Source organism: Rhodococcus sp. NBC_00297, from assembly GCF_036173065.1.
Lineage (GTDB): Bacteria > Actinomycetota > Actinomycetes > Mycobacteriales > Mycobacteriaceae > Rhodococcoides.
Genome location: NZ_CP108041.1, coordinates 4,529,900 through 4,586,658 on the forward strand (window position 1 = coordinate 4,529,900; position 56,759 = coordinate 4,586,658).

Sequence of the window (56,759 nt, forward strand, 5' to 3'; positions counted from 1 at the left end):
TCCGGCTGGCCGACGACGGCAGCCTCGCGATCGTGCGGAATGCCCGCAGCGCCGACCAGGTCGGCCCGATAGGAGTCTCATGACCACACCCGCCGCTGCTCTCGACCCCGTCGATCGGGACGAGATCCTCCTCGTCGTGCGCCGCGCGCTGGAGGAGGACCTCCGATACGGGCCCGATGTGACGAGCCTCGCCACGGTGCCCGAGGGCGCGCGCACCCGCGCCGCGGTCGTCTCGCGGGCACACGGCGTCGTGGCGGGCCTCGACGCCGCGCTGGCGGTGCTCGACGAGGTGATCGGCGACCACGTCGTGCTCTCCCGGATCGCCGACGGCACCCGGGTCGAGCCGGGTGATGTGGTGCTGTCGGTGGAGGCACCGACCAGGGCCCTGCTCACCGCGGAGCGGACGATGCTCAACATTCTCTGCCACCTGTCCGGCATCGCGACCGCGACCGCGGCGTGGGTCGACGCGGTGTCCGGCACGGGATGCGTCGTACGGGACAGTCGCAAGACCTTGCCCGGGCTACGTGCACTGCAGAAGTACGCCGTGCGTGCCGGCGGCGGGCAGAACCACCGCATGGGCCTCGGCGACGCGGCACTGATCAAGGACAACCACGTGGTCGCCGCGGGCTCGGTGGTGGCGGCTCTGCGCGCCGTCCGAGCCGCGGCGCCGGACATCGCGTGCGAGGTCGAGGTGGACACTCTCGAGCAGCTCGACGACGTGCTGGCCGAGGGCGTCGACCTGGTGCTGCTCGACAACTTCCCGCTGTGGCAGACGCAGATGGCGGTGCAACGTAGGGATCGAGCAGCTCCCGCGACGAAGCTCGAATCGTCCGGCGGACTGTCCCTGGACTCGGCCGCCGAGTACGCGGGCACCGGTGTGGACTTCCTCGCGGTCGGCGCGCTCACCCACTCCGTGACGGTGCTCGACCTGGGGCTCGACTTCGAGTGACGTTTCGCGTGAGCGGGATCCGGGCACAGGACGGCACATGACATCTGTGAGCACTGTGGACCGCGGCGATCGCGTCATCGCCCGCCGCGTGACCGTGAACGCCCCTGCCGACGACCTCTTCGCTCAGGTGGCGGATCCGCACCGGCACGGCGAGCTGGACGGCTCCGGAACGGTGAAGGACACGGTGAAGGGTCCGACGACGCTCTCGCGCGGAGCGAAGTTCTCCGTGGGCATGAAGCAGTTCGGCGTGCCCTACCGCATCACCAGCACCGTCACGGAGTTCACCGACACCGGGGACACCAAGGTGATCGAGTGGCAGCACCCGCTGGGCCACAAGTGGCGCTGGGAGTTCGTCGCGGTGGGCCCCTCGTCCACCGAGGTGACGGAATCGTTCGTCTACGGAACGGCGAAGATCCCGAAGATGCTCGAGGTGACCAAGCAGACGGCACAGAACGCGAACGGCATCACGAAGACGCTGGAGAAGCTGGCAGCCCGCTACTCCTGAGACCATGGTGCAGGCAGGCCGGAGGCCGGTCGGTGGGACCAGGTGGATCGTCCCCCTCGGGGCGCCGGTCGGGGCTCGAGCGATAATCGACGTGCGCCGACCGGCGCGCCCTTGCTCGACCCGAGAGGATCACCCATGACTGCCCGCACCGAGTTGCGACGCGTGGATCTACGCGGCAGCTCTCCGTCCACCGCCGAGCTGCGCGCGGTTCTCCCACGGGGTGGAGTGGACGTGAACTCGGTGCTGCATCTGGTCACCCCGGTGGTCGAGGCGGTGCGTGAGCGCGGCGCCGACGCGGCGCTCGAGTACAGCGAGACGTTCGACCGCGTGCGTCCCGACTCCGTGCGAGTCCCGGCCGCCGAGCTCGAGAAGGCTCTGAACCAGCTCGATCCCGACGTGCGGGCGGCACTCGAGGTGTCCATCGAGCGTTCGCGCATCGTGCACGAGGATCAGCGTCGGTCCGAGACCGTGACGACCGTCGTCCCCGGTGGAACCGTCATCGAGAAGTGGGTCCCGGTCGAGCGAGTCGGACTGTACGTACCGGGCGGCAACGCCGTGTACCCGTCGTCCGTCGTCATGAACGTCGTCCCCGCGCAGGTCGCCGGCGTCGGCAGCCTCGTCGTCGCCTCGCCGCCGCAGGCGGACTTCGGCGGCCTCCCGCACCCCACCATCCTGGCGGCGGCAGCGTTGCTCGGCGTGGACGAGGTCTGGGCGGTCGGCGGTGCCCAGGGCGTCGCACTGCTCACCTACGGCGGCGTGGACACCGACGGTGCGCCGCTCGAGCCCGTCGACATGATCACCGGCCCGGGCAACATCTACGTCACCGCGGCGAAGCGGCTGTGCCGTGGAGCGGTGGGCATCGACTCCGAGGCCGGGCCCACCGAGATCGCCATCCTGGCCGACGACACCGCCGACCCGGTGCACGTCGCCGCCGATCTGATCTCGCAGGCCGAACACGACGTGCTGGCGGCGAGCGTGCTCGTCACCACCTCGGTCGCCCTGGCGGACGCCGTCACGCGCGAGGTCGCCGAGCGCACGCTCACCACCAAGCACTCCGAACGCGTCGCGACGGCGCTGTCCGGTGAGCAGTCGGGCATCGTGCTGGTGGACACGGTGGCCGACGGCATCCGCACGGTCGACGCCTACGCCGCGGAACACCTCGAGATCCAGACCGAGAACGCCTCCGAGGTGGCGGGCCGCATCCGCAGCGCCGGAGCGGTGTTCGTCGGACCGTGGTCGCCGGTGAGCCTCGGCGACTACTGCGCCGGGTCCAACCACGTCCTGCCGACGGCCGGATGCGCCCGTCACTCGTCCGGGTTGTCGGTGCAGACCTTCCTGCGCGGCATCCACATCGTCGACTACTCGCGCGACGCTCTCGACGGCGTCGCGAAGCACGTCGTCGCCCTCGCGAACGCGGAGGATCTGCCGGCGCACGGTGATGCCGTCCGCGTGCGGTTCGAGAGCCGATCGTGACGGCCGCGCCCGGCGCCGGGACCGCACTGTCGGACCTGCCGCTGCGCGACTCGCTCGTCGGGAAGTCTCCGTACGGTGCGCCGCAGCTCGAGGTGCCGGTGCAGCTCAACACCAACGAGAACCCGCACCCACCGTCGGCAGCGCTCGTGGAGGACGTCGCCCGCTCCGTGCGGGAGGCGGCAGCGTCGCTGCACCGCTATCCCGATCGGGACGCCGTCGCACTGCGCACGGATCTCGCCGCGTACGTGGCGGCCCGTACGGGGGTGCCCGTCACCGTCGACAACCTGTGGGCCGCGAACGGATCGAACGAGATCCTGCAGCAACTGCTGCAGGCGTTCGGGGGGCCGGGACGCACGGCGCTGGGATTCGTACCGTCGTACTCGATGCACCCCATCATCTCGGCGGGCACCCAGACCGAGTTCCTCGATCTGCATCGGCGTGACGACTTCTCGCTGGACGTGGACGCGGCCGTGGCCGCGATCGAGTCGATGACGCCGGACGTCGTGTTCGTCACCAGCCCCAACAACCCGACGGGACACAGTCTCTCGCTCGACGACCTCCGGCGTCTCGCCTCCGCGACCACCGGGATCCTCGTCGTCGACGAGGCGTACGGCGAGTTCTCGGCGGCGCCCAGCGCGGTCGACCTCATCGACGAGTTCCCCAGCCGAGTCGTCGTCAGCCGGACCATGAGCAAGGCCTTCGCGTTCGCGGGTGGGCGACTCGGGTACCTGGTGGCCGCTCCGGCCGTCGTGGACGCACTGCTCCTGGTGCGGCTGCCGTACCACCTGTCGGTGCTCACGCAGGCTGCTGCGCGCGCCGCACTGCGCCATGCCGACGACACGCTGGCCTCGGTGGCCGAGCTGGCGGCCGAGCGTGATCGCGTCGTCGCCCGGCTCGCCGTCCTGGGCTACCGAGTGGTGCCCAGCAGCGCCAACTTCGTGCTGTTCGGCCTGTTCGACGATGCGCCCGCGGTGTGGTCGCGGTACCTCGATCAGGGTGTGCTCATCCGCGACGTCGGCATCGCGGGGCATCTCCGCGTCACCATCGGCACCGAGGCCGAGAACGACCGGTTCCTCGAGGTCAGCGCCGACCTGTCCGAGGACGTCGTCCACTCGTCCGCCCCCGCCACCTGAACCCCAGCAGAGGATCCGACCAGTGAGCAGCATCATGACCCCGAACCGCATCGCGCGCATCGAGCGGACCACCAAGGAGTCGTCCATCACGGTGGAGCTGAATCTCGACGGCACCGGCATCGTCGACGTGTCCACCGGTGTGCCGTTCTTCGACCACATGCTCACCGCGCTCGGGACGCACGCGAGTTTCGACCTCACGGTGCACGCGAAGGGCGACATCGAGATCGAGGCGCATCACACGGTCGAGGACACCGCTATCGTCCTCGGACAGGCGCTGGGCCAGGCACTCGGCGACAAGAAGGGAATTCGCCGTTTCGGTGACGCGTTCATTCCGATGGACGAGACGCTGGCACACGCCTCGGTCGACGTGTCCGGTCGGCCGTACTGCGTGCACACCGGGGAACCGGAGCACATGCTGCACGCGATCATCGGCGGCTACCCGGGAACCCCGTACGCCACGGTGATCAACCGCCACGTCTTCGAGTCGATCGCGTCCAATGCGCGTATCGCACTGCACGTCCGGGTGCTGTACGGACGCGACCAGCACCACGTCACCGAGGCCGAGTTCAAGGCCGTCGCTCGCGCCCTCCGCGCGGCCGTCGAGCCCGATCCGCGGGTCACGGGAGTGCCGTCGACGAAGGGAAGCTTGTGAGCAGCGGGAAGGCCGGAGGCCGGCCGGGAAGAGCAGGCAAGTCTGTCGCGCTGCTGGATTACGGTTCGGGGAATCTGCACTCGGCGCAGCGCGCACTCGAACGTGTGGGTGCCGACGTCACGGTGACGTCCGATCACCGAGTCGCGCTGCAGGCCGACGGACTGGTCGTGCCCGGTGTCGGCGCGTTCGGCGCATGCATGGACGGTCTGCTGTCGGTGCGCGGCGACGAGCTCGTCGACAAGCGGCTCGCCGGGGGTCGCCCCGTGCTCGGCATCTGCGTCGGCATGCAGATCATGTTCGACCGCGGCGTCGAGTTCGACGTGCCCGCCACCGGCTGCGGCCAGTGGCCCGGCACCGTGGAGAAGCTGCAGGCCGAGGTGCTCCCGCACATGGGCTGGAACACGGTGCGCCCGGGCGAGGACTCGGTGCTGTTCGCGGGCATGGACCCCGACACGCGCTTCTACTTCGTGCACTCGTACGGCGTGCAGGACTGGGAGATGGCACCGAGCGAGTCGCTCGCCGCTCCGGTTCTCACGTGGGCCGATCACGGCGGCGAGTTCCTCGCGGCGGTGGAGAACGGCCCTCTCTCCGCGACACAGTTCCACCCGGAGAAGTCCGGCGACGCCGGCGCCACGCTGCTCGAGAACTGGCTCCGCACCCTCGGATGAGCGAGCCCCGCGAGTTCTCACTGGGTCGCCACACCGGGCTCGTCCTCGGTGCGGCGACCCTGATGCTCGCTGCGACCACCCTCGTCCTCTGGCTGCTGCAGCCGAGTGGTCCGGTGGGGCTGCTGGTGGTGGCCGTCGGACTCGTCGCCACGGGCGTCTGCGCGTCGCTGGTGGCGAAGGCGTCCGTTCGCCGATCCTTCGGCGAGGAGCCCGACGGGTCCGAGCCGTCCGACTGACGCGCCGCCCTGCCCGGTGTCGCCGCGGATCGTGCCGGTAACCTCGTCGAACGTGAGCCTGGTACTTCTCCCCGCAGTCGATGTCGCCGATGGTCAAGCTGTTCGTCTCGTGCAGGGAGAGGCAGGCAGCGAGACCGCCTACGGCTCTCCGCGCGACGCCGCGCTGGCCTGGCAGAACGACGGCGCCGAGTGGGTGCATCTGGTAGATCTGGACGCCGCCTTCGGCCGCGGTTCGAACCGCGACCTCCTCGCGAGCGTGGTGGGGGAACTCGACGTGAAGGTCGAGCTGTCCGGTGGCATCCGCGACGACGAGAGCCTGCGGGCAGCGCTCGCGACGGGCTGCGCGCGCGTCAACCTCGGCACCGCCGCACTCGAGGATCCGGAGTGGTGCCGCCGCGCCATCGGTGAGTACGGCGATCGTGTCGCCGTGGGACTGGACGTGCGCATCGTCGACGGTGAGCACCGCCTGCGCGGTCGCGGCTGGGTGAGTGACGGCGGCGATCTGTGGGAGGTGCTGGAGCGGCTCGACCGCGACGGGTGCTCGCGATACGTGGTCACCGACGTCACGCGGGACGGCACTCTGACCGGCCCCAATCTCGAACTGCTCGAACAGGTCTGCGCTGTCACCGACGCGCCGGTCATCGCGTCCGGCGGAGTGTCCACCGTCGCGGATCTGGTCGCCATCGCCACGCTGACCGACAAGGGCGTCGAGGGTTCCATCGTCGGCAAGGCCCTCTACGCCGGCCGCTTCACGCTGCCGGAGGCCCTCGCCGCCGTCGCGGACAGCGCATCGTCGGCGACGTGACCGCCGTGGACCTGGACGCTCTCGCGGCCACCGCGCGCACCCTGCTCGACGGCACCCACGAGCGGTTCGTCGCGGGCGCCGGCGCGCCCAGCGCCGTGGCCAAGGGGCCGGACGACTTCGCCACCGCGGTCGACCTCGAGCTCGAACGTCGGCTGGTCGAGGAACTGCAGGAGCAGACCCAGATCCCCGTGCACGGCGAGGAGTTCGGCGGGCCACCCGTCGAGTCCGGCACCGTGTGGGTGCTCGATCCGATCGACGGGACCTTCAACTACTCGTTCGGGCTGCCCACGGCGGGCACCCTGCTGTCGCTGCTCGTCGACGGGCGCCCGGTCATCGGTCTGACGTGGCTTCCGCTGATCGGCCAACGCTTCTGGGCGGTGGAGGGCGGACCCGTGCACCGGGACGGGGAGGCGCTCCCCGCGCTGCCCACCTCCGCACTCGCCTCCTCCATCGTCGGATTCGGTGCGTTCAACATCGACAGCCGCGGCCGGTTGCCCGGCGCTTATCGGGTACAGGTGCTCTCGGACATCAGCCGCGTCTCGTCTCGCATCCGGATGCACGGGTCGACCGGACTGGACCTCGCGTACACCGCGGCGGGAACACTCGGTGCGTCGATCGTGTTCGGCCACCATGCGTGGGACAACGCCGCCGGAGCGATGCTGGTCCGCGCCGCCGGCGGAATCGTCACCGATCTGGCGGGGGAGCCGTGGACGGTGACCTCGACGTCGGTGCTCGCCGCAGCCCCCGGCGTGCACGAGGAACTGCTGCAGGTGCTCGCCGGAGTCGGCGAGCCGTCCACGTACACACCGACATCGCGCGCGCGGGAAGGAGTCCGGAGATGAGTGTCGCCGTACGCGTCATCCCGTGCCTGGACGTCGATGCCGGTCGCGTCGTCAAGGGTGTCAACTTCGCCGATCTGCGCGATGCGGGTGACCCGGTCGAGCTCGCCGCGAAATACGACGCCGAGGGTGCCGACGAGTTGACCTTCCTCGACGTCACCGCGTCGTCCGGTGGTCGCGCCACGATGCTCGACGTGGTGACCCGCACCGCGGAGCAGGTGTTCATTCCGCTCACCGTGGGCGGCGGTGTCCGCACCGTGCAGGACGTGGACACGCTCCTGCGAGCGGGCGCCGACAAGGTGTCCGTCAACACGGCAGCGCTCGCGCGACCGGAGTTGTTGCGCGAGTTGAGCTCTCGATTCGGATCGCAGTGCATCGTGCTGTCGGTCGACGCCCGGACGGTGCCCGAGGGCGAGGCGCCGACGGCGTCCGGTTGGGAGGTGACCACGCACGGCGGCCGCCGCGGTACCGGCGTCGACGCCGTGGAGTGGGCACACCGCGGGGCCGAACTCGGGGTGGGCGAGATCCTGCTCAACTCGATGGACGCGGACGGCACGAAGGCCGGCTTCGACATCGACATGATCACCGCTGTCCGCGCGGCCGTCCGGGTCCCGGTCATCGCCAGTGGCGGCGCCGGCGCCGTCGAGCACTTCGCGCCTGCCGTGGCCGCGGGTGCCGATGCCGTTCTCGCGGCCAGCGTCTTCCACTTCGGCGAGATGACCATCGGCGACGTCAAGGGCGCTCTGCGCGCGGACGGTGTGGAGGTTCGATGAGCGCCCCCGTTCTCGATCCGGCGATCGCCGACCGTCTCAAGCGCACCGACGACGGACTGGTGTGCGCCGTCGCGCAGGAACGCGGCACCGGTGACGTGCTCATGGTCGCGTGGATGGACGACACGGCCCTGGCCATGACGCTCGCGACGCGCAAGGGCACGTACTGGTCGCGGTCACGGCAGGAGTACTGGGTCAAGGGCGAGTCGTCCGGACACGCACAGTACGTCCACGAGGTCCGCCTCGACTGCGACGGTGACACGATCCTGCTGACGGTCGATCAGACCGGCGGCGCGTGCCACACCGGTGATCACTCGTGCTTCGACGCCGACGTGTTGCTGAGCGAGCCCCCGACCGCGTGAGTACCGGCGGTCAGCCACCGCCGTCGCGGGCGATGCCGGCGTCGAGGTTGGTGACCATGACCTCGGCGAGCGCTCGCATCGTCTCGACCTGCTCGTCGTCCAGCCCGTCGAACACGAGTGACCGCACCGTGGAGACGTGGCCGGGAGCCGTGGCGACCACCTTCGCGTACCCCTCGTCCGTGAGAACGGCGTGGGAGCCGCGGCCGCCGCTGATGCTCTCCCGCCGGGCCCATCCGGCGCGCTCGAGCTTGGTCATCACGTGCGACAGCCGGGACAGCGACGCGTTGGCGAAGTCCGCGAGGTCACGTAGGCGCAGCCGACGATCCGGAGCCTCGGACAGCGTCGCCATCACGAAGTAGTCGAAGTGCGTCAGTCCGGAGTCACGCTGCAACTGGGTGTCCAGCGCGGCGGGCAACCGGGTCACGAAGGCGACCAGCACGCGCCAGGCGTCCTGCTGTGCCGGTGTGAGCCAGCGCATCTCGTCCGGCTGCGTCTCGGACGGCGTTGTCGCGGTCATCGGGTGCGCGTTCCTCTCCTCGTGCCGGATCACGACCGACCAGTTCGGTTTCCGACTCGTCGAGTGTCCCACCGCCCGTGCGACCACCGCGTTCGGCACCTCCCGAACCCGGCGGGACGGCACCCGGGAAGATGACACCCATGGATTCGCAGAAGGACCCGGCACCCGGAACCACCACCCGGGAGCAGTTCCGCCAACTGGCCGCCGTCCATCGCGTGGTCCCCGTCGTCCGCAAGGTTCTCGCGGACTCCGAGACTCCGCTGTCGGCGTACCGCAAGCTCGCCGGGGACCGGCCCGGCACGTTCCTGCTCGAATCCGCCGAGAACGGGCGGTCGTGGTCCCGGTGGTCGTTCATCGGTGCGGGCAGCCCCAGTGCGCTCACGGTCGTGGACGGCGAGGCCGCGTGGATGGGGGAGACGCCGGCGGGTGCCCCGTCGGGTGGCCATCCGCTGGACGCACTCGGAGCCACCATCGAGCTGCTCCGCTCCGAACGGTTGCCGGACCTGCCCCCGCTCACCGGCGGGATGGTGGGGTATCTCGGCTACGACGCGGTGCGCCACATCGAGCGACTGCCCGAACTCACCGATGACGATCTGCAGATCCCCGAGATGGTGATGCTCCTCGCGACCGATCTGGCCGCGGTGGACCACCACGAGGGTGCGATCACCCTCATCGCCAACGCGGTGAACTGGAACGGCACCGACGAGCGGGTCGACGAGGCGTACGACGACGCGGTGGCACGGCTCGACCGCATGACCCTCGCACTGTCGTCCGCCGCGGAGTCCACGGTGGCGTCGTTCTCGCGACCCGAGCCGCAGTTCCGGCGCCAGCGGACCTCCGAGGGGTTCGGCGCCGACGTGCACCGCCTGGTCGAGGAGATCGAGGCGGGCGAGGCGTTCCAGGTGGTGCTGTCCCAGCGTTTCGAGATGGAGACCACCGCGACGCCGCTCGACGTCTATCGCATGCTCCGACGCTCCAATCCCAGCCCGTACATGTACCTGATGCACGTCCCCGGCGCGGACGGCGAGACCGCGTTCTCGATCGTCGGGTCGAGCCCCGAGTCCCTCGTGACGGTCGCCGACGGTGTCGCGACGACGCACCCGATCGCCGGGACCCGGTGGCGCGGCGCCACCGAGGAGGACGACCTCTTGCTCGAGAAGGACCTCCTCGTGGACGAGAAGGAGAACTCCGAGCACCTCATGCTGGTGGACCTCGGACGCAACGATCTCGGGCGGGTCTGCGAGCCGGGCACGGTCAAGGTCACCGAGTACCGCCACGTCGAGCGCTACAGCCACGTCATGCACCTGGTGTCGACGGTGACGGGTCGGCTCGACGAGGGCAGGCACGCACTCGACGCCGTCCGCGCCTGCTTCCCGGCGGGCACGCTGTCGGGCGCTCCCAAGGTGCGGGCGATGGAGCTCATCGAGGAACTCGAACCGACCCGCCGCGGCGTCTACGGCGGCATCGTCGGATACCTCGACTTCGACGGGGACGCCGACACGGCGATCTGTATCCGCTCCGCCCTCATCAAGAACGGCACCGCGTACGTCCAGGCGGGTGCCGGCGTGGTGGCCGACTCGGTCGCCGAGTACGAGGACACCGAGGCGCGCAACAAGGCGATGGCGGTGCTCAGCGCGGTGGCCGCAGCGGAGACGGTGACCACCGTCGGAGGCGCCGAGTGAAACGCGGGGGCGTCGGTCTCGCCGCGCTGCTCCTGGCTCTCGCGGCGCTGGCGCTGTGGGCGTCGTCGCGCATGACCTGGGTCCGGGTCGTCAGCTCGGACGGGCTGGGGGAGCAGCAGACGTCCTCGCTCGTCGGGGGTACGTGGGCCGCGGCGACCACGCCGTTGGCCATCGCGGCCATCGCTGCGGTGGCGGCTCTGTTCGCGATCCGCGGACGGTGGACGGTGCTGCTCGCGATGCTCGTCGCGCTCGTCGGTGTCGGAGCCGCCGTTCCCGCGGTGCAGTTGATCGTCTCGGGCGTGGATCCGGAGCGCGCCGGCGCGCTGGCGGAACTCCCCGGTCGTGCCGAGGTCCTCTCCGCGGAGGCGAGCCGCGCGCCCGCCGCACTCGCGCTCCTGGGCGGTCTGCTCGCGCTGGCCGCCGCCGTCGTGGTCGCGCGCACGTCCCGCTCCAAGGCCGGCCTGTCGGCTCGGTACGACAGTCCCGCGGTGCGCCGTGAGCGCGCCGAACAGGACGTTCGGTCTGCTGCAGTGGACGCCGACGAGGAACCGAGCGAGCGGGCCATCTGGGACGCACTGGACTCCGGCGCCGACCCGACCGTGACCGACGACGCCACCGGTGTCGACGACCGACCCCGCGGCGGTGAGACCCGCTAGTCGGTGGTGTTACTCCGGCCTCTACTCTGAGCGCACCGGATGAGCAGCGCCACACATCCACTGCGATGTCGAGCAGACATTCACCACTCTGGCGGAAGGACGCGGGGGACACCGATGACCGTTCTCGATTCGATCCTCGACGGTGTACGGGCCGACACGCAGGCCCGTGAATCCGTGGTGGACTTCGCCTCCGTCAAGAAGGCCGCCGCCGCCGCGCGGCCGGCTCTCGACGCCGCCGCCGCGCTCATCGAGCCGGGCATCGCCGTCATCGCAGAGGTCAAGCGCGCCAGCCCTTCCAAGGGTGCGCTGGCCGACATTCCGGACCCCGCCGTGCTCGCGGGTGCCTACGAGTCGGGCGGAGCGCGCGTCATCAGCGTGCTCACCGAGGAGCGCCGCTTCCGCGGATCGCTGGACGATCTCGACGCCGTGCGTCGCGCCGTCGAGATCCCCGTGCTGCGCAAGGACTTCATCGTCGGGCCGTACCAGATCCACGAGGCTCGCGCCCACGGCGCCGACATGATTCTGCTGATCGTCGCGGCTCTGGAGCAGGACGCCCTCGCGTCCCTGCTCGACCGCACCGAGTCGCTCGGCATGACCCCGCTGGTCGAGGTGCACACCGAGGAGGAAGCGGACCGCGCGCTCGAGGCCGGCGCCAAGGTCATCGGCGTCAACGCCCGCAACCTCAAGACGCTCGACGTCGACCCGGACACCTTCTCCCGCATCGCGCCCGGCCTGCCGTCGGACATCATCCGGGTCGCCGAGTCCGGCGTCCGCGGCACCGCCGATCTCCTGGCCTACGCCGGAGCGGGTGCCGACGCGGTTCTCGTCGGTGAGGGACTGGTCACCAGCGGCGACCCGCGGTCCGCGGTGCGTGACCTGGTCGCGGCCGGAACGCACCCCTCGTGCCCGAAGCCTGCGCGCTGATTTCAGGCTCCACCCGGCTCGTCGTCCCGGTGTGTCATCGGGCAGACTCGACACCGTGACTACCAGCTATCTTCCGAACTCGAGCGACGGCATCACCGATCGCACCGATCACGACCCCGACCTCGGCGGACACTTCGGTAAGTACGGCGGCCGCTACGTGCCCGAGGCGCTCATGGGCGTCATCGAGGAAGTCACCACCGAGTACGCCAAGGCGCGCGGAGATCGAGACTTCCTCGACGAGCTCGATCGTCTGCAGCGCGACTACACCGGTCGCCCGTCGCCGATCTTCGAGGCGGCGAATCTGTCGAAGCAGGCCGGTGGGGCCCGCATCTTCCTCAAGCGCGAGGACCTCAACCACACCGGTTCGCACAAGATCAACAACGTGCTGGGCCAGGTGCTGCTCGCCAAGCGGATGGGCAAGACCCGCGTCATCGCCGAGACGGGCGCCGGCCAGCACGGCGTAGCCACGGCCACGGCCTGTGCGCTGCTCGGCCTCGAGTGCCTCGTCTACATGGGCGAGGTGGACACCGAGCGTCAGGCCCTCAACGTCGCCCGGATGAAGCTCCTCGGTTCCGACGTCGTCGCGGTGACGTCCGGCTCGCGCACACTCAAGGACGCCATCAACGAGGCGCTGCGCGACTGGGTGACCAACGCGGACGAGACCTACTACTGTTTCGGCACGGTCGCCGGACCGCACCCGTTCCCCATGATGGTCCGCGATTTCCAGCGCATCATCGGCATGGAGGCACGCGCGCAGATGCTGCACGATCACGGCCGGCTTCCCGACGCCATCGCCGCGTGCGTCGGCGGCGGGTCGAACGCCATCGGCATATTCCACGCCTTCATCGACGACGCGGACGTCCGGCTGATCGGGTACGAGGCGGCCGGCGACGGCATCGAGACGGGTCGCCACGCCGCGACCATCGGTGCGGGTTCGCCCGGCGCCCTTCACGGCGCCTTCTCGTACCTTCTGCAGGACGAGGACGGTCAGACCATCGACTCGCACTCCATCTCCGCCGGGCTCGACTACCCGGGCGTCGGACCGGAGCACTCGTACCTCAACGACATCGGGCGAGCCGAGTACCGACCCATCACCGACACGGAGGCCATGGAGGCCTTCACTCTGCTGTGCAAGACCGAGGGCATCATCCCGGCGATCGAGTCCGCGCACGCCATCGCGGGTGCCGTGAAGCTCGGCCGTGAACTCGGTGACGGCGCCATGATCCTGGTCAACCTCTCCGGTCGCGGAGACAAGGACGTCGACACCGCCGCGAAGTGGTTCGGCATCCTGGACGAGAAGGGCAACGTGACGTGAGCACCCCCACCCCCATCCCGGTGCACTCCGGTCCGTCGCGGTTGGGCCCGGTCTTCGACCACACCCGCGGTGAGCACCGCGCCGCCCTCGTCGGCTACCTGCCCGCCGGGTTCCCGACGGTGCCCGAGTCGATCGACGCCGTGCGCGCGCTCGTCGACAGCGGCTGCGACATCATCGAGGTCGGCGTCCCGTACTCCGATCCCGTCATGGACGGCCCCACCATCGCGGCCGCCGCAGGGCGCGCCCTGGCCAACGGCGCCCGCGTCCGCGACGTCTTCACCGTGGTCGAGGCCATCGCCGACGCCGGTGGCAAGGCCGTCGTCATGACGTACTGGAACCCGGTCATGAAGTACGGCGTGACCGAGTTCGCCGCGAATCTCGCGTCGGCGGGCGGCCTCGGCATGATCACGCCGGATCTGATCCCCGACGAGGCCGGCGACTGGCTCGGCGCCTCCGAGGAGCACGGGCTCGATCGCATCTTCCTCGTCGCACCGTCGTCGACGGAGGAGCGTCTCTCGCGCACCGTGCAGTCGAGCAGCGGTTTCGTCTACGCCGCGTCGACCATGGGCGTGACGGGTGCCCGCGACGCGGTGTCCTCGGCCGCGCCCGCACTGGTGTCCCGCATCCGCGTGCACTCCGACATCCCCATCGGCATCGGCCTCGGGGTGCGTTCCGGTGCCCAGGCCGCGGAGATCGCCGCGTACGCCGACGCCGTCATCGTCGGATCCGCGCTCGTCTCCGCCGTCGACCAGGGTGTCGGCGCCGTCTCCGCGCTCACCGCAGAACTCGCCGAGGGCGTGCGGTCGGCGAAGGCCGCGTCGTGATGCTCGCGGCGAACACCGCCGTGCTCGCCTACATCCCCAGTCCGCCGCAGGGCGTCTGGTACGTCGGGCCGCTCGCACTGCGGGCGTACGCCTTCTTCATCATCGTCGGCATCGTCGTCGCGATCGTGTGGGGTGACCGCCGCTGGGTCGCCCGCGGCGGCGACAAGGGGACCGTCCTCGACGTCGCCGTGTGGGCCGTGCCGTTCGGTCTCATCGGCGGCCGGCTCTACCACGTCATCACCGACGCGCCGACGTACTTCGGCGAGGGTGGCAATCCGATCGACGCCCTCAAGATCTGGCAGGGCGGTCTCGGCATCTGGGGCGCCGTCTTCCTGGGTGGTGTCGGCGCGTGGATCGCCTGCAGGCGACGCGGGATATCGCTCCCGGCCTTCGGCGACGCCGTCGCGCCGGGCATCCTCCTCGCGCAGGCCATCGGCCGCATCGGCAACTACTTCAACCAGGAGCTCTACGGACGCGACACCACCCTGCCGTGGGGCCTCGAGATCTACGAACGCGTCGACGCCAACGGTCGGGTCGACTCCCTCGCCGGCGTCTCCACCGGGATCGTCGAGCGGGTCGTGCATCCGACGTTCCTGTACGAACTGTTGTGGAACGTCGTCGTCGTCGTGCTCCTGGTGCTGGTCGACCGTCGCTTCCGCCTCGGACACGGCCGCATCTTCGCCCTGTACGTCGCGGGCTACTGCGCCGGACGCTTCGTCATCGAGCTGATGCGCAGCGACTTCGCGACGCTGATCGGCGGCATCCGCGTCAACTCGTTCACTTCCGGCATCGTCTTCCTGCTCGCGCTGGCGTACGTCGTCCTCGCGCCCAAGGGTCGCGAGGAACCGGCCACGCTGCGCACCCGGACCGACGAGGTCGAGCCTGACGGCGAGGTGACGGACGAGGCGGACGCCGATGCTCCGGCGAAGGACGAGGACCGATCCACCGACGAGGTGACCACCCCGACGACGAGTGAGGACGAGGGACGTGACCGATCCGGACAAGCCTGACCTGACGAAGAAGTCGACCGGCTCGGACCCCGTGGGGTCCGACGACGTCACCGGGAGCACTCCCGGTCCGGGGTGGAACACCAACGCCAGTTTCGGCGAGGGTCCGGGTTCCGGCGCCTACCCGTCCTACCCGTCGCCCGGGACGTACCCCGAACCGTCGGCCGGTGACACGGCTGCCTTCGGCTACCCGGTCGGCGAGTACGGCTCCTGGAATCGTGAGCCCGAGTCGACGGACTGGTCCGCACGGCCGGCCGCGGACACCCCGTACGCCCAGTCCCAGTACGGTCAGCCCCAGTACGCCCAGCCGCAGTACGGGCAGCCCCAGTACGGTCAGCAGCCGCAGTACGGGCAGCCACCGTTCGCGGGCGGCCACGGCGTCGATCCGATGGCGCCGTTCGGTCGAGACATGGGAACGGGTGAACCGTTCGGCGACAAGTCGAAGGTGACGGCAGGTGTTCTCCAGTTGGCCCCGCTGCTCTTCGGTCTGCCGCTCGGCCTCGGCCGGTTCTACATCGGCTCGACGGTGCTCGGCGTCGCGCAGCTCGTGTCGTTCATCGTGAGCGTCCTGCTGACCGTGACGATCATCGGCGCGTTGATCGGTATCCCGCTCTACGCGGCCGTCTGGCTGTGGTGCCTCGTCGACGGCATCGTGATGCTCGTGAGCAAGGTCCGCGACGGGAACGGCCGACTTCTCAAACCCTGAACGACCTCCCGGTTAACTACTGGCCAGTAGCCCAATTGTCAGGACATAGAGCGGCGTCGTCGATAGGAATCGGGTCCGGCGGGGACTAGGCTTGCGCCCGTGACCCGACGGACGAAGATCGTATGCACCCTGGGACCGGCGACTGCCACCGACGAGAGAATCAAGGAACTCGTCGAGAGCGGAATGGATGTGGCTCGGCTGAATTTCAGCCACGGCGACTACCCCGACCACGAGGCGAACTACAAGCGGGTGCGTGCGGCGTCGAACGCCACCGGGAAGGCCGTGGGCATCCTCGCCGACCTGCAGGGTCCGAAGATCCGGCTCGGCCGGTTCAAGGAGGGCAAGACCACCTGGGCCAACGGTGAGCTGATCCGCATCACGGTCGAGGAGTGCGAGGGCACCCACGATCGGGTCTCCACGACCTACAAGGAACTCGCGCAGGACGCCAAGGAAGGCGATCGCCTCCTCGTCGACGACGGCAAGGTCGGTCTGGTCGTCACCGGTGTCGAGGGCAACGACGTCCTCTGCCGCGTGACCGAGGGCGGCCCCGTCAGCAACAACAAGGGCGTGTCCCTCCCCGGCATGGACGTGTCGGTTCCCGCCATGTCGGACAAGGACACCGAGGATCTCGAGTTCGCTCTGGCCCTGGGAGTCGACTTCATCGCACTGTCGTTCGTGCGGTCGCCGGCCGACGTCGAGCTGGTGCACGCGATCATGGACCGGGTGGGCCGCCGGGTCCCCGTCATCGCCAAGATCGAGAAGCCGGAAGCGGTCGACAACCTCGAGGCCATCGTCCTCGCGTTCGACGCGGTGATGGTCGCGCGTGGTGACCTCGGTGTCGAGCTCCCGCTCGAGCAGGTGCCGCTGGTGCAGAAGCGCGCCATCCAGATCGCGCGCGCCAACGCCAAGCCCGTCATCGTCGCCACGCAGATGCTCGAGTCGATGATCGAGAACTCGCGTCCCACCCGCGCGGAGGCGTCCGACGTCGCGAACGCGGTGCTCGACGGCACCGACGCCGTCATGCTGTCCGGCGAGACCTCCGTCGGCAAGTTCGTCATGGAGACGGTGCGCACGATGGCACGCATCGTGGAGACCGTCGAGATGGAGGGCGACGCGGTTCCGGCGCTCACCCACACTCCGCGCACCAAGCGCGGCGTCATCTCCTACGCGGCTCGCGACATCGGAGAGCGGCTCGACGCACGCGCTCTCGTTGCCTTCACGCAGTCCGGTGACACCGTGCGGCGCATGGCGCGTCTGCATTCGCGGCTGCCGCTGCTGGCCTTCACGTCCATCCCCGAGGTGCGCAGTCAGCTCGCTCTGACCTGGGGCACCGAGACGTTCCTGGTGCCGTTCGTCGACACCACCGACGGCATGGTGCGTGAGGTCGACAAGTCGTTGCTCGAGCTCGACCGTTATCACCGCGGCGACCAGGTCGTGATCGTCGCCGGTGCGCCTCCCGGCACTGTAGGCTCCACCAACTTGATCCACGTGCACCGAATCGGAGAAGAGGACCGGTAAGTGACCGAACTGGGGGGAACGGTCGACAGACCGGAATCGGCGCGTCGGGGGGACGCGCCGATCGCCACGGCGGGGCGCTCACGCGACCTCGACGTGTTGCTGGACATCCTCGACCTCACGGAGGTCGACGAGAACACCTACGTCGGCCGGCACCCGGCAGAGGTCGGGAGCAGAACGTTCGGCGGACAGCTGGTCGCCCAGGCGCTGGTCGCGGCCGGCCGCACCGTCAGCGGGGCGAGGCCGATCCACGCCATCAACGCACACTTCATTCGCGGCGGAGATGTCAAGCGAGACATCACTTTCCGCGTGCAACGTCATCGTGACGGCCGCGCCTTCGCCAACCGTCAGGTGACGGCCTACCAGGGTGACGAGGAGCTGTTCGTCATGCTCGCCGCCTACCAGGACTCGCGCGGCGGCCTCGAGCACAGCGTCGAGTGGCCCGAGGTGGAGTACCCGGAATCGCTGCCGCCGCTGGGCAACCACTTCGACGGGTACGAGGACCGTCTGAAGATGTTCGTGGACGCGCTGAAGCCGATCGACATGCGGTACGCCAATGATCCGGCCTGGATCATGAAGGGCACCGGAGAACGGTCGAACCACAACAGGGTATGGATGAAGTCCGACGGTCCGCTGCCCGACGATCCCGCTCTGCACGTCGCCACGATGGGATACGCGTCGGACACGACGGTGCTCGACTCGATCATCACCACACACGGTCTCTCCTGGGGTTTCGACCGCATCGTGGCCGCGACGGTAAACCATTCCATCTGGTTCCACCGTCCGTTCCGCTTCGACGAGTGGATGCTCTACGCCACCGAGTCGCCGGTCGCCGCGGGGTCCCGCGGACTGGCCACCGGCCGATTCTTCTCGCGCGGAGGAGAATTGGTGGCGACTGTGGTGCAGGAAGGGCTCATCCGCCATTTCCCGGCACGATGACGCGGTCGTCGGTCACCACGAAGACGTCGTCGAAGCGGTCGGTCCCGAACTCCGAGAGCAGGCCGGCGATGAATTTCGTTCCGGGCGCGCACTTCCCGCTGAGAATGCGGGAGACCGTGGCCGGGTCGACCCCGATGCGTTCGGCCAGTTGCCCGTCGGTCGTGATGTGAGCGAAGCGCCGTAGTCGTTCCAGCCCGTCGCGGTCCAGCTCGAGATTCGCCATCGATTCCCCCCGGTGATCGATCGTGTCGCGCTCGTTGCGCGCACGAGACGAAAGGTACACATGCACTGGCGGGCGGGCAATCGACACACTGCGCGTGAACTTGCGTCCGTGTCAGTAGTGTTCGCGCCATGGATCAGACGTCCGGGGTGGGGGAGACGTGGTGGGAGTATCTGAACCGCGTCACAGACAGAGCATCACAAGTGGAGATCGCGCGGGCTGCAGGGGTGGACCCCGCGTCGGTCTCGAGATGGAAACTGGGGAAGAACACGCCGAGTGCGGATCGCGTGATCGCGGTCGCACGGCACTTCGGTCGGAATCCGGTGGAGGCGCTCGTCGTCGCGCGCTACCTCGAGCCTCGAGAAGTCGACGCGTCGATCGAGTTGGCCGCCAGCGCCGCCGCGCTGACGGACGACGAGTTGATCACGGCCGTCCGACGTCGACTCGAGCTGGCGCGGGGCATGGTCGCATCGGGGTCACCGGTGAGCCACGACTGACCGGGGTGTTCAGGGCGTGCGCTCGTCGATGACGAAGATCGCGAGCGTCGCCGCCAACACCGCGGCCGGTATCCACGCGGCGCGGACGCCGACGGACCCGGTCGCGGCGGCGCCGGCCAGTGCGCCGAGGACGAACACGGCGATCACGGCGCTGTAGACACCGAACGCCCGTCGGCCGGCGGAGTCGCGGTCGACGATCGCAGCGAAGCCGGCCTCGGTCACGCGCATCAGATTCCCGGTCATCGCGATCGCGATGTAGTTGAGGTCGCCGATGTTCCGGAACAGGGCGATCTGCAGCGCGGCGATGAACGAGATCGGCACGGTGACCAGTGCATTCGGCACCGTGGCGGGTACGAAGCCCACCACGGCGAGGATGGCTGCCTGCGCCGCGATGGACCACCGGATCGGCCGGTGCACTCGGCGTTCGGCGCGTCCCGTCTTGATGACGTTGGCGATCGAGACACCGACCACGAACGCGAGGATCGGCCAGAGGTGTTGGGCCGCGTCCCGCCAGTGCGTCCGCGACACCTCGATCGCCAGGAAGATGACGTTGCCCGTCTGCGCGTTGGCGAAGACGCCGCCTCGGCTGACGTAGGTGTAGGCATCGAGGAACCCGCTCGCGGCGGTGACGAGGAGCGCGAAGCGCAGACTCGAGGCCGTCGCGGTCACCGGTCTTCCCTCGCGACGATGCGCCAGGCGTCGACCTTCGCCGCCGTGCTCAGGGCGGCATGGGCAGGGCTGGTGGACGGCAGACGGAACGTCTCGACGGGCCGGGACAGCGCCACGTGGCGAGCGAACAGCCGCGCCGCCGCGGCGCCGTTGAACACGATGCGGTCCAGGGTGGGGTGGGCCGTGAGCAGCGCGTCGATGTCGTTCGGCACCACCGTGTCGCTCTCGATGGCCGAGTCGAGACTGCCCTCGCGAGTGCACAGTTCGAGAACGTCCCACACCGCGACGCCCGCGGCCGTGAGTGCGCGCACGCGCTCCGCGTAACCGGCATCCCCGGGTAGGTGGAAGAGGTGAGTCATGATGGGCCAGAACGCGTTCCGCGGATGGGCGTAATACTGCTCGGCTGTCAGCGACGCGACCCCCGGCATGGAACCGAGCACCAGCGTGTGCGGCGAGTCGCCGACGAGCGGGGCGAAGCCGTGCACCACCGTCATGCTGCGACACCGGCGACGACGAACAGCACCGACGCACCCAGTCCCGCGATCACGCGGACGTGGTTCCACCGGGTCCACCGAGTGAGGTACTCGGGCCACACGTCCTCCGCGGCAGCGAGCCGATCGTTGAGCGGCACGTTGACGGCGACGGTCACGCCGAGGCAGCCCGCGACGTAGAGCGCCGCCGCCGCTGCGACGAGAACGGCGGGTGTGCCAGGCTCGAGGAACGCGGTGACGGCGGCGAGGACCGATGCCGCCGCGGTACCGAACAGCAGGACCATGAAGACGGGAGCGACGATGACCACGTTCACGCGCGTCATCACCGCGGTGGCGGCGGACGCGGGCTGTACGCCCAGCGCCGGCATCACGGCGATGGAGAAGGCCAGCAGGACGCCGGCCACCGCAGCGGAACCGACACCCGCCGCGACGACGGCGGCGGAGAGCAGAACGGACACGACGGAGCCTTTCGATGATGCGGCGGTTCTGTCGTCCCATCAGATCACGGTGCCCACCGCCGGGGTCGTCCGATGATCGTCACGAGTGCCTTCTTCGCCGACTACGCGCGCCAGTCGGACCAGAAGCTCGACGTGCTCGGCGGCATCTGGGACTGGTGTGTGGTCCCGTCCCTCGCGCAGCCCGTCGAGGCCTACCTGGTGGTCCTGCTGCAGCGTGGCCCCGACGACGTGTCGGGTGAGCGGGTACGGGTGGGGATCACGGACGGCGAGGACGAGCCTCTGCACGTGTTCGAACTGCCCGTCGCCGGTCACCTCGAGGGGGAGCAGCAGGCTGTGGCGTTCCCGATCTCCTTCGCATGCCGACGGGTGGGGCGCCACGTGCTGCGCCTGACGACGGGGGCGGCCGATCCGGGATTCGCGCTCTCGCTGGACGTTCGATCGATGGCCTGAGCGGCTGCGGGGGAGATGTACTGGTGCCCTCGGTGAGACTCGAACTCACACTGCACGGGTTTTGAATCCGTTTCCTCTGCCAATTGGGATACGAGGGCGAACCGCTCGCGGGGCGAGCTGGTGCGGTCACCGAGTGTAGAAGATCGGTGCCGGATGCGGTGCACCGGTACCCTGACGACGGCCCGGGCGCAGCGTCGAGAACGGCGCCGCCGCGGGGGAGCAGTGCATCGAGGGAGGGCGAGTCAGCGTGAACACACCGGCACCGTCGCAGCCACGTCGTGTGGTGGTCGCGGAGGACGAGTCACTCATTCGGCTGGACCTCGTGGAGATGTTGCGCGAGGAGGGGTACGACGTAGTCGGCGAGGCCGCGGACGGTCAGGAAGCGGTGGACCTCGTCCGCGCCCTGGTTCCGGATCTGGTGATCATGGACGTGAAGATGCCGCGTCGAGACGGTATCGACGCGGCCTCCGAGATCGCCGCGGCTCGGTTGGCTCCGGTCGTGATCCTGACGGCCTTCAGCCAGCGCGAACTCGTCGAGAGGGCCCGCGACGCCGGCGCCATGGCGTATCTGGTGAAGCCCTTCACGAAGGCGGACCTGGTGCCCGCCGTGGAACTGGCCGCCAGCCGGTTCACCGAGATCTCCGCGCTGGAGACCGAGATCGCGGATCTCCACGACCGCCTCGACACGCGCAAACTCATCGAGCGCGCCAAGGGTCTGCTGATGACGTCACAGTCGCTCTCCGAGCCGGAGGCCTTCACGTGGATCCAGCGGGCCGCGATGGACCGCCGCACCACCATGAAAGCGGTCGCCTCCGTCGTCATCGAGACGCTCGGAGACGCCCCCGTCGCGTGACACCGAGTGCCGTGATCCGGCCTCGAAGACTGTGCCAGGCTACGGCTGCGTTAAAACTGGCTGCGTAGACGTCACAGTAAGGTCACAGGGCTTGTTCCACGGGTCGCGAACCGTCGGGGAGCGATAGGTTCTCCTTCACGAGCGTCACGGTATCGGGTGCGTGACGCACATATTTCTAGGAGACGACAGATGGCAAGACGAACCATCGTTCGGACGGCTGCGGTGGTGAGCGTCGCTTCGCTCGCCCTGTTCGGCTGTTCCTCGAGCGACGATTCGAGTTCCGGCAGCGAAACCAGCGCTGCCGGCGGCTCTTCCGCAGCTGCGGAGGCCACCGTGGACACCGACTGCACACCCGAGCAGGCAACTGCCGGCGCGACGCCGGTGACCACTCCGCTCAAGCTCGGCACACTGCTTCCCGAGACCGGTAGCCTCGCCTTCCTCGGCCCGCCCGAGGTCGCCGGCGTGCAGCTCGCAGTCAACGACGTCAACGGCGCCGGTGGCGTTCTCGACCAGCCGATGGAGCTCATCCCCGGCGACTCGGGCGACACCACCACGGACACCGCGAACAGCACCGTCGACCGCGAGCTCGCGGCCGGCGTCAGTGTCATCCTGGGTGCAGCGTCGTCCTCGGTGTCCCTCAAGGTCATCGACAAGATCGCCAGCGCCGGCGTCGTGCAGATCTCGCCGGCCAACACCTCCGACCAGTTCGTCTGCTACGCGGACAAGGGCCAGTACTTCCGCACGGCACCGACCGATGTGCTTCAGGCACAGGCGCTCTCGCAGCTCATCGCCGAGGACGGCGGCCAGCGCGTCTCCATCCTCGCGCTCAACGACCCGTACGGTACGGGCCTGGCGAGCAACACTGTCACCAACCTCGAGGACGCCGGCATCGCGTCCGACCAGATCCAGAAGATCATCTACGACCCCAACGCGCAGTCGTTCAACGCCGAGGTGGACCAGGTGAAGAACTTCAACCCGGACGCCGTCGCCATCATCGGCTTCGAGGAGTCGGCGAAGATCATCACCCGCATGCACGAGATCGGCATCGGACCGTCGGACGGCACCGCCGTCTACGGCGTCGACGGCAACATGGGCAACGCCCTCGGCGAGTCGGTCGGACCCGGCCTGCTCGACACCATGCGTGGCACCACGCCGCTCACCGACGTGGGCGCCGGTTTCCAGGACCGTCTCAAGGCCGTCAACCCGGCTCTGGTCGACTTCAACTACGCCGGTGAGTCCTACGACGCCGTCGTGATCTCCGCCCTGGCCGCAGAGCAGGCGAAGTCCACCGCGGGTGTCGACATCGCGGCGAACATCAACTCCGTCACCAAGGACGGAACGAAGTGCACCACGTTCCAGGAGTGCCTGCCGCTGGTGAAGGCCGGAACCGACATCGACTACGACGGTGTCACCGGTGAGCTCGCGTTCACCGACGGCGGCGAGCCGTCCGTCGGCTCGTACGGCAAGCTGGTCTTCGGACCGGACAACAAGCTCACCACCGAGGACTACATCGTCGTCGGCGGCTGATCTGCAGTATCCCGGAACGGGCCCGACTCCACTGGAGTCGGGCCCGTTCTGCTGTCGTGCTCGGGGCTCCCCGTCCGCGAGTACGTCGACAGTGCTGTGAATACGGCTCGTTGCACGGCACTTCGGACGTACTCGCCGAGGGTGGGGGGACGCAGACAGCGAGAAGGGCGCCCCGAGCAAGCTCGGAGCGCCCCTGTCGGTGTGCGCGGGTACTACTTCTTCTCTTTGCTCCCCGCCAACGTGCCGAGGTACAGCTCGATGACCTTGGGGTCGTTCATCAGGTTCGTGCCCGTGTCGGTGTACGCATTCTTGCCCTGATCCAGCACATAGCCGCGGTCACAGATCTGGAGGCACCGGCGAGCATTCTGCTCCACCATGATGATGGAGACGCCCGCCGCGTTGATCTTCTTGCAGCGGATGAAGACCTCGTCCTGGAACATCGGAGACAGTCCGGCCGACGGCTCGTCGAGCAGCAGCACGGACGGTTCCATCATCAGCGCGCGGCCCATGGCGACCATCTGCCGCTCGCCACCGGACAGTGCGCCCGCCTTGATCTTGCGACGCTCCGACAGCAGCGGGAAAAGCTCGCTGACGAAGTCGAACCGTTCCTGGAACTTCTTCGGCCGCAGGTAGATCCCCATCTCGAGGTTCTCCTCGATGGTGAGCGAGGGGAACACGTTCTGGGTCTGCGGAACGTAACCGACGCCCTTCGTCACGAGCACGTGTGCCTCGGCGGAGGTGATGGTGTCGCCGCGCAGCGTGACGGATCCGCTGCGGATCGGGATGAGACCGAAGAGTGCCTTGAGCAACGTCGACTTGCCGGCACCGTTGGGGCCGATGATGCCGACGATCTCGCCGTCGTTCAGATAGAAGTTGCAGTCCTTCAGGATGTTCACGCCGGGGATGTATCCGGCCACCAGGTCGTCGGCACGCACGAGCGCGTCGGTGGCCAGGCGGCGGTGTTCGTCCGGTGTCGCCGCGAATTCTGCTGCGGTGAGCCCGGTTCCCCCGGATGTGGTCGCCCCGGATTCGGTCATGTCGTGGTCCTCTTGTCCGTCCCGATCTCGGGTTCGGCCTCGGAGAGATCTCCGCCCGACTCGAGTGTCTCGACCTCGGCCTGCTCGAGCGCCTCGGCCAGTTCTGCCGTGGCGCCCACAGGATTTCCGTCGGCGTCGAACTCGAGCGCCTGATCGTGGTGGCTTCCCAGGTACGCGTCGACGACGGCCTCGTTGTCCGCCAACTGCGCGGGCGCGGACTCGGCGATGACGCTGCCCTGAGCCATGACCACGACCCAGTCACTGATGTCGCGGATGACGTCCATGTCGTGCTCGACGAAGACGACGGTCATGCCGTCGTCGCGCAGCGACTTGATGTGGCCCAGAAGGCTTTGCGTCAGTGCGGGATTCACGCCGGCCATGGGCTCGTCGAGCATGACGACGGCGGGATCGGTCATGAGCGCTCGCGCCATCTCGAGCAGCTTGCGCTGTCCGCCGGAGAGGGATCCCGCGAGGTCCTCGGACTTCGCGTCGAGTTTGAATCGCGCGAGCAGTTCCCGCGCACGCTCGGTCACCTCCCGCTCCTGCGCCTTCCACGTCCACGGCATGAGCGTGTTGAAGATCCGCTCACCCTTCTGTCCCGTGGCACCGAGCCGGACGTTGTCCAGCACGGTCAGCTTCGACAGTGCCTTCGTCAGCTGGAACGTGCGCACCACACCGTGGCGCGCCACCTGGTGCGGCGTCATCCTGCCCAGCGACTTGCCGTCCATCGACCAGGACCCGGTGTCCGGCTGGTCGAACCCGGTGAGCAGGTTGAACAAGGTCGTCTTGCCGGCGCCGTTCGGGCCGATCAGACCGGTGATGCAGCCACGCTGGATCTCGAGGTGTGCCACGTCGACGGCCTTGAGGCCACCGAAGGTCCGGGACACGCCGTCGACCACCATGGTCGGGTCGGGCTTGGCGACGCCGGGGGTGTTCGCGACGTCGGCGAACAACGCCGCGCGCACCTCGGCGCTGAGCGGCTTGCGTGCCGCGATGGTGTTACTTGGCATCGAGCTGTACCTCCCGCTTGTTGCCCAGCAGTCCCTGCGGGCGGAAGATCATCAGCACCGCGATGAGGATGCCGAGGAGGACGAATCGTGTGGCGCCGACCTGCTGTTCGGTCATCGGAATGAGCGGGTCGTCGCCGGCGGCGGCCTGACGCAGCAGCACGTCGGGGATCGACAGGAAGAACCAGAAGAGCATGGCTCCGACGACCGGACCGAAGACCGTGGCCGCACCGCCGAGGATCAGTGCGCCGAAGGCGAAGAAGGTCTGCGCCGTCGAGTAGAAGTCGGGGTTGATCGACTTGGTCTGCAGAGCGTTGAACACGCCGCCCATACCGCCGATGACGCCACCGAGGACGAGGGCCTGCATCTTGTAGACGAAGACGTTCTTGCCCAGCGAGCGGGCGGCGTCCTCGTCCTCGCGCACCGCCTTGAGGACGCGTCCCCAGGGGCTGTGCGTGAGCAGGTACACGAGTCCGCACAGGATCAGCACCAGTGACCATCCGACCACCATGGCCCACAGGTCGTCGCCGTAGAACTTCACGCCGACGAACGAGTACTGCTTGCCCGAGTCGAACGGGCTGAGGTTGGTGAACGGATCGGCGAAACCGAAGAGGCCGTTGGTCGATCCGGTGACACCGTTCGACGCGGTGGACCGGAAGACCAGTCGCAGGATCTCCGACGCCGCGATGGTGACGATGGCGAGATAGTCCGCCCGCAGTCGCAGGGTGGGGATACCGAGCACGAGCGCGAGGAGACCGGCTGCCGCGAGTCCGACGAGGATGCCGAGCCACAGCGGCTGTTCGTACGTGATGGTCATGATGCCGACGCCGTATCCGCCCAGCAGGGCGAAGCCGATCTGACCGAAGTTGAGCAGTCCTGCGTAGCCGAAGTGCAGGTTCAGTCCGATGGCGAGAAGTGCGTAGAAGATCGCGGAGGGCCCGACGAGCTGGGCCAGCGATACCTGGATTGCTCCGATGATGTCCATGGTCAGCCGATCCTTTGCCGCGAGCCCAGGATGCCTTGCGGCCGGACGATGAGGATGACGATCAAGACGAGCAATCCTCCGATGTATTTGAGGTCGGGGTTGATCACGAGCGTCGACCACTGCACCAGCAGACCGACGATGACACAGCCGAGCAGGGCGCCGTACGCCGTACCGAGGCCACCGAGGGTGATGCCGGCGAACATGAGCAGGAGGAGCTTGAAGCCCATCTCCCACTGGACGCGTCCGCCGAGCTCGGAGAGCCCGAACAGCACGCCGCCCAGAGCGGCGAGACCGCCGCCCATGCACCAGACGAAGGTCACGACGCGCTCGACGTTGATGCCGGACGACGCGGCGAGATCGCGGTTGTCGGCGACGGCGCGCATGGCCTTGCCGATACGGGTCTTCTGCAGCATGAGCGCGACGAGCACGAGCACCACGACGCTGATGACGATGCAGGCGAGGTTGACGTCGGTGATGGCGAACGGCCCCCACTCACGCTGCACCTGCGCCTGATAGTCCTTGTAGGGCTCGGCGCGGTCGGAGAAGAAGATGAGGATCAGGTACCGCAGGGCGATCGCGAGACCGATCGAGACGACGAGTTGGCCGATGAGGCCGGTCTTGCGTCTGCGCAGCGGTCTCCAGAGTCCGGCGTTGTTTGCCCAGCCGACCGCCACACCGACGATCACCGCCAGGACGGTCGCCGGGATCAGCTGGATCCCGAGCTTCTGGTTGAAGACCCATGCCGCGACGGCGCCGAGCGTGACCAACTCGCCGTGGGCGAAGTTGGTGAGCCCGGTGGTGCCGAAGATGAGGCTCAGACCGATCGCGGCGAGCGCGATGACCAGGCCGAAGCGCAGCCCGTCGATGGTGGTGCGCAGGAACTTCTCGTAGAACGGGACGACCGTGGCGCTGCGTTCCTCACCGAAACTGAAGATGACGGTGTTGGCGCGACCTGCCTCCACGGTGCGTTCGACGTCGCCCTGCACGGAGACACCGTCGGGCAGGGTCTCGGGGTCGACGCGGAACGTGTAACTGCCGGGTGAGACCGGAAGTGTCCATCGCCCACCGGTTTCCGACGTGGTGCGAGCCACCTCGGACTCTCCGGAGTCGAGGGCCACGACGTCGACGCCGACGAGGCGTTCACCGGCGTTGTTCAGGCTGCCGCTGACGTTCACCGCGTCGGCGGGTGGAGCGGAGTCGGACTCGGAGCCGCTCGCGGGTGGTGAGCTCGAGCTCGGAGTGGGGGACGGAGTGGGTTCCTGGGCCAGGGCCGTTCCACCGAAGGTGGCTGCGGCGATGAGGCCGAGGAGTACGACGACGAGCGCGCGGACGAGGGCGGCGGTGGCCGTCGTTCGTCCGGGCCGTCGAGGACTCGAGGGGGGCACGGGGGTCCTCTCGGACGGTCGACTAACGCCGAGGAATCTCGGCTCTGCTTGCAATTGTCGGACTCTATCGGGCTCCGGGTATCGAGAACGGCCGCTTCGATTTCTTCGATGTTTCAGTCTTGTTTCGAAGCGGTCGACCGCCGACCACGCCCGTGTCGGTACGCCTCCCTAGACTGACCTGCGTGAGTCCAGTAACCGAGTCCTCGCCCCTCCTGATGCTGATCGACGGTCACTCGGTGGCGTATCGCGCCTTCTACGCCCTGCCCGCCGAGAACTTCAAGACCACCAGCGGGCAGACCACCAACGCGGTGTACGGGTTCACCTCCATGCTCATCAATCTGCTGCGGGACGAGTCGCCCACGCACGTCGGCGCGGCCTTCGACGTCTCTCGTCAGACCTTCCGGGCGGACAAGTTCCCGGAGTACAAGGCCAATCGCATCAAGACGCCCGACGAGTTCGCGGGGCAGATCGACATCACCAAGGACGTCCTCGGAGCACTGGGCATCCCGGTGATGGCGGAGCCGGGCTTCGAGGCGGACGACATCATCGCCACCCTCACCACGCAGGCGGTCGCGGCGGGGTACCGGGTGCTGGTGGTCACCGGCGACCGGGACTCGCTGCAGTTGGTCAACGACCAGGTGACCGTCCTCTACCCGCGCAAGGGCGTCTCCGACCTGACGCGGTTCACGCCGGCGGAGGTCGAGAGCAAGTACGGACTCACCCCGGCCCAGTATCCGGACTTCGCGGCGCTGCGCGGAGACCCCAGCGACAATCTTCCCGGCATCCCGGGGGTGGGGGAGAAGACCGCCACCAAGTGGATCCGGGAGTACGGCAGCCTCGAGGACCTGGTCGACAAGGTCGACACCGTGCGAGGCAAGGTCGGCGACGCGCTGCGCGCCAATCTCTCCAGCGTCGTCCTCAATCGCCAGCTCACCGAGATGGTGCGCGACGTCCCTCTGCCGTACACACCGGATCAGCTGCAGCTGGCGCCGTGGGACCGCGAGCGCGTGCACGCGCTGTTCGACGATCTCGAGTTCCGTGTGTTGCGCGATCGGCTCTTCGCCACCCTCTCGTCGACCGAGCCGGAGGCGGAGGAGGGCTTCGAGGTGCGGGGCCGCGCGCTCGAACCGGGCGAGCTCGCCGAGTGGCTCGAGGCGCACACGCAGGACGGTGTCCGCACCGGGCTCTCCGTCGTGGGGACGCGGTCCCCGTTCGACGGTGACGCGTCGGCCGTCGCGTTCGCGTCGGCGGACGGGGAGGGCGCCTACGTCGAGACCATCGGGCTCACCGCCGAGGACGAGCAGGCGCTCGCGGCCTGGTTCGCGGACGAGTCGCGGCCCAAGGCTCTCCACGAGGCCAAGTGGGCGTTGCATGCGCTGCGCGGTCGCGGATGGCCCGTCGCGGGGCTGACCAGCGACACCGCACTCGCGGCCTACCTGGTCCGACCGGGGCAGCGGAGCTTCGCGCTCGACGACCTGTCGCTGCGGTACCTCAAGCGCGAGTTGCGCATCGAAGACGCCGGCGACGCCCAGCTGTCCCTGCTCGACAGCGAGGACGAGACGCAGGCAGCGGTGGCCGAGGGGGAGATACTGCGAGCGCAGGCGGTGCTGGATCTCGCGGACGCGCTGGACCGTGAGCTCGACGAGATCGAGTCCGCGCCGCTGCTCTCGGACATGGAGCTGCCGCTGCTCGGCGTGCTCGCCACCGTCGAGAACACCGGTATCGCGATCGATCTCGATCATCTGCACGACCTGCAGAGTCAGTTCGCCGGGGAGGTGAGCGTCGCCGCCGAGGCGGCCTACGCGGTGATCGGCAAGCAGATCAACCTCGGGTCACCCAAGCAGTTGCAGGTGGTCCTGTTCGACGAGCTCGACATGCCCAAGACCAAGCGCACCAAGACCGGCTACACCACCGATGCCGAAGCGCTGCAGTCGATGTTCGAGAAGACCGAGCATCCCTTCCTCCGGCACCTACTCGATCACCGGGACGCCACGCGGCTCAAGGTGACGGTCGACGGTCTGCTCAAGTCGGTCAGCGACGACGGGCGCATCCACACCACGTTCAACCAGACCATCGCCGCGACGGGTCGGCTGTCCTCCACCGAGCCCAACCTGCAGAACATTCCGGTCAAGACGTCCGCGGGCCGTCGCATCAGGGAGGGCTTCGTCGTCGGCGAGGGTTACGACTCGCTGATGACGGCGGACTACAGCCAGATCGAGATGCGGATCATGGCGCACGTCTCCAAGGACGAGGGGCTCATCGAGGCCTTCAACACCGGCGAGGATCTGCACAGCTTCGTCGGGTCGCGCGCTTTCGGGGTGCCCATCGACGAGGTGACGCCGGAGTTGCGCCGCCGGGTCAAGGCGATGTCGTACGGACTGGCGTACGGGCTCAGTGCCTACGGCCTCTCCCAGCAGCTCAAGATCTCCACCGAGGAGGCCAAGGAGCAGATGGAGGCGTACTTCTCCCGGTTCGGTGGGGTGCGCGACTATCTGCACGAGGTCGTGGAGGCGGCGCGCAAGGTCGGCTACACCTCGACTCTCTACGGACGTCGCCGCTACCTGCCGGATCTGACGAGCGACAATCGTCAGCGCCGCGAGGTCGCCGAGCGCGCGGCCCTCAACGCCCCCATCCAGGGCACCGCGGCCGACATCATCAAGGTCGCGATGATCGACGTCCAGCTCGGACTGGTCGAGGCCGGGCTCACCTCGCGGATGCTCCTCCAGGTGCACGACGAACTGGTGCTCGAGGTCGTCGAGTCCGAACGCGCCGAGGTCGAGGCGTTGGTCCGAGACAAGATGGCGCACGCCATCGAGCTGTCGGTGCCGCTCGACGTCTCCGTGGGAACGGGTCGCACCTGGGACGACGCCGCACACTGAGGCGACCACACGACGACGACGGCGGGCGACGGAATCTCTTCCGTCGCCCGCCGTCGTGGTGCGGTTGTCAGCCCGCGGTGGTCACTCGGCCGCGGCCTGCTGCTCCGCGATCTGCTTGCGGACGTCGTCCATGTCCAGGCCCTTGATCTGGCCGACCAGGTCCTCGAGCGCCGCCTGCGGAAGTGCGCCGGGCTGCGCGAAGACGAGGACGCCCTCGCGGAACGCCATGAGCGTGGGAATCGAGCGGATGTTCGCGGCGGCGGCGAGTCCCTGCTCCGCCTCGGTGTCGACCTTGCCGAACACGACGTCGGGGTGCTGCTCCGAGGACTTCTCGAACGTCGGGGCGAACTGCTTGCACGGTCCGCACCAGTCGGCCCAGAAGTCGACCAGAACGACGTCGTTACCGGTGACGGTCTCGTCGAAGTTCTGCTGGGTGAGGGTCTGCGTTGCCACGAGGATCCTTTCGTCGTGAGTGCCGACCCACCTCGTGTGGGCTCCGGCATGGTGTTCTGTCCACCGTCAACAGGCGGACCCGCGCCGTCATTCCCGAATTCGATCAGACCGAGACGGGCGCCGCCCGGAAGGTGCGCCGGTAGGACTGCGGTGTGGTGCGGCGTAGCCGCAGGAAGTGCTGGCGCAACACCGCCGCGGAACCGAATCCCACGGTGTCCGCGACGGCGTCCACCGACAGGTCACTGGACTCGAGGAGTCGCTGCGCCTCGAGAACGCGCTGATCGCTGATCCAGCGTGCCGGGGTCGTGCCCGTCTCCGCCTGGAATCGGCGAGCGAAGGTGCGGGGCGACATCGAGACGCGTGCTGCCAGGACGTCCACAGTGAGGTCCTCGCGCAGGTTCTCGGCGATCCAGTCGATGAGCGGGGCGAGGGTGTCCGAGTCGCAGGTGGGGACGGGCACCGCGACGTACTGGGCCTGGCCGCCGTCACGGTGCGGGGGCACCACCATGCGTCGTGCGATGCCGTTGGCCACCGCGGCGCCCTGTGTGGACCGCACGATGTGCAGGCACAGGTCGATCCCGGCAGCGGTTCCCGCGCTGGTGTAGACGTTGCCGTCCTGGACGTAGAGCACGTTCGAGTCGACCGTGGCGCCGGGAAAGCGCTCGGCCAGGCGCGCCGCATGGCGCCAGTGGGTCGTGCACCGACGTCCGTCCAGCAGTCCCGCCTCGCCGAGAACGAAGGCGCCGGTGCACAGGCTCGCGACGCGCGCGCCTCTCGCCACGGCAGCGCGCAACTTCTCGGCCAGCGGCTCGAGGTCGTGGCCGTCACCGGTGCCGCAGGCGAACGTGCCGTCCGGCGCCGTCGCGGTACCACCCGCGGACATGATGATCAGATCCGCGTCGTCGAGTCGATCGAGGTCGTACGGGACGTCGATGGAGTAGCCGAACCGAGTGCGGATCGGGTCGGGGACGGCCGCGATCAGCGAGAAGTCGTAGACCGGCAGTCCGTCGTCCGACCGGTCGAATCCGAAGACCTCGCACGCGACACCCAGTTCGAACGCCTCGGTCAACGGCAGGAGCGGGACGACCACCTTCGTCAGCATGTCGCCCAGTATGGCAGGAAAACGACGAAATATGTCATTACTGCCACTGTTGGTGGAATCCGCTGCGACGGAGTATTTCTCGCATGACCTTCTTCCTCGTTCTCGCGACAGTCCTGCTCCTCCTCACTGTCCTGGCCGCCCTCGCACTCGCGGATCGGACACCCGACACCCATGCCGAGGTGACCCGCCACGGCGACTACCGTTTCTGATCGTGCTCGTACTGCAGTTCCTGGCCACCGCAGCGGTGTGGGGCGCGAGCTTCCTGTTCATGAAGGTGGGCCTCGAGGGGCTGAGCTTCGTCCAGGTGGTGCTGGCGCGACTCGTCCTCGGTGCGGCCACACTGCTGATCCTGTTGCGTCCCATGCATGTTCGACTCCCGCGGCGAGGAGTCGTGTGGCTCCACTCGACGTTCCTCGCGGTGGTGCAGTGCATCCTCCCGTGGCTGCTGTTCGCGTGGGCGGAGCAGGAGATCGACTCGGCCACGGCATCCATCGTCAACGCGACGACGCCGCTCATGACGACGGTGCTGGCCTTCGCCGTTCTTCCCGCCGAACGGCCGACTCTGCTGCGCGCCGCGGGCCTCCTGATCGGCTTCGCCGGCATCGTCGTGGTGTTCGCGCCGTGGGAGAGCGGTCTGAGTGGCAGCCCGCGTGCGCAGCTGGCGTGCCTCGGCGCCACCGCGTCCTACGGTGTCGCGCTGGTGTACCTGCGTCGGTTCGTCATCCCGCTGGGTGTGCCGTCGTTGGCGGTGGCGACGATGCAGATCGGTCTCGCCGCGATGATGATGCTGGTCGCGGCACCCGTGGTGGCGAGCGACGCGGTGCGTCTCGACGTGCCCGTCGTCGCGTCGATGCTCGCGCTCGGCTGTGCCGGCACCGGGCTGGCCTTCCTGTGGAACACCAACGTCGTGACGGGATGGGGACCGTCCGCCGCGTCGACCGTGACGTACCTCAGTCCCGTCGTCGGCATCGCGCTCGGCGCCCTCGTGCTCGACGAGTCGGTCACCGCGAACGCGGTGCTCGGTACCGCGCTCATCATCGTCGGGGTGGTGGTCACGACGAGGCGCCGAGCCGCCTCGGTGGCCGCGCCGCCTGTCACCCGATGAGCCAGTCGGCTCTCGCGTCGCCGTCCCAGCGACGGACGGCCGACACCTCGGCGTCGACGTCCTGAAGATCGGTCACGAGATGCGATGCTGCGGAACCGATGTCCTCGGGACGCGCGCGCATCGCCAGGGTCACGTGCGGAGTCCAGTGCCCGGGTTCGAGATGCGGGGGAATGCCGGGCGAGTCGGCGAGCGCCTCGTACACCCGCGCGTGCAGATCCAGGAGAGCCGCGGTCGGCACGACGGAGCGGGCCAGGACCGCCCGCGATCCGCCGAAGACCACCAACCCGCCGAGGCGTACCGACTCGGGGAACCGCCACGACCCGGCGTCTCGTCCGTCGGCGATCAGAGCGGCGAGCCGGCGCTCGGCGACGTCGTCGATCCTCGACGCGACCGCGATGGTGACGTGCGGACGGTTGGACGCCCCCGCGTGCCGAGCCTGACTCGGCAGGCCCAGCTCGGCGAGGTAGTTCCACTCGCGCCGAATCGCATCGTCGCTGCGCTCGTCCAGGAGGAGTTCCACCGACTGCACCATGATGGGTAATGATGGCGGCCATGACGAGTGCAGCGCATCCCGGGGCCTCACAGTCCGACGAGTCCGGTGCCGGTTCGCGCCGCGCACCGCACCGCATCGGTGTCCTGCACGGCGACGGCATCGGCACCGAGATCGTGCCCGGGACCGTACAGATCGTCGATGCGGCCGTGCAGGCCCTGGGTGCCACGCCCGTCGAGTGGGTGGAGCTGCCCTTCGGTCGTGCGGCACTCGACGAGTTCGGCGACGCGGTACCGCCGCGCACCCTGAGCGCGTTGGCAGAGTTGGACGCCTGGGTCCTCGGACCGCACGACAGCGCGTCCTACCCCGAGGAGACGCGGGGGCAGCTGACGCCGGGTGGTCGCATCCGCAAGGAGTTCGATCTGTACGCGAACATCCGGCCGGCACGCGCGTTGCCGGGCGTGCGGGCGACGAGTCCGGACATGGACCTGGTCGTCGTCCGGGAGAACACCGAGGGCTTCTACGCCGACCGCAACATGGCCGTCGGATCCGGGGAGTTCATGCCCACTCCCGACGTCGCCCTGGCCGTGGCGGTGTTCACCCGTCGAGCGTGCGAACGCATCGCCGAGCAGGCGTTCGCCCTCGCGGAGACTCGTCGGCGTCACGTGACCGTGGTGCACAAGACGAACGTGTTGCGGTTGACGACGGGGCTGTTCAAGGACGTGTGCATGGAGGTGGCCGAGCGGCACCCGGACGTCGAGGTGGACCACGAGCACATCGACGCCCTCACGGCGAAGCTCGTGCGGTCTGGGGAGACCTTCGACGTCCTGGTGGCCGAGAACATGTTCGGTGACATTTTGTCCGACCTCACCGGCGAGTTGGCCGGGTCGCTCGGGACGGCACCGTCGATCAACGCCTCGGACACCAAGGTGATGGCTCAGGCCGCCCACGGCGCGGCCCCCGACATCGCGGGCCGCAACCGCGCCAACCCGACGGCGCTGCTGCTGTCGGTGGCCGCGATGCTCGAGCACCTCGCGGCGGGACCCGGGCCCGCCGATCACGCACGGGTGGGTGAGCGGATTCGCGCGGCGGTCGAGGCGACGATCGCCTCGGGAGTCGGTACCGCGGACATCGGGGGACTCGCGTCCACGAGCGAGTTCCTCGAGACGGTCGACGCCCACGTGGTGCGTGGTCTCTGACAGGTCAGGCGGTGCAGCAGAAGATCGCGGTGCCGGGGAAGAGCTCTCCACGCAACGGCGACCACTGACCCCACCCGCGATCGAGCCACTCCGGCCAGTCGGGTTCGACGATGTCGACCAGAGTCAGCCCGGCGGCGACGATCTCGCGAACGCGGTCGCCCACGGTGCGATGGTGCTCGACGTAGGTGGCGGTGCCGTCGGGATCGAACTCGGCGTACGGCGTGCGGTCGAAGTAGGGGATGGTGGCGGTCAGCCCGGCCGGGCCCGGATCGTCCGGGAAGATCCACCGCATCGGGTGGTTGACCGAGAACACCCACCGTCCGCCGGGGCGCAACACGCGCCGGACCTCACGCATGACTCCGGCGGAGTCGGCGACGAACGGGATCGCGCCGAAGGCCGAGCACACCACGTCGAAGGACGCGTCGGCGAACGGCAGGTTCTCCGCGGAGGCCTGGATCAGTGCGGGTGACGCACTGCCCGGGGACGATGCCTCGCGGGCCGCGATCGCCGCAGCGCCGTGCGCCAGCATTCCGGCCGAGATGTCGAGGCCCGTCGCGCGGGCACCGTGACTGGCCAACCAACGCGAGCAGGGTGCGGATCCGCATCCGATCTCGAGCACGTCGCGCCCCTCGACGTCACCGAGCAGGTGCACGTCGCCCTCGTGCAGACCCTCGGGGCACCACACGAACTCGCCGGCCTCGCTCGTCACGCCGAGGAAGTCGCCGTGGGTGCGGTGGTACTCGTCGGAATCGTGGTCCCACCAGGACCGGGACGCCCGCTCGGAGGATCGGGAGTCGACGCGGCGGCGACCGGGCAGCGGCTCCGCGGGGGCCGCGTCGGCGGCGGGAGCGTGGCCGGGCGTGGACCCGGTCGGACGTGCCGGAACACCGAGATCGCCGGGGGTTTCTGTGGACACGCGCAACACGGTAACCGGGTTTGCTCGGTGCGCGGGGCACCGAGTAGTCTTCGATACGCGAATGTCTGTCTTCGCGTGCACGTGATCGGACTCCCGCTCGTCGGCGAGGGTCCGTGGCGTGTCCGGGGGGACTGCGTCGTGTCTCGTCTCCCAGCGCTCAAGATACGGCAGCACGCGTGTCCTGTCCGCAGGAAGAACGAGTCTGTCCGACCGAACATCCATCCACCGACCCCAACCCGTCCGGAGCAACTCACCACATGGCCTCATCCACCGTCACCTCGCCGCAGGTAGCCGTCAACGACATCGGCTCCGCCGAGGATTTTCTCGCCGCGATCGACGCGACGATCAAGTACTTCAACGATGGCGACATCGTCGAGGGCACGATCGTCAAGGTCGACCGTGACGAGGTCCTGCTCGACATCGGTTACAAGACCGAAGGCGTCATCCCCTCTCGCGAGCTCTCCATCAAGCACGACGTCGACCCCAACGAGGTCGTCTCCGTGGGCGATGAGGTCGAAGCTCTCGTCCTCACCAAGGAGGACAAAGAGGGTCGTCTGATCCTGTCGAAGAAGCGCGCACAGTACGAGCGCGCCTGGGGCACCATCGAGGAGCTCAAGGAGAAGGACGAGGCCGTCAAGGGCACCGTCATCGAGGTCGTCAAGGGTGGACTCATCCTTGACATCGGTCTCCGTGGCTTCCTTCCCGCGTCGCTCGTCGAGATGCGTCGTGTCCGCGATCTCCAGCCGTACGTCGGCAAGGAGATCGAGGCCAAGATCATCGAGCTCGACAAGAACCGCAACAACGTCGTCCTCTCGCGCCGTGCATGGCTCGAGCAGACGCAGTCCGAGGTGCGCAGCGAGTTCCTGCACCAGCTCCAGAAGGGCCAGGTCCGCAAGGGCGTCGTGTCCTCCATCGTCAACTTCGGCGCGTTCGTCGATCTCGGCGGAGTCGACGGCCTGGTCCACGTGTCCGAGCTGTCCTGGAAGCACATCGACCACCCGTCCGAGGTCGTCGAGGTCGGCACCGAGGTCACGGTCGAGGTTCTCGACGTCGACCTGGACCGCGAACGTGTCTCCCTGTCGCTCAAGGCGACGCAGGAAGACCCGTGGCGTCAGTTCGCCCGTACCCACGCGATCGGTCAGATCGTCCCGGGCAAGGTCACCAAGCTGGTTCCCTTCGGTGCGTTCGTGCGCGTCGAAGAGGGCATCGAGGGTCTGGTCCACATCTCCGAGCTGGCCGAGCGCCACGTGGAGGTCCCGGACCAGGTCGTCACCGTGGGCGACGACGCGCTCGTCAAGGTCATCGACATCGACCTCGAGCGTCGCCGCATCTCGCTGTCGCTGAAGCAGGCCAACGAGGACTACAGCGCCGAGTTCGATCCGTCCAAGTATGGCATGGCCGACTCGTACGACGAGCAGGGCAACTACGTCTTCCCCGAGGGCTTCGATCCCGAGACCAACGAATGGCTCGAGGGCTTCGACAAGCAGCGCGAGGAGTGGGAAGGCCGCTACGCCGAGGCGGAGCGTCGCCACAAGATGCACACCGCGCAGATGGAGAAGACCGCAGCCGACGAGGCGCAGGAAGCTGCCAACGCAGCGGCCGGCTACTCCTCGGAGACCGGTACCCCGTCCGCACAGGGTGCACCGGCGGCAGCAGCTCCCGAGTCCACCGGCGGATCGCTCGCCAGTGACGCACAGCTCGCCGCTCTGCGCGAGAAGCTGTCCGGCGGAGCCTGATTCGCCGACCCGGCGGAGCCTGATTCGCCGACCCGGCGGAGTATGATCCGCTGATCGACCGCTGAACGAGAGAAGCCCCGAACCGCACAGGTTCGGGGCTTCTCCCGTTCGTGGCACCGGCACCCGACCGGCTCCACACACGAGAGAAGGCCCGATCCGCGCAGGATCGGGCCTTCTCTCGTGTGGTCGGTGGTGCGGTGGGTCAGCTCGCTGCGGCTGCACTCCAGCCGGTGCCCATCTGCACGCCGCGCTTGCGCATGGACGCGAAGCTGTGGCGGGCAGGGCTGATGAGCGAGGTGAACCAGTTGCGGCGATGTTCCGCCAGCGCATCGGCGACCTGAGGGATCAGGATGCAGTGGACGCCGTCGGACATGCCCAGGCGGTGCCGTCCGGACTGCATCCGACCGACTCCCTCTCCCGCAATGGTGTTCATGCCCGTCCTTTACCTGTCGAGTACCGTCTCGCGGAGCCTTCCGGAGAAAATACGAAAGCCTGTTGTGCGCCTCGAAGATAACCGACAGGTTGGGAAACATGGTGCATTTGAGACTGGTGATTCGCGGCGTGTTGATGCGCTGCGCGCCGGACTCGGCCACACTGGGTGCGTGTTGAGAATCGGATTGACCGGTGGAATGGGCGCGGGGAAGTCGACGGTGTCACGCACCCTCGCCGACCTCGGCGCCGTGGTGGTGGACGCCGACAAGATCGCGCGCGAGGTCGTGGAGCCGGGCACGCCCGGACTGGCCGCTCTCGTCGAGCGCTTCGGCGGGGACATCCTGGCAGACGACGGCAGCCTGAATCGACCGGCGTTGGCAGCCAAGGCCTTCGGGGACGAGGAATCCCGCCTCGCTCTGAACGGCATCCTGCACCCCTTGATCGGGCAGCGCACGACCGAACTCGTGAACAGCGCTCCGCCGGACTGCGTCCTGGTGCACGACATCCCGTTGCTCGTCGAATCTCGCACCGCCGCAGCCTTTCACCTCGTCGTGGTCGTCCACGTCGAGGCGGAGGAGAGGGTGCGACGGCTGGTGGCCTCGCGTGGACTGAACGAGGACGACGCCCGCGCCCGCATCGCAGCCCAGGCGACGGACGAGCAGCGCCGCGCCGCCGCCGACGTGTGGCTCGACAATTCCGGGACACCGGAGGCGTTGGAGGCCACCGTCCGTGAACTATGGGCCGATCGTCTCGAGCTCTTCGCGGCCAACCTCCGCTCGGAGACCGTGGCCCGGACCGCCCCCCGCGTAGTGCCGGCCGACCCGATGTGGCCGGCCGAGGCACAGCGCGTGATCGATCGTGTGCGCCTCGCCTGCGGCGACCGAGCGCTACGGATCGACCACATCGGATCCACCGCGGTTCCCGACTTCCCGGCGAAGGACGTCCTCGACATCCAGGTGACGGTGGCGGATCTCGCCACCGCGGACGAACTGCGCGATCCGTTGACGGCGGCCACCTTTCCGCGCATCGAACACATCACGGCCGACGACCCGAAGCCGTCGGCGGTGCCGGGGGAAGCCGATCCTGCACTGTGGGAGAAGCGTCTGCACGGCGCAGCCGACCCGGGCAGACCGGTGAACATCCACCTCCGGGTCGACGGGTACCCCGGACAGGTCTTCGCGCTCATGTTCCGAGACCGGCTTCGCGCCGACCCCGCCGCTCGGGAGGCGTACCTCGACGTGAAGACCCGTGCTGCCGCGCGAGCCGCGGAACACGGCGAGTACGTGGACGCCATCGAGGCGTATGTGGGGGAGAAGGCGCCGTACTTCGACAGTGTGTATCCCGAGGTCGTGGAGTGGGCGGCTCGGACGGGGTGGAAAGCCGACTGATCGCTCCTCAGCGATCCGCCCAGTGGGTCGCCATGCCGAGAGCGGCGAGCCATCCGTCGACGTCGTGGTTCGCCGCCGCGATTCCGTCCACGGCGTCGGACGCCCGACGGATGGCGGCCTCCGTCGTCCGCGCGTCGAGCAACCCGGTGCTGTGCGCGACGAGCAATTCGTCGACGTCCAGGAGCTCGGCGTCGCGGCCGGTACGGACGACGATGTCGAGGTAGTGGTCGACCGAGTGCCACACGTCCCCGTCGCGGACGAACTCGCCGATGTCGACGTAGTGGTTCTGGTCGCGGACATGCGTGGGCAGGTAGTGGAAGATCGACGCGCGGATACCCAGGCTGGGGACGATCCACGACTCCAGGTAGTCGAAGGACGGATGGTCCGACGGACGGGCCATGTAGAGCCCCCAGTCGGTCGTCTCGTACACGTCGACCGGGCGGACGACACCTTTCGGATCGGTGTTGGTGCGTCCCGCGACGTCGAACACCTCGACCTTCGGTGGGTGCACGTGTGCCAGACCCGTCATGGTCCGCACCGTACCGCGCACCGTCACGGAGCGGGCGGCGCGAACATGCTGCGCACGCCGTCGAGCGTGTCGGCGTCCGCAGCCACCTTGTCGTCGCGGTAGCGGACCACGCGCGCGAATCGGAGTGCGATGCCGCCCGGATAGCGCGAGGAACGCTGCAGTCCGTCGACCGCGATCTCGACGACCTGCTCGGGCCGCACGTGCACCACGTGCGAGGTCCGTCCCGTCTCGAGAGCCAGGAACCGCTCCGTCTGCCAGGCGAGCATCTCGTCGGTCATGCCCTTGAAGGTCTTGCCCAGCATCACGAACCCGCCGGCAGGATCCACTGCGCCCAGGTGGATGTTGGACAGCAGACCGGACCGGCGACCGGATCCCCACTCGACTGCGAGCACCACCAGGTCGAGCGTGTGCACCGGCTTCACCTTGACCCAGGCGGCGCCGCGCCGTCCCGCGTCGTACGGCGCATCGAGGTTCTTGACGACCACACCCTCGTGACCGGACGCGACCGCCGACGCCGCGAACGAGTCCGCGGCCTCGAGGTCGGCCGTCACCAGCCGCGGCACACGGTTGCCCTCCGGGATCAGAGCGTCGAGAACGGCCAGCCGCTCGTGCAGCGCACGGTCCAGCAGGTCCTCACCGTCCAGGTGCAGGATGTCGAAGAAGAAGGGCGTCACGGCCACACCCGTCGACTGCGCTGTGCGTGACGCCGTCTCCTGGAAGGCCCGCGGACGTCCCTGTTCGTCCAGGGCCAGTGCCTCGCCGTCGAGCACCACGGAGGTGAGCGGCAGGGCGCGCACGTACTCGACGACCTCGGGCAGGCGTGCGGTGATGTCGTCGAGACTGCGGGTGCTGATCGAGACGTCCTCACCGCGACGGTGGACCTGCACACGGATGCCGTCCAGCTTGGTGTCGAGCGCCACGGCGCCGGCGGCGCCACCGGCCGCCTTCGCCACGCCCTCGGCCACGGTGGGGGCGCTGGAGGCCAGCATGGGGAGCACCGCTCGGCCCACGGTCAGTCCCAGCTCCGCGAGTGCCGCAGACCCGCCGGTGAACGCGGCCGTCGCGGCCGTCACCGTGGATCCCGACAGCATCGCGGCCCGGCGCACCTCGGGGAGCGGGACGTCGGCCGCGGCCGCCACGGCTTCCTGGACCAGCGCGTCGAGCGCACCCTGGCGGACCTCACCGGTGACCACGCCGCGCAGCCAGGTCTGTTCCGTGTCGGTGGCGCTGCCGAACAGAGCGGACACCGCCGCCGCGCGTGCTGCCTGCGATCCCGGACCCGCCATCGTCGAGACGGCGTCGAACGCCGCGTCGACGGCGGCGACCGTCAGCGTCGGTGCGTCGGCGGCCGGGGGGAGAGTGGCGACGCTGCGCCACCCCAGGCCGGTACGGCGTTGACGCAGAGTGCCGGACGCGTAGAGCGTCACCAGGGCGACCTCCTCGGGAGCGCACTCGGCCAGCAGCGCGGCGAGCGCCAGGACCTTGGCCTTGCGGGACCGGGTGGCGGCCACCGTGGCCGAGGTCTCGACGACGCGTGCGAGCAGCATGGGCCCATTGTGACGCGCAGGTCCGACAGCGACGGTCGGTGTACCCGCGGCCGGGTCGTGTGACCCGCCGAACGGCGACTGTGTCGGTGGTCGGGCCTACTCTGGTGGTATGGCTTTTGCAGCTGAACAACCCGTCCTGGCGCACTCCGAGTTCCGTCCCGTGGGCGACATCGAGCGCAGCGATCGTCCCTTCGAGGTGGTCAGCGAGTACAGCCCTGCGGGCGATCAGCCGACGGCCATCGCGGAGCTGACCAAGCGGGTCCAGGCGGGCGAGAAGGACATCGTGCTCCTGGGCGCCACCGGCACCGGAAAGTCGGCCACCACCGCGTGGTTGATCGAGCAGGTGCAACGGCCCACGTTGCTCATGGCGCCCAACAAGACGTTGGCTGCGCAGTTGGCCAACGAACTGCGAGAGATGTTGCCCAACAACTCCGTCGAGTACTTCGTCTCGTACTACGACTACTACCAGCCCGAGGCCTACATCGCCCAGACCGACACCTACATCGAGAAGGACTCGTCGGTCAACGACGACGTCGAGCGGCTCCGTCACTCGGCAACGGCAAACCTGCTGTCCCGTCGCGACGTCGTGGTGGTCGCCTCGGTGTCGTGCATCTACGGTCTCGGCACGCCGCAGTCCTACGTGGACCGCTCGGTGCATCTCGAGGTGGGGCAGGAGGTCCCGCGAGACAAGTTCCTCCGGCTGCTGGTCGACGTGCAATACACCCGCAACGACATGGCGTTCACCCGCGGATCGTTCCGTGTGCGCGGCGACACCGTCGAGATCATCCCGTCCTACGAGGAACTCGCCGTCCGGATCGAGTTCTTCGGCGACGAGATCGAGGCGCTGTACTTCCTCCATCCGCTCACCGGCGACGTGGTGCGCCAGGTCGACAGCGTGCGCATCTTCCCGGCGACCCACTACGTCGCCGGGCCCGAGCGCATGGAGCGTGCGGTGCGGGACATCGAGGCCGAGCTCGAGGAGCGGCTCGCCGACCTGGAGGGCAAGGGCAAGCTGCTCGAGGCCCAGCGGTTGCGCATGCGTACGCAGTACGACCTCGAGATGATCAAGCAGGTCGGCTTCTGCTCCGGCATCGAGAACTACTCGCGCCACATCGACGGGCGACCTGCCGGGACTGCGCCGGCCACACTCATCGACTACTTCCCGGACGACTTCCTGCTCGTCATCGACGAGTCCCACGTGACGGTGCCCCAGATCGGTGCCATGTACGAGGGGGACATGTCGCGCAAGCGCAACCTCGTGGAGTTCGGCTTCCGGCTGCCGTCGGCCACCGACAATCGCCCCCTGACGTGGGAGGAGTTCACGCAGCGCATCGGGCAGACGGTGTACCTGTCGGCCACCCCCGGCAAGTACGAGCTGGGACAGAGCGGCGGTGAGGTCGTCGAGCAGGTCATCCGCCCGACCGGCCTGGTCGACCCCGAGATCGTCGTCAAGCCCACCAAGGGCCAGATCGACGACCTCGTGCACGAGATCCGCCAGCGCACCGAGAAGGACGAGCGCATCCTGGTCACCACGCTGACCAAGAAGATGGCGGAGGATCTGACCGACTACCTGCTCGAGCTCGGTATCCGGGTGCGCTACCTGCACTCCGACATCGACACTCTCCGACGCGTCGAGCTGCTGCGTCAGCTCCGGCTCGGCGAGTACGACGTGCTCATCGGCATCAACCTGCTCCGTGAGGGTCTGGACCTCCCGGAGGTCTCCCTCGTCGCGATCCTGGACGCCGACAAGGAGGGCTTCCTGCGCAGCGGGACCAGCCTGGTGCAGACCATCGGCCGTGCGGCCCGAAACGTGTCCGGCCAGGTGCACATGTACGCCGACAAGATCACCGACTCGATGCAGTACGCCATGGAGGAGACCGAGCGTCGTCGCGCCAAGCAGATCGCCTACAACGAGAAGATGGGCGTGGATCCGCAGCCGCTGCGGAAGAAGATCGCCGACATCCTCGACCAGGTGTACGAGGAGGCGGAGGACACCGAGGCCACCGTGGACATCGGTGGATCGGGCCGCAACGCGAGCCGTGGCCGGCGGGCGCCCGGCGAGGCGGGACGAGCCGGCAGCAGCGGTGTCGTGGAGGGGCGCGACGTCTCGACCATGCCGCGCGCCGAGCTGGCAGACCTGGTCAAGCAGCTCACCGATCAGATGATGAACGCGGCGCGCGAACTTCAGTTCGAGCTGGCAGGCCGTCTGCGCGACGAGATCCAGGACCTCAAGAAGGAGCTGCGCGGGATGGACGCCGCGGGCCTGTCCTGACCCGTCCTCGCACACGAGAAGGCCCGGCACCGACGGACACGGTGCCGGGCCTCGTCGTCAGCTCGTGATGTCCTTCGTCGCGAATCGTCGCCACGCGATGATGCCGAAGATCGTGGCGTACGCGAGCGAGGAGAAGGCGCCGTCGAGCAGGTCGTTCCACGACAGCGTCGGTGACAGCACGCCCGTCCACGACGTCGAGTAGTGGCCGGGCAACAGGTTGCGCAGTGATCCCAGTGCCGTGATCTGATCGAGGATCTGGGCCACGATCGACACCATCACCGTGCCGCCGACCGCGCCCAGGGGCGCGTCGGTGGACACCGACAGGGCGAGTGCCAGCCCGGCCACCCACGTCAGATTGATCGCGATGAAGACGACGCCGATCGCGAGCCTCCCGATCGACAGCCCGAACGACAGGGCATCGCCGAAGGGTGACACCAGCGACCCCAGGCCGTACAGCACGCTGCCCAGGATGAGCGACACCCCCACGAGCGTGAGCAGCGCGGCGAGCGACAGGATCGCCGACACCAGGGCCTTCTGTCGCAGCAGCCGACCTCGCGGAACAGGAACCGCGAGCAGGTAGCGCAGACTCGACCACGATGCCTCGCTGGCGATCGCGTCGCCGAAGAACAGCGCCACCACCACGATCAGCAGGAATCCCACCGACACGAACAGGGCGAAGACGAGAAAGTTCACCCCGCTCTGCGTGCCCAGGTCGATGAGGCTCCCGCTGGCGGTGTCGGAGTCCGACCCGCCCACCGTGAACGCGATGGCCATGATGACGGGCAGCAACGCGAGGAAGCCCAGGGACAACTGGGTTCTCCGCCGCGTGAACTGCCGCGTCAGCTCGGTCCGTAGCGACAGCGTGCCCGCGGGGGTGTACCCCGCGACCCGGCCGTCCGGATGCGCCGCGGCGGTGGTCGTCGGTCGACTGTCGGCGCTCATGTGGTCGTTCCGTTCCCCGAGGATGCTTCCGCCGCATGACGGAGTCGGTCGGTGTCGTCGTGCACGAGGTCGAGGAAGACGTCCTCGAGTCGTGTCGATCGCGACGCGGAGGAGACGCCGATACCGGCGCCCACCAACGTCCGCACCACCATCGCGGGATCGAGCACTCCGAGCTGCGCCTTGATCGCGCCCTCCGGTTCCGCCTCGACGACCTCGCCCATGCCGTCGATGCCTCGCAGCACCGAGACGGCATCGGCGGGCCGATCGACACGGAACTCCAGCGGACCGCTCGCGCCGATCAGATCGTCGACCGTCCCGGAGCTGATGACGACGCCCTTGTTCATGACGACGACGTGCGTGCAGGTCTGCTCGACCTCCGCCAGCAGGTGGCTGCTGACCAGGACCGTGCGTCCCGTCTGCGCGTAGCGGATGAGGACGTCGCGCATGGTGCGGATCTGGGGCGGGTCGAGCCCGTTGGTGGGTTCGTCCAGGACCATGAGGTCCGGGAGTCCGAGCATCGCCTGCGCGATGGCGAGCCGTTGCCGCATGCCCTGGCTGTACGACCGGACCTTGCGGTGGATCGCCGTGCCGAGGTCGGCGATCTCGAGTGCCTCCTCGAGATGGGCGTCCTCCGCCGGTCGGCCGGTCGCCTTCCAGTACAGGTCCAGGTTCTCCATCCCCGAGAGATGGGGAAGGAATCCGGACCCCTCGACGAAGGAACCGAGTCGGGACAGGACCGGCGCCCCCGGAGAGACCAGGTGCCCGAAGACCCGGATCTCGCCGCTGGAGGGCGTGATGAGGCCCATCAGCATGCGCAGCGTGGTGGTCTTGCCGGCGCCGTTGGGGCCGAGGAGCCCGAGCACCTGCCCCGCGCCGACGCGGAACGACACGCCGTCCACCGCGCGGAAGCCGTTGGAGTAGCTCTTCGCGAGATCGGTGATCACCAGCGGGACGTCCACCAGCGACTCGTCCACCTCGGCGACGGTGCGACGCCGGGAGATGAACGATGCGAGAGCGACGAGGGCGGCGACCAGCACGGCGAGCCCCGCGATGCCCACGACGGGGACCCACGGGAACGTCGACTCCGCGTTCTCGGCGGGTACCTCGGGCAGCGCGAGCGTGGCGTCGGAGAGTGTGACCGACACCGCCGCGGGCTCGAGCGGGACGGCGTAGGCCTGGTCGGTGGTGGAGAACGCCACCTCGACGCGATTCCCAGCGGCGACCTGGTACGCCATGCCAGGCAACGTGACGCTCACCGTGGAGGGCTGGTCGGACGGGGGGACCCGCACCGCGGACACCAGGCCGTTGGGCAGAGTGCGCCGACCGTCGTCGGACACGTCGTACAGCTTGGCGAAGAGCACGGTGCCGCTCGGCGAGGTGGTCGGACCGACGGTGACGGACACCGACGACGTACCGACGATCGTGTACGACGAGTCGAGCGGCTCCGTGACGAACGACGCGGTCTGTCCCGGGATGTCGCCCGTCAGGAGTGCGCTCGCGGCCCCGCCGAGCCCGGCCGCGGCGCCGCCGAGGACCGAGGCGGAGCCGACCCCGGGCAGAGACGTGAGAGCAGCCGGGGACCCACCGGGCGGCCGGACGACGGTCTGAGTGTCGTTGCCGGTGGCCGAGGTGAGCGGGAAGTCCTGGCGTTCGGTCGGAGTGGCGTCCGAGAGCCCCGGATACGCGGCGGCGGTGAGTTCGCGAGCCCGATCGCCCTGGTCGGTCGGATCGCCCGCCAACGCGTACGTGAACGCCGAATCGGCGCGCGGGGAGTCGGTCCCGTCCCCGATCAGATGCTGCACCAGGAAGTCCGCGACCGCACCGTCCGCGGTGGCGTCGGTCCCGCCGGCATCGTGGCCGCCGTCGAACCACCGCACCTGGACCGAGCCACCGGCCGCCGCGATCTGCCGCGCGGTGGCGTCGGCCTGGTCGAGTCCGAAGAGGGTGTCGCGCTGGCCCTGTACGAGCAGGGTGGGTGCGGTGATCGAGGAGGCGAACGACCGGGGCGAGCGCGCACGCAGCAGTTCGCTGGTGGCCTCGGACGGTTGTCCGCTCACCGCGGACTCCGCGTACGCGAGACACACCTGGAGGGCGAACCGGCCGCATGCTCCAGCGGGGGCGGTCGATGTCGGAGCGTCGCCGGCTCCACCGGGAGCGGGGGCCGCACCGGCGCCGAAGAAGATGCCGGCCCAGCCGCGCTTCAGGACGCCGGCGTCGCTGCCCTCGGACACGGCGGGTGTCGGTGCCTGCGACGACGGCTCGGCCACCGAGTAGTTGGGAAAGAGGGACTGGTTCAGGTCGTTCCACGTGATCGAGGCGGCGTCCGCGTCGATGCGAGGATCGGTTCCGGCCGCCATGAGCGCGAGCGCGCCGCCGTAGGAACCACCGGCGACGCCGACCCGAGGGTCACCCGGGGAATCGAGTTGCACCTCGGGGCGAGTGGCCAGGTAGTCGATCAGCCCGCGAGCGTCGGCCACCTCACGATCGGGATCGTTGAGGCCGATGCTGCCGGTGCTGAGGCCGAAGCCGCGCGCGCTGTACGCGAGGACGACGAGCCCTCGCGACGCGAGATCCCGTGCCTGGGCGGCCACCGAGTTCTTGTCGCCGCCGAAGCCGTGGGCCAACAACACCGCCGGTACGGGCCCGTCCGTGTCCGGCAGGTACAGCGTCGTGTCGATGTCGACGGTGGCACTGCTGCCCGGACTCTCCGGCAGTGTGCGGACGGCGTCCTCGGTCCGCACCGACGACGCGGAACCGTTCGAGTCGCGCAGAAGTGCGAACGACGCCACGGCGAGGGCGAGGACGACGAGCACCGCGACGACGATCACCGGTCGTCCGAGCGTCGAGGCGCGTCCGGGCAACCGGAATCGAGGTCGTGGCATTACTTCAATGTATGCGAGGGGAGAGACACGTGCTTTCGACCGGAAGCCGCGTCGGGCGGTCGCCGCTGCGACTAATGTCTCGAATCGACACTCGATGATCGTCGGGACATGACCACTGGAGGAATGTATGAGCGCTTACCGCAACGTCGTCGTCGGAACCGATGGCTCCGATTCGTCACTGCGGGCCGTGGAGAAGGCGGCAGCGCTGTCGGGCGATTCCGCCGCGACGCTCTACATCGCGTGTGCGTACTACCCGGCGGACTCGAAGGCGTCCTCGCAGGACGCGGACGCACTGAAGGACGACGCGTACCAGATCACGGGATCCGCTCCGACACAGGAGATTCTGCGTGTCGCGCGGGAGCGTGCGGTGGCGGCCGGCGCCTCGTCGATCGAGGAGCGTCCCGTGGTGGGCAACCCCGTCGACTCGCTGCTCGAGCTCGTCGGCGAGGTGAAGGCGGATCTGCTCGTGGTGGGGAACCGTGGACTGAACTCGCTCACCGGCCGCCTGCTCGGCTCGGTTCCGTCCGATGCGGCTCGCAAGGCGCGCTGCGACGTGTTGATCGTGCACACCACGCACTGACGCTCGAACCACCGCTGGATGCCGTCACGGCACGATCCGTTCATGCCGTGACGGCATCACTGCGTCACGGGGGCGATGGGTCCCATCACGTCCGGTAGCGGCGATGTGTGGACGATTCCCAGCCGCTGTGTCGCGCGCGTGAGCGCGACGTACAGATCGTTCAGGCCGCGGGCCGAGTCGTCCACGATCCGTGCGGGTTCCACGATGAGCACCGAGTCGAACTCGAGTCCCTTCGCGTCGCGCACCGTGCACACCCGGACGTCGTCGGCCCCCAGGTGTGCGAGCCGCGCGGCGATGTCCGCGGGTGCCAGCACCGCCGACATCCCCGGGCGCGGATGCGCGGCGACGTGGCGTTCGACCGCCGACACCAGATCGTCCTCCGTGACTCGATGCGCCCACGGCGTCTCACCGTTGTCCCGCACCGACCGCGGGATCGATGCGGCCGGGTCGAGCGTCGAGAGAACTCGCCGGGCGATCTCCATGATCGCCGCGGGGGTGCGGTAGTTCACGGTGAGTTCGGTCAGCTTCCACCGTTGCGCCACATAGGGGCCCAGGACGTCCTGCCAGGACGAGGCACCCGCCGTGTCGCCCGTCTGGGCCACGTCGCCCACGAGGGTCATCCATCGATTGGGTATGCGGCGCATGACCATCCGCCACGCCATCTGCGAGAGTTCCTGCGCCTCGTCGACGATGACGTGGCCGTAGGTCCACGTGCGGTCGCCGGCCGCGCGTTCGGCCGCCGTCAACCGGCGTCCGTGCCCCTGACGCTGGGCGAGTCTGTCGGCGTCGATGAGGTCGTACGCCATGAGGATCTCCGGATCGAGTTCGTCCTCGAGATCCTGCGGTGCCGATCCGGTCAGGATGTCGAGAGCGCCCTGGGCGTCCTCGATCTGGGCGCGCCAGCGACGCTGTTCCCGTTCGCGTTCCGCGGCGTCGTCGATACCCAGGAGCTCGGCGAGCTCGTCGAGCAGTGGAGCGTCGGCACCGCTGAAGCGTCCGTCGTCCGACCGTTCGAGGGCGGCACGGTCCTCGGGGTCCCACCCCGGTGCGGCCGTCCGCAGCCGTTCGGCCGAGGCCAGCAGTCCGGCGAGAACGTCCTGGGCGGACAGCTCCGGCCACAGTGCGCCGATCGCACCCATCAGTTCGGGGCTCTCCCGCATCTCGTCGCGGATGTCGGCTATGTCGTCACGGCTCAGCAGATTCGACCCGTCGAGTACGTCACCGCCCACGATGGCGGCGAACTGGTCGGCGAGCAGATCGATCATGGTGGACACGAAGATCGGTCGAGCGAGGTTGTGGGGTCGACGCGAGGACCGCGCTCGTCCCCGTGCGCGCGTGACCATCTTGCGGTCGATCCGCAATGTGTAGGTGTCGAAGTCGACCGACACCGGCTCCGACGGAAGTTCCTGACGGTCGCGCACGGCGGCGATCAGGACGTCGACGATGTCGAGGGAGCCCTTGAGTTCCGCCGCGCGCGCGGAGTCCTCGCGGCTCGCGTCGACACCCGGGTACAGATCCCCGATGGTCGACAGCAGCACCCCCGTCTCGCCCAGGGAGGGCAGCACCTGGCCGATGTAGTCGAGGAAGGTGCTGTTCGGTCCGATGATCAGCACGCCGCTCTTGTCCAGCTGCTTGCGGTACGTGTACAGCAGGTAGGCGGCGCGGTGCAGGGCCACCGCCGTCTTGCCGGTGCCGGGGCCACCCTGCACCACCAGGACGCTGCGATGCGTGGACCGGATGATGTCGTCCTGCTCGCGCTGGATGGTCTCGACGATGTCGTTCATCTGTCCCGTGCGTGCGGCGTTGAGCGCGGACAGCAGAGCGCTCTCACCGGCGACACCGTCCGATCCGGTGGCGACGCCGGCGTCCTGCGCCGTCCGGAGGTCCAGGTACTCGTCCGCCACCCCGGTGACGCGTCGACTGCGCGTCCGGATGTGGCGACGACGTACGACGCCCTCGGGGGCGGCGGGCGTGGCGAGATAGAACGGGCGGGCCAGCGGGGCGCGCCAGTCGTAGAGCAACGACTGGTAGTCGTCGTCCTCGTCGAGGATGCCGACACGGCCGATGTAGCGCGGCGCGTCGTCCTCGACGTCGATCCGGCCGAAGCACAGACCGTTCTCGGACGCGTCGTACTTCGCGATGTCGTCGTTGTAGAGAGCCGAGTAGGACTCGCGTTCGCTGCGCGCCTGCGGTGTCCCGCCCGTCTGGAGCAGGACGGCGCTCAGCCGGGACCGTGCATAGGTCCGCAGAGCGTCGAGGCGGTCGTAGAGCAGGGTGACGCGCTGTTGTTCCTGATCGAGGTCGGCGTCGTGCAGATCTGTCGGGGTGCCCTGATCCGGCACATGGTCTCCTGTACGCGAGTGGGGCGGGGTGACGAGGGCGGTCGTGCACCTCTCGGCGGCGCACGGAAGCGCCAGAAAAGTCTACGGGCTCCCGACGGCAACGGCCGGTGCCCCCGATCTCTCGGGAACACCGGCCGTGTGCTGCGGGGAAAAGATCAGAGGTACTGGTGCACCGTGCCCTCGACGCGGGCCCGTGCCTCCTTGGCGCGCTTCTCGGCGTCCTCGAGCGAGGCCTGCAGCTGCTTCTGCGCGTCCTTGCTGGTGGACTTGTACTGCTTCTTGTACTCCTTGCGCGCTGCGTCGAACTGCTTGCGCGCGTCCTTGCCGGACTTCTTGGCCTGCTTGCGGGCCTTCTTGCCGTACTTCTCCGCCAGATCGCTGCCGTCGGCCTTGGCCTTCTCGGCCAGCTCGGCACCGCGGGACGCGGCGATCTCGGCGTACTTGCTGCCGCGATCCTGGGCGACGTCGGCGAACTCGGATGCGCGTGCAGCGGCCAGATCGGCCCACTTGGCACTGCGCTCCTTCGCCAGCTCGGCGAGCTTGCCGCCGCGATCCTGGGCGACGTCCGCCAGCTCGGCGCCACGCTGCGAGGCGATCTCGACGAGCGGCTGTGCGCGCTCGGCGGCGACGACCGCGAGCTCCTTGGCGCGCTCGCCGGCGTGGGCGAGTGTCTCGGAGCTGTCCGAGGAGGACACCATCGGGAGGGCGCCGGCGACGGCGACCTTGGCCGACTTGGCCGCCTTGCGACCGCGCCAGGCGACGGACGGCTTGCCCTCGGTGTCGACGGCGGCGATGAGCAGGCCGCCGAGGAGGCTGACGTTCTTGATGAACTGGGTGCGCTGCAGCGCCTTCGCCTGCGGGTCCGTCTCGTTCCAGAAGGAGTGACCCGCGAGGGTCGTCGGGACGAGGCTGCCCGCGAGCACGGTGGACGCGAGGCGCGGCGCCCGACCGGTCGCGAGAAGGAATCCGCCGCCGATCTGCACCGCGGCGTTGATCTTGACCAGCGTCTCGGGGTCGGAGGGAACGTTCTGCGTCACCTCGTCGGGAAGGGCGTCCTGGCTCTTCTCGATCAGAGGCTTCGCGGCCTGAGCCCTTCCGGCGGGGTTGCGCAGCGCATCCACGCCTCCTGCGATGAAGATGGATGCGAGCATCGGTCGGGCGATCCGGCGGACAATCACTGAGCCTCCTGCGTTGCGGCTGTGGTGTGGGGGACTGCTCTGGCTGCACGAGTGCGGTTGTTCACGCCCATGACATGCATGTGACGCTCTCGAACTGTATCCATACCCCCCGCCCCGGCGATTGAATCGCGGGGCGGGCGGGGGACCGGATCGTGGTGACGGATCACCAGCCGCGGGTCCGCCATTCGGGAAGGTGAGGACGTTCCGAGCCCAGCGTCGTGTCCTTGCCGTGGCCCGGGTAGACGACCGTTCGATCGTCGTAGCGACCGAAGATCCGCGATTCCACGTCGTCCAGCAGCGACACGAAGTTCGCCTCTCCGTCGGTCTTGCCGACGCCGCCGGGGAAGAGCGAGTCGCCGGTGAACAGGTGCACGACGCCGCTCTCGGGGTCCGTGAGCGCCAGCGCGATCGACCCGGGAGTGTGGCCGCGGAGGTGGATCACGTCGAGGGTGACGTCGCCGACCTGCACGGAGTCGCCGTCGTCGAGCAGGCGGGTGGGGGCGACGGGGAGCGGTTCCGCATCGAGCGGATGTGCCGCCGACGGGGCGCCCGTCGCCGACGCGACGTCCTCGAGTGCCTGCCAGTGGTCGAAGTGCTGGTGCGTCGTGACGATCAGCGAGACCTCGGGTGCCACGCGGTCGACGACGGCGCGCAGCGTCGGAGCGTCGTTCGCGGCGTCGACGAGCAGCGATCGGCCCGTCCGGGAACAGACGACGAGGTAGGCGTTGTTGTCCATCGGGCCCACCGAGGTCTTCACGATCGTGGCGTGCGACAGGGTCCGGCGCTGCGAGCCCGTCCCCACGGACACCTCGCCGGTGTAGTCGTCGGAGATCGTCGGTGCATTCTCGGTCATGAGCGTGAGATTACCCACGACGACCGGTCGTGAGCCGGGCGCGGAGCCCGTCGGCCGGTCGAGTCTGTCGGACCTCGGGCATATGGTCGTCGAAGCCTGTCGTGTCCGAACACGACATGTCCGACGAAGAGTGGGCAGTTCACGCGGTCGACGAGAGAGTCGACGCAGCACGTTGCACGGCCGTGGGCCGTGACGAAGGAGAGGACAACCGTGGCGGATCGCCTGGTAGTGCAGGGCGCACGCGAACACAATCTCAAGGGCGTCGACATCGATCTGCCCCGGGACAGTCTCATCGTGTTCACCGGTCTGTCCGGGTCGGGCAAGTCGAGCCTGGCGTTCGACACCATCTTCGCCGAGGGTCAGCGCCGCTACGTCGAGTCGCTCTCGGCCTACGCGCGCCAGTTCCTGGGCCAGATGGACAAGCCGGACGTCGACTTCATCGAGGGCCTCTCGCCCGCGGTCTCGATCGATCAGAAGTCGACCAACCGCAACCCGCGGTCCACGGTCGGCACCATCACCGAGGTCTACGACTACCTGCGCCTGCTCTACGCACGAGCCGGCACGGCGCACTGCCCGCAGTGCGGTGAGCGCATCGCCAAGCAGTCGCCCCAGCAGATCGTCGACCAGGTGCTCGCGATGGAGGAGGGCCTGCGTTTCCAGGTGCTCGCTCCCGTCGTGCGCACCCGCAAGGGCGAGTTCGTCGACCTCTTCGAGCAGCTCAACACGCAGGGTTACTCGCGTATCCGCGTCGACGGCACCGTGCACCAGCTCACCGATCCGCCCAAGCTGAAGAAGCAGGACAAGCACGACATCGAGGTGGTGGTCGACCGCCTGACCGTCAAGGCGTCGTCCAAGCAGCGGCTCACCGACTCGGTGGAGACCGCGCTGCGCCTCGCCGACGGCATCCTGGTGCTCGACTTCGTCGACCGCGAGGAGAACGCCGCCGACCGTGAGCGCCGGTTCTCCGAGCGTCTGGCGTGCCCCAACGGGCACCCGCTGTCCGTCGACGAACTCGAACCCCGCGCGTTCTCGTTCAACTCGCCCTACGGCGCGTGCCCCGAGTGTGCGGGACTCGGCATCCGCAAGGAGGTCGACCCCGAACTGGTGGTTCCGGACCCCGATCTGAGCCTGGCGGACGGCGCCATCGCGCCGTGGTCCATGGGCCAGACGTCCGAGTACTTCGGCCGGCTGCTGTCCGGGCTCGCCGACGCCATGGGCTTCGACATCGACACACCGTGGCGGAAGCTGCCGGCCAAGGTGAAGCGTGCCGTCCTCGAGGGCAGCGAGCATCAGGTGCACGTCCGCTACAAGAACCGGTACGGACGCACCCGGTCCTACTACGCCGAGTTCGAGGGCGTCATGCCCTTCCTGCACCGTCGGATGGATCAGACCGAGTCGGAGCAGATGAAAGAGCGCTACGACGGCTACATGCGGGAGGTCGACTGCCCGGTGTGCGAGGGTGCACGCCTGCGCCCGGAGATCCTGTCCGTGACCATCGCCGCGGGCGATTTCGGGGACAAGTCCATCGCCGACGTGTGTGCACTGTCCATCTCGGAGTGCTCGAACTTCCTGAACACGCTGACGCTCGGTCCGCGTGAGGAGGCCATCGCCGGCCAGGTGCTCAAGGAGATCCAGGCCCGCCTCGGCTTCCTGCTGGACGTGGGACTCGAGTACCTCACGCTGTCGCGCGCGGCAGGAACGCTGTCGGGCGGCGAGGCGCAGCGCATCCGCCTGGCGACGCAGATCGGCAGTGGTCTCGTCGGAGTCCTGTACGTGCTGGACGAGCCGTCCATCGGCCTCCACCAGCGGGACAACCGCCGGCTCATCGACACGCTCACGCGGCTGCGCAACCTCGGCAACACGCTCATAGTCGTCGAGCACGACGAGGACACCATTCGCACGTCCGACTGGGTCGTCGACATCGGCCCGCTCGCCGGTGAGCGCGGCGGACGTGTCGTGCACAGCGGAACCTACGAGACGCTTCTCACCAACGCGGAGAGCCTCACCGGGGCGTACCTCTCGGGTCGCTCGGCCATCGATGTCCCGGCGGTACGTCGCCCGATCGATCCCAAGCGCAAGATCTCCGTGATCGGTGCCCGGGAGCACAACCTGCAGGACATCGACGTCAGCTTCCCGCTGGGAGTGCTCACCTCCGTGACGGGCGTGTCGGGATCGGGCAAGTCCACGCTGGTCAACGACATCCTGGCGACGGTGATGGCGAACAAGCTCAACGGCGCTCGTCAGGTACCCGGTCGGCACACCCGCGTCAACGGCCTCGACCAGCTGGACAAGCTGGTCCGGGTCGACCAGTCACCCATCGGCCGTACGCCGCGGTCCAACGCGGCCACCTACACCGGGGTGTTCGACAAGATAAGGACACTGTTCGCCGCGACGACCGAGGCCAAGATCCGCGGCTACCAGCCGGGTCGGTTCTCCTTCAACGTGAAGGGCGGCCGGTGCGAGGCGTGCTCGGGTGACGGCACCCTGAAGATCGAGATGAACTTCCTGCCGGACGTCTACGTACCGTGCGAGGTGTGCCACGGTGCCCGGTACAACCGGGAGACGCTCGAGGTCCACTACAAGGGCAAGACCATCGCCGAGGTGCTGAACATGCCCATCGAGGAGGCGGCCGACTTCTTCGAACCGATCACCTCGATCCACCGGTACCTCAAGACGCTGAACGAGGTGGGCCTGGGCTATGTCCGTCTGGGGCAGCCGGCCACCACGCTGTCCGGCGGCGAAGCGCAGCGTGTGAAGCTGGCCGCAGAGCTGCAGAAGCGCTCCATGGGACGCACGGTGTACATCCTCGACGAGCCGACCACGGGTCTGCACTTCGAGGACATCCGCAAGCTGTTGCTGGTGATCAACGGTCTGGTGGACAAGGGCAACACCGTCATCGTCATCGAGCACAACTTGGACGTCATCAAGACGTCCGACTGGGTCATCGACATGGGACCCGAGGGCGGATCCGGCGGCGGAACGATGGTGGCCGAGGGCACTCCCGAGCAGATCGCCGCCGTGCCCGAGAGCTACACCGGCAAGTTCCTGCAGGAGTCTCTCGACGCCGCCTCGACCCCACCGGTCCCGGTCAAGCGGACCCGCAAGCGCAAGCCTGTCGCGGTCTCCTGACCGGGCCGTCGCGTGACGGTCAGTGGACGGGCCCGGTGTACTTCTCGCCGGGCCCGGCGCCGGGCGCGTCCGGGTGCGCCGACTGCTCGCGGAACGCCTTCTGCAGTGCCTGCAGCCCTTCGCGGATGGGGCCGGCGTGCGGCCCCAGGTACTCCACGGAGGCCGTGACCAGTCCGGCGAGTGCGGTGATCACGCGTCTCGCCTCGTCGAGGTCGAGGTGGGGGCTGTCGGACGGATCCGCGTCGGAGAGTCCCAGCTTCTCGGCGGCGGAGCTCATGAGCATCACCGCGGCGCGGCTGATGACCTCGATCGCAGGGACGTCGGCCAGTTCACGCACGTCCGGCTCGAGCTGCGGCGCATCGCCCTCCACCTGGGGAGCACCGGCCTGAACGGCATCATCGGGGGTCGTCATGACATCAGACGATGCCACGATGCGCCGACACCGACGTCCCCGCCCGGTGCGTGACCGGACGGATTCGGTCCGCGAGGGCACCTGGTGTTATTCTTCTTTCCACGACCGCCTTCAGGTGTGTCCGTGTCGGCGCGTGAGTGCCGGGCACGGATGCGGAACCCGGAGGCAGCAAGTGGAGTCCGACTCCCACCACCGCACGGTTCGCCGGGCAGTGGTTCCGGTCCTTCCCAGCCACATCGGGAAGTGGTGCGCTTCGTCGACGAGACGAGGTGGCCCGCGGATGGTGACATCCGTCGACCGGTCGGTACCGGACCCCGCTGCTCGCGATCTCGATCGT

The 56,759-nt window shown here is 68.7% G+C and carries 56 protein-coding genes and 1 tRNA gene (1 of these 57 cut by a window edge); 34 read left to right on the forward strand and 23 right to left on the reverse strand.

The features are described from left to right. The 12 genes from OG947_RS21330 to hisI form a co-directional block, all read left to right on the forward strand. Positions 1 to 83, forward strand: partial view of an L-aspartate oxidase gene (locus tag OG947_RS21330; protein WP_328812824.1) — the final stretch only. It extends 1,540 nt beyond the left edge of the window; 83 of the gene's 1,623 nt are visible here — the last part of the coding sequence; the start codon falls outside the window, past its left edge; it ends in the stop codon at positions 81 to 83. Further along, the gene (gene nadC / locus OG947_RS21335) at positions 80 to 949 is read left to right on the forward strand and encodes a carboxylating nicotinate-nucleotide diphosphorylase (RefSeq protein ID WP_056447907.1); all 870 of its coding nucleotides are present in this window, start codon (positions 80 to 82) and stop codon (positions 947 to 949) included. Before OG947_RS21330 ends, nadC begins: the two co-directional genes overlap by 4 nt. A gap of 37 nt (positions 950 to 986) precedes the next feature. Continuing rightward, on the forward strand, positions 987 to 1,454 hold the full coding sequence (locus tag OG947_RS21340) for an SRPBCC family protein (protein ID WP_027506797.1): 468 nt from the start codon (positions 987 to 989) through the stop codon (positions 1,452 to 1,454). Between the two features lie 135 nt (positions 1,455 to 1,589). Further along, complete coding sequence (gene hisD / locus OG947_RS21345) at positions 1,590 to 2,927, forward strand: histidinol dehydrogenase (protein WP_328812826.1); 1,338 nt, start codon at positions 1,590 to 1,592, stop codon at positions 2,925 to 2,927. Then, complete coding sequence (locus tag OG947_RS21350) at positions 2,924 to 4,060, forward strand: histidinol-phosphate transaminase (protein ID WP_222638635.1); 1,137 nt, start codon at positions 2,924 to 2,926, stop codon at positions 4,058 to 4,060. The genes hisD and OG947_RS21350 overlap by 4 nt, the downstream gene beginning before the upstream one ends. A gap of 34 nt (positions 4,061 to 4,094) precedes the next feature. Next, positions 4,095 to 4,712 (forward strand): imidazoleglycerol-phosphate dehydratase HisB, encoded by a 618-nt coding sequence (hisB, locus tag OG947_RS21355; protein ID WP_307097488.1) that lies wholly within the window; start codon positions 4,095 to 4,097, stop codon positions 4,710 to 4,712. Beyond that, entirely contained in the window at positions 4,709 to 5,380 is a 672-nt protein-coding gene (gene hisH, locus OG947_RS21360) for an imidazole glycerol phosphate synthase subunit HisH (protein ID WP_222638634.1), read from the forward strand. The genes hisB and hisH overlap by 4 nt, the downstream gene beginning before the upstream one ends. Beyond that, a complete protein-coding gene (locus tag OG947_RS21365; protein WP_027506792.1) occupies positions 5,377 to 5,616 on the forward strand; it encodes a hypothetical protein in 240 nt (79 codons plus the stop codon). Before hisH ends, OG947_RS21365 begins: the two co-directional genes overlap by 4 nt. Positions 5,617 to 5,668: 52 nt before the next feature. Further along, positions 5,669 to 6,421 (forward strand): bifunctional 1-(5-phosphoribosyl)-5-((5-phosphoribosylamino)methylideneamino)imidazole-4-carboxamide isomerase/phosphoribosylanthranilate isomerase PriA, encoded by a 753-nt coding sequence (gene priA, locus OG947_RS21370; RefSeq protein ID WP_037186668.1) that lies wholly within the window; start codon positions 5,669 to 5,671, stop codon positions 6,419 to 6,421. Continuing rightward, on the forward strand, positions 6,418 to 7,263 hold the full coding sequence (locus tag OG947_RS21375; protein WP_037186663.1) for an inositol monophosphatase family protein: 846 nt from the start codon (positions 6,418 to 6,420) through the stop codon (positions 7,261 to 7,263). The genes priA and OG947_RS21375 overlap by 4 nt, the downstream gene beginning before the upstream one ends. Next, positions 7,260 to 8,033 (forward strand): imidazole glycerol phosphate synthase subunit HisF, encoded by a 774-nt coding sequence (gene hisF / locus OG947_RS21380; RefSeq protein ID WP_328812828.1) that lies wholly within the window; start codon positions 7,260 to 7,262, stop codon positions 8,031 to 8,033. Before OG947_RS21375 ends, hisF begins: the two co-directional genes overlap by 4 nt. Beyond that, positions 8,030 to 8,392, forward strand: coding sequence for a phosphoribosyl-AMP cyclohydrolase (gene hisI, locus OG947_RS21385; protein WP_056447928.1), 363 nt, complete (start codon positions 8,030 to 8,032; stop codon positions 8,390 to 8,392). Before hisF ends, hisI begins: the two co-directional genes overlap by 4 nt. Positions 8,393 to 8,402: 10 nt before the next feature. Here the strand turns inward: hisI and OG947_RS21390 are convergent, their stop codons facing one another. Next, positions 8,403 to 8,909 carry a MarR family winged helix-turn-helix transcriptional regulator gene (locus tag OG947_RS21390; RefSeq protein WP_328812829.1) on the reverse strand — a complete coding sequence of 169 codons (507 nt, stop codon included), beginning with the start codon at positions 8,907 to 8,909 and terminating at the stop codon, positions 8,403 to 8,405. Between the two features lie 140 nt (positions 8,910 to 9,049). Here OG947_RS21390 and OG947_RS21395 point away from each other — a divergent pair, with 140 nt between their 5' ends. The 9 genes from OG947_RS21395 (at position 9,050) to OG947_RS21435 (ending at position 18,477) form a co-directional block, all read left to right on the forward strand. Next, positions 9,050 to 10,591: an anthranilate synthase component I gene (locus tag OG947_RS21395; RefSeq protein WP_328812831.1), complete on the forward strand. Its 1,542-nt coding sequence runs from the start codon at positions 9,050 to 9,052 to the stop codon at positions 10,589 to 10,591. Next, complete coding sequence (locus OG947_RS21400; RefSeq protein WP_328812832.1) at positions 10,588 to 11,247, forward strand: TIGR02234 family membrane protein; 660 nt, start codon at positions 10,588 to 10,590, stop codon at positions 11,245 to 11,247. The genes OG947_RS21395 and OG947_RS21400 overlap by 4 nt, the downstream gene beginning before the upstream one ends. A gap of 114 nt (positions 11,248 to 11,361) precedes the next feature. Then, positions 11,362 to 12,171, forward strand: a complete 810-nt coding sequence (trpC, locus tag OG947_RS21405) for an indole-3-glycerol phosphate synthase TrpC (RefSeq protein ID WP_027506784.1) — start codon at positions 11,362 to 11,364, stop codon at positions 12,169 to 12,171. A 55-nt stretch (positions 12,172 to 12,226) separates the two neighbouring features. Beyond that, positions 12,227 to 13,486 carry a tryptophan synthase subunit beta gene (gene trpB, locus OG947_RS21410; protein ID WP_027506783.1) on the forward strand — a complete coding sequence of 420 codons (1,260 nt, stop codon included), beginning with the start codon at positions 12,227 to 12,229 and terminating at the stop codon, positions 13,484 to 13,486. Positions 13,487 to 13,506: 20 nt separating this feature from the next. Next, positions 13,507 to 14,310: a tryptophan synthase subunit alpha gene (gene trpA / locus OG947_RS21415; protein ID WP_056448083.1), complete on the forward strand. Its 804-nt coding sequence runs from the start codon at positions 13,507 to 13,509 to the stop codon at positions 14,308 to 14,310. Beyond that, positions 14,310 to 15,320, forward strand: coding sequence for a prolipoprotein diacylglyceryl transferase (gene lgt, locus OG947_RS21420; RefSeq protein WP_328814085.1), 1,011 nt, complete (start codon positions 14,310 to 14,312; stop codon positions 15,318 to 15,320). Before trpA ends, lgt begins: the two co-directional genes overlap by 1 nt. Beyond that, positions 15,298 to 16,023 carry a TM2 domain-containing protein gene (locus tag OG947_RS21425; protein ID WP_328812833.1) on the forward strand — a complete coding sequence of 242 codons (726 nt, stop codon included), beginning with the start codon at positions 15,298 to 15,300 and terminating at the stop codon, positions 16,021 to 16,023. Before lgt ends, OG947_RS21425 begins: the two co-directional genes overlap by 23 nt. Positions 16,024 to 16,122: 99 nt before the next feature. After that, positions 16,123 to 17,541 (forward strand): pyruvate kinase, encoded by a 1,419-nt coding sequence (gene pyk / locus OG947_RS21430; protein ID WP_027506780.1) that lies wholly within the window; start codon positions 16,123 to 16,125, stop codon positions 17,539 to 17,541. Between the two features lie 60 nt (positions 17,542 to 17,601). Further along, complete coding sequence (locus OG947_RS21435) at positions 17,602 to 18,477, forward strand: acyl-CoA thioesterase (RefSeq protein ID WP_328814086.1); 876 nt, start codon at positions 17,602 to 17,604, stop codon at positions 18,475 to 18,477. On the opposite strand, the gene OG947_RS21440 is transcribed toward OG947_RS21435, so the two are convergent. Then, complete coding sequence (locus OG947_RS21440) at positions 18,452 to 18,700, reverse strand: helix-turn-helix transcriptional regulator (RefSeq protein WP_027506778.1); 249 nt, start codon at positions 18,698 to 18,700, stop codon at positions 18,452 to 18,454. The genes OG947_RS21435 and OG947_RS21440 overlap by 26 nt on opposite strands. A gap of 128 nt (positions 18,701 to 18,828) precedes the next feature. Between OG947_RS21440 and OG947_RS21445 the strand changes: the two genes are divergently transcribed. Beyond that, positions 18,829 to 19,194 (forward strand): helix-turn-helix domain-containing protein, encoded by a 366-nt coding sequence (locus tag OG947_RS21445; RefSeq protein ID WP_082544652.1) that lies wholly within the window; start codon positions 18,829 to 18,831, stop codon positions 19,192 to 19,194. Positions 19,195 to 19,203: 9 nt separating this feature from the next. Here OG947_RS21445 and OG947_RS21450 read toward each other — a convergent pair whose 3' ends face one another. From OG947_RS21450 to OG947_RS21460, 3 genes are read right to left on the reverse strand one after another with little or no spacing between them, the layout of a single operon-like run. Beyond that, positions 19,204 to 19,863: a YoaK family protein gene (locus OG947_RS21450; RefSeq protein ID WP_056447941.1), complete on the reverse strand. Its 660-nt coding sequence runs from the start codon at positions 19,861 to 19,863 to the stop codon at positions 19,204 to 19,206. Then, a complete protein-coding gene (locus OG947_RS21455) occupies positions 19,860 to 20,357 on the reverse strand; it encodes a DNA-deoxyinosine glycosylase (RefSeq protein ID WP_328812834.1) in 498 nt (165 codons plus the stop codon). The genes OG947_RS21450 and OG947_RS21455 overlap by 4 nt, the downstream gene beginning before the upstream one ends. Next, complete coding sequence (locus OG947_RS21460) at positions 20,354 to 20,812, reverse strand: anthrone oxygenase family protein (protein WP_308115500.1); 459 nt, start codon at positions 20,810 to 20,812, stop codon at positions 20,354 to 20,356. The genes OG947_RS21455 and OG947_RS21460 overlap by 4 nt, the downstream gene beginning before the upstream one ends. Positions 20,813 to 20,884: 72 nt before the next feature. On the opposite strand from OG947_RS21460, the gene OG947_RS21465 reads away from it, so the two are divergent. Further along, complete coding sequence (locus OG947_RS21465; protein WP_328812835.1) at positions 20,885 to 21,262, forward strand: hypothetical protein; 378 nt, start codon at positions 20,885 to 20,887, stop codon at positions 21,260 to 21,262. A 21-nt stretch (positions 21,263 to 21,283) separates the two neighbouring features. Here OG947_RS21465 and OG947_RS21470 read toward each other — a convergent pair. Further along, positions 21,284 to 21,360, reverse strand: a tRNA-Leu gene (locus tag OG947_RS21470). Between the two features lie 149 nt (positions 21,361 to 21,509). Between OG947_RS21470 and OG947_RS21475 the strand changes: the two genes are divergently transcribed. Further along, the gene (locus tag OG947_RS21475; RefSeq protein WP_027506773.1) at positions 21,510 to 22,115 is read left to right on the forward strand and encodes an ANTAR domain-containing response regulator; all 606 of its coding nucleotides are present in this window, start codon (positions 21,510 to 21,512) and stop codon (positions 22,113 to 22,115) included. A gap of 189 nt (positions 22,116 to 22,304) precedes the next feature. Continuing rightward, on the forward strand, positions 22,305 to 23,642 hold the full coding sequence (locus tag OG947_RS21480) for an ABC transporter substrate-binding protein (protein ID WP_027506772.1): 1,338 nt from the start codon (positions 22,305 to 22,307) through the stop codon (positions 23,640 to 23,642). 212 nt (positions 23,643 to 23,854) lie between these two features. Here the strand turns inward: OG947_RS21480 and OG947_RS21485 are convergent, their stop codons facing one another. The 4 genes from OG947_RS21485 to OG947_RS21500 are packed head-to-tail and all read right to left on the reverse strand — an operon-like array spanning position 23,855 to position 28,056. Further along, on the reverse strand, positions 23,855 to 24,679 hold the full coding sequence (locus OG947_RS21485; RefSeq protein ID WP_027506771.1) for an ABC transporter ATP-binding protein: 825 nt from the start codon (positions 24,677 to 24,679) through the stop codon (positions 23,855 to 23,857). Next, the gene (locus OG947_RS21490; protein WP_328812836.1) at positions 24,676 to 25,689 is read right to left on the reverse strand and encodes an ABC transporter ATP-binding protein; all 1,014 of its coding nucleotides are present in this window, start codon (positions 25,687 to 25,689) and stop codon (positions 24,676 to 24,678) included. Before OG947_RS21490 ends, OG947_RS21485 begins: the two co-directional genes overlap by 4 nt. Beyond that, positions 25,679 to 26,671 carry a branched-chain amino acid ABC transporter permease gene (locus tag OG947_RS21495; protein WP_027506769.1) on the reverse strand — a complete coding sequence of 331 codons (993 nt, stop codon included), beginning with the start codon at positions 26,669 to 26,671 and terminating at the stop codon, positions 25,679 to 25,681. The genes OG947_RS21490 and OG947_RS21495 overlap by 11 nt, the downstream gene beginning before the upstream one ends. Positions 26,672 to 26,673: 2 nt before the next feature. Continuing rightward, a complete protein-coding gene (locus tag OG947_RS21500; RefSeq protein ID WP_027506768.1) occupies positions 26,674 to 28,056 on the reverse strand; it encodes a branched-chain amino acid ABC transporter permease in 1,383 nt (460 codons plus the stop codon). Between the two features lie 215 nt (positions 28,057 to 28,271). Here OG947_RS21500 and polA point away from each other — a divergent pair, with 215 nt between their 5' ends. Further along, positions 28,272 to 30,935 carry a DNA polymerase I gene (polA, locus tag OG947_RS21505; protein ID WP_328814087.1) on the forward strand — a complete coding sequence of 888 codons (2,664 nt, stop codon included), beginning with the start codon at positions 28,272 to 28,274 and terminating at the stop codon, positions 30,933 to 30,935. An 81-nt stretch (positions 30,936 to 31,016) separates the two neighbouring features. Here the strand turns inward: polA and trxA are convergent, their stop codons facing one another. Both trxA and OG947_RS21515 read right to left on the reverse strand, forming a co-directional pair. Further along, a complete protein-coding gene (gene trxA / locus OG947_RS21510) occupies positions 31,017 to 31,388 on the reverse strand; it encodes a thioredoxin (protein ID WP_027506766.1) in 372 nt (123 codons plus the stop codon). Positions 31,389 to 31,491: 103 nt separating this feature from the next. Further along, positions 31,492 to 32,490: a GlxA family transcriptional regulator gene (locus OG947_RS21515; protein ID WP_027506765.1), complete on the reverse strand. Its 999-nt coding sequence runs from the start codon at positions 32,488 to 32,490 to the stop codon at positions 31,492 to 31,494. An 83-nt stretch (positions 32,491 to 32,573) separates the two neighbouring features. On the opposite strand from OG947_RS21515, the gene OG947_RS21520 reads away from it, so the two are divergent. Together OG947_RS21520 and OG947_RS21525 are read left to right on the forward strand one after the other, a co-directional pair. Then, on the forward strand, positions 32,574 to 32,699 hold the full coding sequence (locus tag OG947_RS21520) for a hypothetical protein (RefSeq protein ID WP_261769712.1): 126 nt from the start codon (positions 32,574 to 32,576) through the stop codon (positions 32,697 to 32,699). Between the two features lie 2 nt (positions 32,700 to 32,701). After that, a complete protein-coding gene (locus OG947_RS21525) occupies positions 32,702 to 33,595 on the forward strand; it encodes a DMT family transporter (RefSeq protein WP_268788575.1) in 894 nt (297 codons plus the stop codon). On the opposite strand, the gene OG947_RS21530 is transcribed toward OG947_RS21525, so the two are convergent. Beyond that, positions 33,585 to 34,127, reverse strand: a complete 543-nt coding sequence (locus OG947_RS21530; protein WP_027506763.1) for a 2'-5' RNA ligase family protein — start codon at positions 34,125 to 34,127, stop codon at positions 33,585 to 33,587. The genes OG947_RS21525 and OG947_RS21530 overlap by 11 nt on opposite strands. 20 nt (positions 34,128 to 34,147) lie before the next feature. On the opposite strand from OG947_RS21530, the gene OG947_RS21535 reads away from it, so the two are divergent. Beyond that, positions 34,148 to 35,284 carry an isocitrate/isopropylmalate dehydrogenase family protein gene (locus OG947_RS21535; RefSeq protein ID WP_328812837.1) on the forward strand — a complete coding sequence of 379 codons (1,137 nt, stop codon included), beginning with the start codon at positions 34,148 to 34,150 and terminating at the stop codon, positions 35,282 to 35,284. Between the two features lie 4 nt (positions 35,285 to 35,288). Here the strand turns inward: OG947_RS21535 and OG947_RS21540 are convergent, their stop codons facing one another. After that, positions 35,289 to 36,101 (reverse strand): class I SAM-dependent methyltransferase, encoded by an 813-nt coding sequence (locus OG947_RS21540; RefSeq protein ID WP_328814088.1) that lies wholly within the window; start codon positions 36,099 to 36,101, stop codon positions 35,289 to 35,291. A 356-nt stretch (positions 36,102 to 36,457) separates the two neighbouring features. On the opposite strand from OG947_RS21540, the gene rpsA reads away from it, so the two are divergent. After that, the gene (gene rpsA / locus OG947_RS21545) at positions 36,458 to 37,936 is read left to right on the forward strand and encodes a 30S ribosomal protein S1 (RefSeq protein ID WP_027506761.1); all 1,479 of its coding nucleotides are present in this window, start codon (positions 36,458 to 36,460) and stop codon (positions 37,934 to 37,936) included. A gap of 202 nt (positions 37,937 to 38,138) precedes the next feature. On the opposite strand, the gene OG947_RS21550 is transcribed toward rpsA, so the two are convergent. Continuing rightward, a complete protein-coding gene (locus tag OG947_RS21550) occupies positions 38,139 to 38,369 on the reverse strand; it encodes a hypothetical protein (protein ID WP_081821417.1) in 231 nt (76 codons plus the stop codon). 169 nt (positions 38,370 to 38,538) lie between these two features. Between OG947_RS21550 and coaE the strand changes: the two genes are divergently transcribed. After that, positions 38,539 to 39,756, forward strand: a complete 1,218-nt coding sequence (coaE, locus tag OG947_RS21555) for a dephospho-CoA kinase (protein ID WP_328812838.1) — start codon at positions 38,539 to 38,541, stop codon at positions 39,754 to 39,756. 7 nt (positions 39,757 to 39,763) lie between these two features. On the opposite strand, the gene OG947_RS21560 is transcribed toward coaE, so the two are convergent. Next, positions 39,764 to 40,285 carry a DUF402 domain-containing protein gene (locus tag OG947_RS21560; protein ID WP_328812840.1) on the reverse strand — a complete coding sequence of 174 codons (522 nt, stop codon included), beginning with the start codon at positions 40,283 to 40,285 and terminating at the stop codon, positions 39,764 to 39,766. 23 nt (positions 40,286 to 40,308) lie between these two features. Beyond that, positions 40,309 to 41,832, reverse strand: coding sequence for an ATP-dependent DNA ligase (locus OG947_RS21565; protein ID WP_328812841.1), 1,524 nt, complete (start codon positions 41,830 to 41,832; stop codon positions 40,309 to 40,311). 109 nt (positions 41,833 to 41,941) lie between these two features. Between OG947_RS21565 and uvrB the strand changes: the two genes are divergently transcribed. Then, complete coding sequence (gene uvrB, locus OG947_RS21570) at positions 41,942 to 44,104, forward strand: excinuclease ABC subunit UvrB (protein WP_027506756.1); 2,163 nt, start codon at positions 41,942 to 41,944, stop codon at positions 44,102 to 44,104. A 57-nt stretch (positions 44,105 to 44,161) separates the two neighbouring features. Here uvrB and OG947_RS21575 read toward each other — a convergent pair whose 3' ends face one another. Together OG947_RS21575 and OG947_RS21580 are read right to left on the reverse strand one after the other, a co-directional pair. Then, positions 44,162 to 45,046 carry an ABC transporter permease gene (locus tag OG947_RS21575; RefSeq protein ID WP_222638621.1) on the reverse strand — a complete coding sequence of 295 codons (885 nt, stop codon included), beginning with the start codon at positions 45,044 to 45,046 and terminating at the stop codon, positions 44,162 to 44,164. Further along, positions 45,043 to 47,928 carry an alpha/beta fold hydrolase gene (locus OG947_RS21580; RefSeq protein WP_328812842.1) on the reverse strand — a complete coding sequence of 962 codons (2,886 nt, stop codon included), beginning with the start codon at positions 47,926 to 47,928 and terminating at the stop codon, positions 45,043 to 45,045. The genes OG947_RS21575 and OG947_RS21580 overlap by 4 nt, the downstream gene beginning before the upstream one ends. A 127-nt stretch (positions 47,929 to 48,055) precedes the next feature. Between OG947_RS21580 and OG947_RS21585 the strand changes: the two genes are divergently transcribed. Next, positions 48,056 to 48,508 (forward strand): universal stress protein, encoded by a 453-nt coding sequence (locus OG947_RS21585; protein ID WP_027506754.1) that lies wholly within the window; start codon positions 48,056 to 48,058, stop codon positions 48,506 to 48,508. Positions 48,509 to 48,564: 56 nt separating this feature from the next. Here the strand turns inward: OG947_RS21585 and OG947_RS21590 are convergent, their stop codons facing one another. From OG947_RS21590 to OG947_RS21600, 3 genes are all read right to left on the reverse strand, one after another. Then, positions 48,565 to 50,850, reverse strand: coding sequence for a HelD family protein (locus OG947_RS21590; RefSeq protein ID WP_222638620.1), 2,286 nt, complete (start codon positions 50,848 to 50,850; stop codon positions 48,565 to 48,567). A 155-nt stretch (positions 50,851 to 51,005) separates the two neighbouring features. Next, positions 51,006 to 52,028, reverse strand: coding sequence for a DoxX family protein (locus OG947_RS21595; RefSeq protein ID WP_328812844.1), 1,023 nt, complete (start codon positions 52,026 to 52,028; stop codon positions 51,006 to 51,008). Between the two features lie 163 nt (positions 52,029 to 52,191). Beyond that, complete coding sequence (locus tag OG947_RS21600) at positions 52,192 to 52,881, reverse strand: MBL fold metallo-hydrolase (RefSeq protein WP_328812845.1); 690 nt, start codon at positions 52,879 to 52,881, stop codon at positions 52,192 to 52,194. A gap of 210 nt (positions 52,882 to 53,091) precedes the next feature. Between OG947_RS21600 and uvrA the strand changes: the two genes are divergently transcribed. Then, positions 53,092 to 56,010 carry an excinuclease ABC subunit UvrA gene (gene uvrA / locus OG947_RS21605; RefSeq protein WP_222627015.1) on the forward strand — a complete coding sequence of 973 codons (2,919 nt, stop codon included), beginning with the start codon at positions 53,092 to 53,094 and terminating at the stop codon, positions 56,008 to 56,010. 19 nt (positions 56,011 to 56,029) lie between these two features. On the opposite strand, the gene OG947_RS21610 is transcribed toward uvrA, so the two are convergent. Then, a complete protein-coding gene (locus OG947_RS21610) occupies positions 56,030 to 56,422 on the reverse strand; it encodes a DUF1844 domain-containing protein (RefSeq protein ID WP_231476444.1) in 393 nt (130 codons plus the stop codon). Between the last annotated feature and the right edge of the window lie 337 nt (positions 56,423 to 56,759).

Coding starts and splice junctions, on each gene's coding strand:
- uvrB (WP_027506756.1), top strand. CDS start 41,942: ATGGCTTTTGCAGCTGAACAACCCGTCCTGGCGCACTCCGAGTTCCGT.
- OG947_RS21490 (WP_328812836.1), bottom strand. CDS start 25,689: ATGCCAAGTAACACCATCGCGGCACGCAAGCCGCTCAGCGCCGAGGTG.
- OG947_RS21340 (WP_027506797.1), top strand. CDS start 987: ATGACATCTGTGAGCACTGTGGACCGCGGCGATCGCGTCATCGCCCGC.
- OG947_RS21600 (WP_328812845.1), bottom strand. CDS start 52,881: ATGACCGAGAATGCACCGACGATCTCCGACGACTACACCGGCGAGGTG.
- OG947_RS21550 (WP_081821417.1), bottom strand. CDS start 38,369: ATGAACACCATTGCGGGAGAGGGAGTCGGTCGGATGCAGTCCGGACGG.
- OG947_RS21445 (WP_082544652.1), top strand. CDS start 18,829: ATGGATCAGACGTCCGGGGTGGGGGAGACGTGGTGGGAGTATCTGAAC.
- polA (WP_328814087.1), top strand. CDS start 28,272: ATGCTGATCGACGGTCACTCGGTGGCGTATCGCGCCTTCTACGCCCTG.
- OG947_RS21585 (WP_027506754.1), top strand. CDS start 48,056: ATGAGCGCTTACCGCAACGTCGTCGTCGGAACCGATGGCTCCGATTCG.
- OG947_RS21520 (WP_261769712.1), top strand. CDS start 32,574: ATGACCTTCTTCCTCGTTCTCGCGACAGTCCTGCTCCTCCTCACTGTC.
- OG947_RS21365 (WP_027506792.1), top strand. CDS start 5,377: ATGAGCGAGCCCCGCGAGTTCTCACTGGGTCGCCACACCGGGCTCGTC.
- rpsA (WP_027506761.1), top strand. CDS start 36,458: ATGGCCTCATCCACCGTCACCTCGCCGCAGGTAGCCGTCAACGACATC.
- OG947_RS21395 (WP_328812831.1), top strand. CDS start 9,050: ATGGATTCGCAGAAGGACCCGGCACCCGGAACCACCACCCGGGAGCAG.
- hisF (WP_328812828.1), top strand. CDS start 7,260: ATGAGTGTCGCCGTACGCGTCATCCCGTGCCTGGACGTCGATGCCGGT.
- trpC (WP_027506784.1), top strand. CDS start 11,362: ATGACCGTTCTCGATTCGATCCTCGACGGTGTACGGGCCGACACGCAG.
- OG947_RS21580 (WP_328812842.1), bottom strand. CDS start 47,928: ATGCCACGACCTCGATTCCGGTTGCCCGGACGCGCCTCGACGCTCGGA.
- OG947_RS21575 (WP_222638621.1), bottom strand. CDS start 45,046: ATGAGCGCCGACAGTCGACCGACGACCACCGCCGCGGCGCATCCGGAC.
- OG947_RS21530 (WP_027506763.1), bottom strand. CDS start 34,127: ATGGTGCAGTCGGTGGAACTCCTCCTGGACGAGCGCAGCGACGATGCG.
- OG947_RS21440 (WP_027506778.1), bottom strand. CDS start 18,700: ATGGCGAATCTCGAGCTGGACCGCGACGGGCTGGAACGACTACGGCGC.
- OG947_RS21610 (WP_231476444.1), bottom strand. CDS start 56,422: ATGACGACCCCCGATGATGCCGTTCAGGCCGGTGCTCCCCAGGTGGAG.
- hisI (WP_056447928.1), top strand. CDS start 8,030: ATGAGCGCCCCCGTTCTCGATCCGGCGATCGCCGACCGTCTCAAGCGC.
- OG947_RS21535 (WP_328812837.1), top strand. CDS start 34,148: ATGACGAGTGCAGCGCATCCCGGGGCCTCACAGTCCGACGAGTCCGGT.
- nadC (WP_056447907.1), top strand. CDS start 80: ATGACCACACCCGCCGCTGCTCTCGACCCCGTCGATCGGGACGAGATC.
- OG947_RS21485 (WP_027506771.1), bottom strand. CDS start 24,679: ATGACCGAATCCGGGGCGACCACATCCGGGGGAACCGGGCTCACCGCA.
- OG947_RS21390 (WP_328812829.1), bottom strand. CDS start 8,909: ATGACCGCGACAACGCCGTCCGAGACGCAGCCGGACGAGATGCGCTGG.
- OG947_RS21565 (WP_328812841.1), bottom strand. CDS start 41,832: ATGCTGCTCGCACGCGTCGTCGAGACCTCGGCCACGGTGGCCGCCACC.
- OG947_RS21480 (WP_027506772.1), top strand. CDS start 22,305: ATGGCAAGACGAACCATCGTTCGGACGGCTGCGGTGGTGAGCGTCGCT.
- lgt (WP_328814085.1), top strand. CDS start 14,310: ATGCTCGCGGCGAACACCGCCGTGCTCGCCTACATCCCCAGTCCGCCG.
- hisD (WP_328812826.1), top strand. CDS start 1,590: ATGACTGCCCGCACCGAGTTGCGACGCGTGGATCTACGCGGCAGCTCT.
- OG947_RS21515 (WP_027506765.1), bottom strand. CDS start 32,490: ATGCTGACGAAGGTGGTCGTCCCGCTCCTGCCGTTGACCGAGGCGTTC.
- OG947_RS21455 (WP_328812834.1), bottom strand. CDS start 20,357: ATGACGGTGGTGCACGGCTTCGCCCCGCTCGTCGGCGACTCGCCGCAC.
- OG947_RS21495 (WP_027506769.1), bottom strand. CDS start 26,671: ATGGACATCATCGGAGCAATCCAGGTATCGCTGGCCCAGCTCGTCGGG.
- OG947_RS21560 (WP_328812840.1), bottom strand. CDS start 40,285: ATGACGGGTCTGGCACACGTGCACCCACCGAAGGTCGAGGTGTTCGAC.
- hisB (WP_307097488.1), top strand. CDS start 4,095: ATGACCCCGAACCGCATCGCGCGCATCGAGCGGACCACCAAGGAGTCG.
- OG947_RS21465 (WP_328812835.1), top strand. CDS start 20,885: ATGATCGTCACGAGTGCCTTCTTCGCCGACTACGCGCGCCAGTCGGAC.